Here is a 57,671-nt window from a genome sequence, read left to right as displayed (position 1 = left end):
GTTGCCGGTGATATCCCGGGAACGGGGCACGTCGTCTTCCAGCGAGCGGCACTGGGCAAAGCTGCGCCCGTCGTTCCACAAAATGGCCGGGCGCAATACCCGCTGCTGCTTATCGAGCAACGTCGCGCCGTGCATTTGGCCGGTCAGTCCGAGGGCGCGCACCCCGCTCAGATCATGCCGGGCGGCCAGGGCGCGCATGGCGCTGTCGGCCGCCCGCCACCACTGCTCCGGGTCCTGCTCGGACCACAGTGGCCGGGGCCGGGAAACGGTCAGGGGTTCCGTATGGCTGCCCAGAATATGCTGCGCCTCGTCCAGCAGAATGGCTTTCACGCCGGAGGTGCCCAAATCTATGCCGATATACATACGCTATCCTTCTGAATTGTCACCGCGCCGCCCCCGCGTTGGCGGGGGCGGCGCGGGTTGACTATAGCGGCCGTCCGCCAGCGCGGACGCCGGGATCGCCGCCGGAGACGTTAGCTGAACAAGACCTGGTTGACGATATTTTCCAGCAGTTCCTGCTGTCCGCTGCGATGCTCCGGCGCCAGGGCGTGCTTGCCGGCGTACTGGGCCAGCTCGGCAAGGGAAAGGTTGCCCTGCAGTATCCGCTGCCCCAAATCGCCGTTCCAGCCCGCGTAGCGCGCCTTCACCATCTGCTCCAGGCGACCGTCTTCGATGAGCTTCGCCGCCACTTTCAGCGCCAGCGCCATGGTATCCATGCCGCCGATATGGCCGTGGAACAGATCGTATTTATCGGTGCTTTGCCGGCGTACCTTGGCATCGAAATTCAGTCCGCCGGTCGTGAAGCCGCCGGCCTTGAGGATTTCATACATCACCAGCGCATTTTCCTCCACGCTGTTGGGGAACTGGTCGGTATCCCAACCGGACTGCGGATCGCCGCGATTGGCATCTACCGAACCAAAGATCCCGAGTGCTATGGCGGTGGCGATTTCATGATGGAACGTATGCCCGGCGAGCGTGGCGTGGTTGGCCTCGACGTTAACCCGGATCTCTTTTTCCAGGCCGAACTGTTTTAAAAAGCCGTACACCGTGGCGACGTCATAGTCGTACTGGTGTTTGGTCGGCTCCTGGGGTTTGGGTTCGATAAGCAGCGCGCCCTGGAAACCGGTTTTGTGTTTATGTTCCACCACCATTTGCATAAAGCGGCCGATCTGCTCGCGTTCCTGGCGTAAATCGGTGTTCAGCAGCGTTTCATAGCCTTCGCGTCCGCCCCACAGCACGTAATTTTCCCCGCCGAGTTTGCGGGTGGCGTCCATGGCGCTGTTGACCTGGGTGGCGGCCCAGGCGAAGATTTCTGGATCCGGACTGGTGGCCGCGCCGGCGCCGTAACGCGGATGGCTAAAGCAATTCGCCGTGCCCCACAGCAGCTTGATGCCGGTCTGCTGCTGCTTTTGCGCCAGCACGTCGGTCAATATGGCGAAGTTATTCAGATAGTCTTTGATGGTGGGACTGTCCGGCAGGATATCAATATCATGGAAACAGTAATAAGGCGCGCCCAGTTTGCTGAAAAATTCAAAGGCCACATCGGTTTTCAGCCGCGCCTGGGCCAGCGCGTCTCCCGCGTGCTGCCAGGGACGGTCGAAAGAACCCACGCCGAACATATCGGTGCCGCCCCAGCAGAAGGTATGCCAGTAACAGACGGCAAAACGCAAATGGTCCTCCATGCGTTTACCCAAAATCTTTTCGTCGGCGTTATAGTGATGAAACGCCAGCGGATTGGTGCTTTGCGTACCTTCAAAACGGATTTTTTCAACTTGATCAAAGAATTGAGACATAATGACTCCTTGGAAACACCAGGTCCGTTCTGAAGCGGACGGGATTTATCAGGCCGGCGGGTAAATATGACGGCACAATAAGCAAATCTGTGCTTGATTCTGGTAATAACGCCCGGCGCGATCAATTACGTTATTTCACATCGCCATTCATGAAATTATTAATTGTGCGCGGGATCACAAGGAATAGGGGATAAAAGCGCTTTTTGGCGGGAAAAATACGGAAGTTAATGTTTGGCCGGCCTTAACCTCACCGGCAAAATAAGGCGCAGCTCACAGAATACGCATTTGAGTAAAATATCATAATGCCGTTGTGAAAATTTGCAATTGCCGCTGCTGATTTCCGACCCTAATACTACATGGGTTAACTCTGTCGCCTCTTGGGCGCCCCTACGCAACATTATTTGTAAAGGTTTGATTCTTATCCGTTGCTCGGCAAGTTCCATTGCTGAATATGTTCTTATAAAAGTAACATAAGGAATTAAAATGAAACTGAAAACTCTCCTGCTTTCCGCCTGCGCGGCGCTGGTATTGCTAAGCCAGCCGGGCATGGCCAAACAAATCAAGATCGGCATGGCGGTGGACGACCTGCGTCTGGAACGCTGGCAAAAAGACCGCGATATTTTCGTCGCCAAGGCCAAATCACTGGGTGCCGATGTTTTTGTTCAATCCTCCAACGGCAATGAAGAAACGCAAATGTCACAAATAGAGAATATGATCAATCGCGGCGTCGACGTGTTGGTGATTATTCCTTACAACGGACAAGTGTTAAGCAATGTTATTGCCGAAGCGAAACGGGAGGGCATAAAAGTCCTCGCTTATGATCGAATGATAAATAATGCTGATGTGGATTTTTATATTTCCTTTGATAACGAAAAAGTCGGGCAACTGCAGGCGCAAAGCCTGGTTAAGCGGGTGCCGCAAGGTAATTATTTCCTGATGGGCGGCTCGCCGGTGGATAATAACGCCAAAATGTTCCGCGCCGGCCAGATGACGGTGCTTAAACCCTTGATTGACAGCGGTAAGATAAAAATCGTCGGCGACCAATGGGCCGACGGCTGGTTACCTGAAAACGCCCTGAAAATCATGGAGAATGCCCTGACCGCCAATAACAATAAAATTGACGCGGTAGTGGCCTCCAACGATGCCACCGCCGGCGGCGCCATCCAGGCGCTGGCCGCCCAGGGGCTGGCCGGCAAAGTGGCCATTTCGGGCCAGGATGCGGATCTGGCCGGTATTCAGCGGATTAACCAGGGCACCCAGACCATGACCGTGTATAAACCGATCAAGCAGCTGGCCTCCACTGCCGCCGAGATAGCGGTTCAATTGGGCAATGGCGAAAAACCCAAGTCCAACGCCTCCCTTAACAATGGCCTCAAGGACGTCCCCTCCTATTTGCTGACGCCGATCTCGGTGGATAAAAGCAACATAGAGAGCACGGTCATCGCCGATGGTTTCCACAAGAAATCCGATCTGAACTAATCCGCCTGAACGCCGGCTGTCGTCTGTGACGTTAACTGAACCGGGCCGCGCTAAACAGCGGCCCGGTTGCGGAGGTTGATTATCGTGGCATCAAATTTGCTGGAAATGAAAAATATCACCAAGCGGTTCGGCCAGGTCAAGGCGGTGGATAATGTGTCCCTGACCATCGAGGCCGGCCAGGTGCTGTCGCTGTGCGGCGAAAACGGCTCGGGTAAATCGACGCTGATGAAAGTGCTGTCGGCGGTGTATCCGCACGGCACCTTCGAGGGCGAGATCCTGTTCGGCGGCGAACCTCTGGTGGCGCACGGGGTACGCGATACCGAACAAAAGGGCATCGCCATTATTCATCAGGAGCTGGCGCTGGTGAAACAAATGACGGTACTGGAGAATATTTTCCTCGGCACCGAGTGGGCGAAATACGGCGTCATGGATTATGACAATATGTACCTGCGCTGCCAGCGGATGCTGGCGCAGGTCAAACTCAATATCGACCCCGACACGCGGGTCGGCGAACTGGGCCTGGGCCAGCAGCAGCTGGTGGAAATCGCCAAGGCGCTCAACAAGCAGGTCCGCCTGCTGATCCTGGACGAGCCCACCGCGTCGCTCACCGAAAGCGAGACCGCCATCCTGCTCGATATCGTCGACGATTTGCGCAATCACGATATCGCCTGCATTTATATTTCCCATAAACTTAATGAAGTCAAAGCCATATCGGACATGATCTGCGTCATTCGCGACGGCAGGCATATCGCCACGCGTCCGGCCGCGGGCCTGAGCGAAGAGGCGCTGATCACCATGATGGTGGGCCGCGAACTGACGGAGCTTTATCCCCATGAGCCTCACGTGATTGGCGAGGAAATCCTGCGGGTGGAGGGCCTGACAGCCTGGCATCCGGTCAATCAGCATATCCGCCGCGTCAATAATGCCGCCTTCAGCCTGCATAAAGGGGAAATCCTCGGCATCGCCGGGCTGGTGGGATCGGGTCGTACCGAACTGGTGCAGTGCCTGTTCGGCAGTTATCCGGGGCGCTGGGAGGGCACGATCCTGCTCCATGGCGCGCCGGTACGTTTCGCCAACTGCCGCCAGGCAATGCGCAGGGGGATAGCCATGGTGCCCGAGGATCGTAAAAAGGACGGCATCGTGCCGGTGATGAGCGTCGGCGCCAATATTACCCTGGCGGCGCTCAACCAATTCACCGGCGGGTTCGGCATGGTGGACGAGGCCGCCGAGCAGGCCGCGGTGCGTGACGCCATCGGGCGGCTGAAGGTGAAAACCGCTTCCCCGGAACTGGCCATCGGCCGGCTTAGCGGCGGCAACCAGCAAAAAGCCATCCTGGCGAAATGTCTGCTGCTAAACCCGGACATCCTGATACTCGACGAGCCGACCCGCGGTATCGATATCGGCGCCAAGCAGGAAATCTACCTGCTGATTAATCAATTGGTGCGCCAGGGCATCGCCGTCATCGTGGTGTCCTCGGAATTACCCGAGGTGCTGGGCATCAGCGATCGGGTGCTGGCGATGCACCAAGGTGTCATTAAAGCCTCACTTATCAACCGCAACCTGACCCAGGAACAGGTCATGGAAGCGGCGCTCAGGAGTGATTCCCATGTCTAAAATTATTCACACCGACGGTGCGGCGATTGCCGGCGGCAGGCGGAAGTCCCTCAACCTGCAGGTGTTCGTCATGCTGGCCGCCATCGTGGTCATCATGCTGTTTTTCACGTTTACCACCGAAGGCTCGTACCTGAGCGCGCGCAATATTTCCAACCTGCTGCGCCAGACCGCCATTACCGGCATTCTCGCGGTCGGCATGGTATTTGTCATCATCTCGGCGGAGATCGATCTGTCGGTCGGCTCCATGATGGGATTGCTGGGCGGGGCGGCGGCGATTTTCGACGTCTGGCTGGGATGGCCGCTGCCGCTGACCATCGCCGTGACCCTGGTGCTCGGGTTGCTGCTCGGCGCCTGGAACGGCTGGTGGGTGGCGTACCGCAAGGTGCCTTCGTTTATTGTCACCCTGGCGGGCATGCTGGCGTTTCGCGGCATTTTAATCGGCGTCACCAACGGGACCACGGTATCGCCCACATCGCCCGCCATGTCGCAGATCGGGCAAAGCTATCTGCCGGGCGGCGCGGGGTTTGGCATCGGGTTTATCAGCCTGGTGCTGTTTATCGCCTGGCAATGGCGCCGGCGCGGCAATCGTCAGCGTCTGGGATTGTCCGTGCCGGCCAAGACCTGGGATATGACGCGCCAGGCTATTACCGCCGTGGTGGTATTGGGCGCCATTTATTTGCTTAACGACTACCGCGGCGTGCCCACGCCGGTGCTGATGCTGGTGGCGCTGATGCTGGCCGGCCTGTTTATGGCGTCCCGCACCGCCTTCGGCCGGCGCGTCTATGCCATCGGCGGCAATATTGACGCCGCCCGGCTTTCCGGCGTGAATGTCGAGCGCACCAAGCTGGCGGTATTCGCCATCAACGGCCTGATGGTGGCGATTGCCGGGCTTATCCTCAGTTCCCGCCTTGGCGCCGGATCGCCGTCGGCGGGCAATATCGCCGAACTGGACGCCATTGCCGCCTGCGTCATCGGCGGCACCAGCCTGGCCGGCGGCGTCGGCAGCGTGGCCGGCGCGGTAATGGGCGCGTTTATCATGGCGTCGCTGGATAACGGCATGAGCATGCTTGACGTGCCCACGTTCTGGCAATATATCGTTAAAGGGGCCATCCTGCTGCTGGCGGTTTGGATGGATACCGCCACCAAAAAACGGGTGTAAGGTCTGTTTCAGCGCCACGGGCCGCCGGCGGGCGGCCCGTTTTTTTATTCATTAACGGTACGCGTTTTTATGGCGTAAAGTTAAACGCAGATTAAATAATATTAAAAAACACACCCAGTAGATTGACGCTTTTATTAATGCCTTCTTAAATCAATAAGAGGATAATCCTGTTTATAAGTATAATGATTTTCAATCAGTTAGCGTGATTAATATATAGTAATTAATAATTAATAGACAAATTAAATAATATATTGCAAGGCATAGTGGTTTTTTACTCCCTCCACCGAGATAATCCGCTGATGATCCTGAGTGAGTTTGTTAACGATATAAAAGCCAATCCTGTTGCCTCCCTGTTGGCGATCGTTATTACCGCCATCGGTTTTGCCACGACCTTCTTAATTCTGCTGCTCTTTATCGACGATGTTAAAATAGATCGGTTTTATCCCGGCGCTGAACGCCTTTACCGCATCGAAACCCTGTTTTGCCCACCCAACGGCGATAAGGTGCGTTCCGCCCAGGCCCCGCTGCCGTTGCTTGACGCGCTGCGCAAACAACCGGGGATTGACCGCGTCGTCTATGCCCTGCGGCTGTTTACTACCGTTCGCAGCGAGGGGCGGTTTGTCCATCGCGTACCGGTGTTCGCGGTCAGCGCAGGCTTCCTGACGCAGCTCAATCCCTACCGCCAGGCCCCCGCCTTGCTTGCGGCGAACGAAATTTATATCACGCCGGCCTTTAACCGCCGGTATCTCGGCCTGGCGTCCCCCGTGGGCAAGACTATCGATCTGGGCGACAAAGGCCGGTTTGTGATCAAGGGCGTGCTTGAACCCCGTTCCGACAGCAGCATCGATATGCCGGCGGTCATTGCCTTCTCACCGGCGGCGATGGCGGGTTATCACGATAAGCGGAGAGACTGGTATCACAGCCACCTGTTTATTTTTATCAGGACCGCCCCGGCCGCGCCGTTTGATAACGCTCTGCTGGATAAACTGGTCGGGCTTCACGCCCCGCCGCTATCCGGGACGCCCATTACTCCCACGGCATTCATTCACCTGCGCGCCAAACCTATCCAGCAGATGCATTATGACGACGGTTATGCCGATGACATGGCCGCGACTATCGCCAAACCCTTGCTGCATGCCCTGTATGCGGCCGCGTTGTTTGTGCTGCTGACCACGGCGGTAAACTATTTTAACGTCAATGCCATCGTTAACGCCGCCAAACGGCGCAGCCTGAAGATCAAACGCGCGCTGGGCGCGTCGGATAAACAGCTTGCCGCCGAGTCGGTGGCGGTCATCGTGCCGCAGTTTGCCGTCATCTGCGCGCTGGCGCTGTTGATATTGTTCGGGGCGTCCGCCATGTCGCCTTACGTCCTGGCGCTGATATCACATCACAGCGCCGCATTGCTGGCCGCGCTGTTCCTGGCGGTGCTGCTGCTTATCGGCTGCGTGGTGATCGCCGCGCATGTGCTTTATTTCTGCTGTTTTGTTGTATCCGCCGGCGCGGGACGGGCAAATCACCGCCACGAAACCACCGCGGCCTATTACCTCAACCGGCTTACCCTGGTGACGCAACTGCTGATCTCGGGCGTCCTGGTCTACTCCTGGGCCGGTACGGCGGCGCAGAACCGTTACGTCATGCAAGCCGATTTCGGCTATCGCCAAAAGAACCTGCTGACGTTTGAACCCAGCGAACGGCTCCATTCGCTTGAAAGCGTGCGCGCGCTGCAAAACCGCCTCAAAGAGGACGCCGGCAGCGCCAATATCGCCTTGAGCAACTGGCGCCCGTTTGATATGACGCCTACCGCGCTCATTATCCAGCATGCCCGCCAGCAGGCCAAGGATCAGTTCGTGACCGTCAGCGCTCTCGACGTCGACCCTCACTTTACCCGGGTATGGGGCCTTGAAACCCTGGGCGGCGGAGAAAATGCCATTGCCGTAAGCGCCGATCCGGCGGTGCGCCATGTGATTGCCACCCGGGCCTTTATCGGGCTGATGGGGCTGTCTTCCTATGATGAAGCGCTTAACACGACCTTCTACGCCGAGGTGGACGGCGGGAGGCGCCGGCTGCGCGTGCTGCGCGTCGTCGATAACTTTTATCCGGGCGAGCGTACCCGCCAGCCGCCGCCGCTGATGCTGTTCATTAACGATCGGGTGGAAAAGTATGCCGCTATCGGGTTTTCCACCGCGGCGCAACGGGATCGCATCATCTCCGCGCTCAGCGGTTATGGCCTGGCGGACCTGCAGGTGCGCACGGTGGAAGAACTGCATGCCGAACACTATAAAAACAGCCTGTTGATCCAGGACGTCATCAGGCTGGTGGCTTCTCTTTCCCTGTTCCTGATGCTGGTCAGCGCGATGGTCATCGGGCTGTCGGAGGCCCGGCGGCTCAATCAGACCCTGATGATCATGGCGGCGGTGGGCGGCTCGGTGTCTACCAGCGCGGTCTTTTTCCTGCGGCAAAACATGCTGGCGCTGACGCTGACGTTGTCGCTATCCCTCGGCATCGGGGTTGTGCTCCTGCGGCGCTGGCTGGGCCAATTCGACGTGGTCACCGGTCTGGCCCTTACCTATGCCTTCGCCGCCCTGATGCTCCTGGGCCTGGCGGTGATGGCGGTGATGGTCGCGACCCTGCTGGCCGGTGGCGGCCGGCTGGCGCGCCTGCGGCGAGGGCCACGGCTATGGACGTAAAACTGGATAAAAAGGCTGCCCTGCATCCGGGCGCCGGATGGATCGCCTGGATCGCCGCCGCGCTGTTGATCCTGCTGTGCGCAGGGCTCTATAAGCTGGCCACCACCGATAATTACCTGCGCCTGCCGTTGGCGAGCGTGGCCTTGCATCCGGTGACGCGCGGGGCCTATACCGACACCCTGGTTACCCGCGCCATCGCCCTCCCCAACGAAAGCGTTATCGTTTCCACGGAGCGCGGAGGGAAGGTGGTCGATATCTATAAAGCCTCTTCCGATTATGTCAAAAAAGGCGAAATTATCGCCCGCCTGTCCAATTATGATTTTGTCCTGCAGGTCACCTCGCGCATCGCCGACGCCACCGAACAGATCAATAATCTGCGCAATATGCGCATGTTATTGGAACGCAACAGCCGCGACACCAAGCTTGAGCTGCAGAAATCCCATTACAACCGGCAGAAGCTGGTCAAGGACATCCGGCGCAATAAAAAGCTGTTTGAAAAAGCCATTATCGAAAAGGCTAAATATGAAGACCTGCTGGATGAGTTAGCGCATTGGGAAAAAACCTGCGCCATTTTGTCCGGACACGATCGGCAGCAGGACCAAATACTGCCGCAGCAGTTCCAGGAAATTGATCGCTCCATCAAACGCCTGGGCAAACTGGTGGATTTGATCAAGGGCGGCCTGGAGCAGCTGATTATCGTCTCGCCCATCGACGGCACCCTCTCATCGCTGGATATCAAAATCGGCCAGCAGATTAAACCCGGCGACAAGGTTACCATGGTCGACAACCTGCATTCCTACTACTTTGAAGCCGATTTCAGTGAATATTACCTGGATAAAATCAAGCCCCAGGCCAATGTCATGGCGCAGGCCGGCGGCATCGAAATCCCCCTGGCCATTGAATCGGTATCCTCGGCGGTGGACAACGGCAAGTTCAAGGCCAGGCTCCGGCCGTCCCAGCCCCAGCAGATTGCCCTGAAGCGCGGGCAATCCATCGATCTGCATGTGTTTCTGAGTACGCAGCAGGACGCGCTGCTCGTCCCTTCCGAAGCGGTGTTTTTCAACGAGGGCCAGGCGCTGGTCTATGTGTTTGATGAAAACGATCGGCGGGCGGTTAAGACGCCGGTGCGGTTAAAGCGGCAGGGCGCGGCACAGGCGGAAATACTCGGCGGGCTTGCCGAAGGGCAACGGGTGGTGACCTTCGCGGATAATGATTACGAAAAATCCAATATCATTGAGTTTGATTGATATGATTACCCTGGAAAGAGGCGGTAAGTTCTACACCACCAAGACCATCAAGACCCTGGCGCTGAACGCGGTAAGCCTTAACGTCGGGGCGGGTGACTTTCTTGCCGTCATGGGGCCGTCCGGTTCAGGCAAATCCACCCTGCTGAACGTGCTGGGAATGTTCGAACCCCTTGATGAAGGCCGTCTGACCCTGGCCGGCGAAAACGTCGCCGCCCTGGGTTATGCGCAGAAAATCGCCTTACGACGGCGGCTTATCGGCTATATATTCCAATCGTTTAACCTGATCCCTTCCATGTCGGTCTATGACAACGTGGTTCTGCCGCTGAAATACCGCGGCGTGGCGAAGGCGGAGCGCCGGCGGCGGGTTGATCAGATCCTGGCGGTATTCGGCCTGACGCATCGCGCCGGGCATTATCCGGCGCAGCTGTCCGGCGGCCAGCAGCAGCGGGTGGCCATTGCCCGCGCCATGGTGTCCCGCCCCGGCCTGATACTGGCGGATGAACCCACCGGCAACCTGGACAGTAAGAACAGCCGCGACGTGCTGGAACAGCTGAAAAACATCAACCGGGAAGGCACGACCGTGGTGATGGTGACGCATTCGCAGGAGGCGTCGAGTTATGCCAACCGGGTGCTGACCATGCGCGACGGGCGTCTTGCATAATGCCGGCGCGGGCATGGCGATAAAAGCCATTGGCATAACGGCATACATTAAAAAGCAAGCTTCAGGGGGTTTAACCGCCGCGGGCATGCCACCCTAATCATCAGTCTGGTCACCACCTGGCCGTAGCGATATGATGAAACCAAAGGGGCTTTGCCATGAAACCAGGTAACACCGCATCCATGATACCCACCGAGCAGGACCCGCGCTGGCAGGCCATCGTCGCGCGCGATAAAGCCGCCGACGGCCGGTTTGTTTATGCCGTCAGGACCACTGGGATATTCTGCTCGCCATCCTGCCCGTCGCGCCTGCCTCTGGCGGCGAATGTGCTGTTTTTCGCCAATGCCGAAGACGCGTTGCGGGCGGGCTTCCGTCCCTGCAAACGCTGCCGCCAGGGCCGGCCTTCGCTAGCGGCGGAACAGGCGGCGAAAATCCAGCTGGCCTGCCGTTATATTGACGGGGCTGAGGGGATGCCGACACTGGCGGAGCTGGCGCAACAGGCCGCCTTAAGCCCGTTCCATTTCCACCGGTTATTTAAGTCCGTTACCGGCCTGACGCCGAAAGCCTATGCCGTGGCCCGGCGTAACCAGCGGGTGCGGCAACGGCTTGCGGGCGACGCCTCGGTGACCGACGCGGTGCTGGAGTCCGGCTTTAACTCCCAGGGCCGTTTTTACGCCGGAGCCGATGCGCTGCTGGGGATGACGCCCACCGCTTACCGGGCGGGAGGGAAGGGCGTTGCTATCGTCTTTGCGGTCGGGCGTTGCTCGCTGGGTGATATCCTGGTCGCCCAGAGCGCGCGCGGCATCTGCGCCATCCTGTTGGGCGACGATGCGCAGCGGCTGGTGGAACAGTTGCAGGATACCTTCCCCCACGCGGCGCTGGCGGGGGACGATGAGGCCTTTGCCCGGCGGATGGCGCTGGTGGTGGGGTTTGTCGATGCGCCGGCCCTTGGCCTGGACCTGCCGCTGGATATTCGCGGCACCGCCTTCCAGCAGCGCGTCTGGCAGGCCCTGCGGGATATCCCGCCCGGGCGCACGGCCAGCTACCTGGAGGTGGCGAAACGCATCGGTTCGCCCGCCGCGGTGCGCGCCGTGGCGGGCGCCTGCGCCGCCAATATGCTGGCGGTGGCCATACCCTGCCATCGGGTGGTGCGCAGCGACGGGGCGTTATCCGGCTATCGCTGGGGGGTGGACCGCAAACGGCTGCTACTGGATAAGGAGGCCAAAGGCTAAGCGGCGTGACGCCACGATCGGCGGCCATATAATACCCGCGATGAGCCAGCCGGGTCATCGCGATGCGGCCCGATGATGCCGGTATCCACCGCCGGCGGCGGCGGACGCCAACGACTTAGCGACGCGAGGAATGTCGCTACCGGTACCGGCGGCGAGGCGTGTTTCCGCTTATTTTGTCTTACCCGGCAGCGCCAGGATACCCCAGGTGATAATCCCCCCCGCCAGTCCCCAAAAGGCGCTGCCGATGCCGAAAAAACCGACGCCGGACGCGGTCAGTAAAAAGGTGACGATAGCGGCATCCCGGTGCGTCTCTTCCAGCAGGGCGCGATGCAGGCTGCCGGCAATGGTGCTCAGCAGCGCCAGCCCGGCGATGGTATGGATAAGCGCCGCGGGCAGGGCGCCGAACACCATGCCGATGGAGCCGCCGAACAGCCCGGCCAGCAGATAGGCCGCGCCCGCGGCGGCGGCGGCCATATACCGGCGCGCGGGGTCGGGATGGGCCTCCGTGCTCATGCAAATGGCGGCGGTAATCGCGGCGATGCATATGGAAAACCCGCCCAAGGGCGCCAGGATCAGCGACGCCAGCCCCGTCCAGGCGATCAGCGGCGAGGTCGGCACGCGATAGCCGGCGGCTTTCAGGGTGGCGATGCCCGGCGCGTTTTGCGAGGCCATGGTCACCAGAAAAAACGGCATGCCGACGCCCATCAGCGCGGAGAGGGTAAAATGCGGCATGATAAAATGCGGGGCGGCGAAGGTCAGCGGCTTACCGGCGAAGGCAATCTGGCCCTGCAGGCCGGCAACGGCCAGGCCGACGCCAAGCGCCGCCACGACGGCATAGCGCGGCGCCAGGCGCCGCGTCAGGAAAAAGGCCAGGCACATGCCCGCCGCCAGCACAAAATGACTTTGCAGCGCGATAAACGCATCCAGTCCGAAACGCAGCAAAATTCCCGCCAGCATCGCCGCCGAAATCGCTTGCGGAATATGCTGCATCAGCCGGGCGAACAGCCCGGTCACGCCACACAGTAAAATCAGTGCGCAGGCAAAGATAAAGACGCCGACGGCCTCGTTAATCGAGTAGCCCGGCAGGCTGGTGACCAGCAGCGCCGCGCCGGGCGTCGACCAGGCGGTGAGGATCGGCGCGCGGTAATACAGCGACAGGCCCAGCGAGGTTATGCCCATTCCCAGGCCCAGCATCGTCAGCCAGCCGCCGATTTGCTCAACGCTGGCCCCCGTGGCCTGGAGCGCCTGAAACACAATGGCCGCCGAGCTGGCATAGCCCACCAGTACGGCGATAAAACCGGCGATGACGGCGGAAAACGAGAGGTCGCGTAATGCGGAGCGAGGCGCCATGCTGATCATATCCTATTGCCGTGCAATGTTATAAATCACCGGGGCCATAGCGCCCCTGTTTCTGGTTGTGTTTTGCAATGTCGCCTTAAAACTTAACATTGTGCGCGACAACACTCAATCGCGAGCGACATACCGGGGAACGGCGAACGTGAAAACGCCGCTGGGAATGTAAAGCTACCGGTAGCATTTAGGTTATTTAATCAAGGTTTAGCCAGGATTGGCTATAATTCCACGATTATTATGAAATAGTCAGATTATGTGCTTATTTTTTGATAATGGCCATTAAATATATATAGTTGAACCGTTTGATTTATTTAAGGATGCTAATATATGAATGTGAATTTCCAATATGAGTCTTTTCAACTCAGTAACGTCATCATCATAAAAAACAATTCAGGTAACTCTGTCAACCTTACAGGCGAGGAAATAAAAAGTGTAATCGAAACGGGTTGCGAAAAAATAAATTTGCATAACTGTTTTACTCGCGCGGGTAATAACGACATTTATATCAAAAGCCAAAGCGGTGCTATATCCATCTCTGAAGGAGATATCCACTGTAATGTTCAATCTCAATCAGGAAAAATCAGCTGTGAACATGTTATTCTGTCTAACGTCGAAACCGACTCTGGAAAAATTAATTTAAAAAATGTCGAAAAGGCCGGATTTATAAAATCAATGTCAGGCAAGGTTACGCTTAATAACTCCATTGCGGACAGTGTGACTACCGCCAGTGGTAATTTGTCACTTGAAAACAAAAGCCATGTAAAAGGTGATGTCATTACTGCAGGCGTTTTTTCAATAAAAGACTCTGTCATAGATAAAACGTTGGAAATATGCTCGAATAATGTCACTATCGGTGCTAACTCAATCGTTAATGAAGTCTATATGAAAAAGTCTAATATAGAAGAAAATTTTATTAACTCTAATTACCAAAAAATCATTAGTATTAATGGAGTCAACTCTGGCAATATAAATATCATTGTTAGTGGCGTTAACTTCCCCCCCGGAAACTTAAACCTTGTTGGGGTAAATAATATTAGGTTCAGCACACAAAATCACGATTTTACCAGCGGACGCATAACTCAACCACAAGAAAATAGCATAACGATAGAAAATGACGCAGTGGTGAAATCATTGAGGTTTGACGGGGATGAATGCACCGTTATATTGAAAGGCAGCGCCCGTTTCGAAGGCGACCGCAATGTACCGGGGCTTACAGTCAAAAACGCATAACCCGCTTTGGCATCCGGTGCTGTTGACGGTAAAACGGCCTCATCGCGCGGCCGTTAACGGTATAACTCCCTCTCCGGTGATTGCAGATTCCGCCTGCTTCGCCAGTCGCCCAGCGTCAGGCTGGCCAGGCGCGCCACGCCCCGGTAGAACGGATGCTCCGTGCCTTGTTCCAGCAATGCCAGGTAGCGTCCCGACCAGGGCAATATATGCTGCGCCAGCAGGGCGTCCAGCACGCTTTCATTATTTTCCGCCAGCCAGGCGGCCAGCATCAGCAGCAGGCCGATATGGTCCTCCGGCTCGCCGTCCTGCTGCCGGGAGGCGATGCCTTCCTGCGCCAGCCAGCGGCGCAGCGCCACGGTGGATTCCCCAAACAGCACGCTTTCCTTATCGAGATAGACCGATCCCCAGGGCGGGGCGGGCAGGGCATAGGGGCCGATAAACAGATTTTGAAAGGTCTCCTCCAAAGCGTCATGCCAAGGCGCGGCCAGGCCCTGGCGAATCAGCGCCGCCGCGTCTTCGACGCCGCTCTCGACAGGCCATTCCCGCTCCCAGCCCGGGGCCGCCAGCGCTTTCAGCAGGCCGGCGTTGGGCGCCGACAGGGGCGGATAATACAGCAAGGCCCCCAGCGTGCGCCCGGTCAGGGCCATATTCACATCATTCATATCATCGCCCCTAACCGGCAATCGCCATGCCCACGGTCATATGCAGGCCGTAAAATACCGCCCGGCCGATCAGTTCGCCGCCGAGCACCAGCACCAGGCCCAGCGTAAGTCCCGCCAGCGGCGGCGTGTTGCCGCGCGCCACCGGCCACAGCCAGCAGGCGAGGCCCAGCGCCAGCAGCAGCACCCGTCCGGCCATCAGCAGGCCATAGTCGGGGATAAGCGCCGAGGCCTGCTGCACCGAACTGTGGATCGCGGCCAGCCCGGCGGCCTGCATCATCACCGCCGCCACGCTTATCATCACCGCGATAACGCTTATCCAGGGCAGGTAGCGCCAGCCCGGCCCGCGGATGCCCGCGGCCTGCAGCAGCAGGTAGCCCAGCAGCGGGCCGCCGATAAACACCGTCAGCACAAAGCCGAGCGGGGTATAGATATTATCCCAGGTGGGCACGGTATCAATCATATAGACCCGGCCCATGGCATAAAGAAATACCAGGCCCGACAGCGCGGTAATCACCAGCCAGATCTTGTTAAGCGCCCGGGGCATGTGGTTAAACACCGCCATCAGCCAGTAGATGCCGCCGAGGGCGAAAAACAGCGAACCGGTGGCGATTTCATTGCTCAGCGGCGAGGCGCCCAGGCGGTTAAGCGCGTTCATGGCGCGCATCGGCGAGCCCAGGTGCATCATCGAGGCGATAAATCCCAGCCCCATCAGCAGCCACAGGAAAAACATGGCCAGATGCACCCGCCGCGCCTGCTGCACCGTCAGGTTGCCGGCCAGCAGCACCATGGCCATCACCAGATAACCGCCGATTACGCTCTGGCCCGCCACGGTAAAAAACATCAGCGGCCATTCATGCCATCCGTTACCCATATCACACCTCCTTTGGATTGGCGAGAAAGCCGGTGGTGTCGCCCTGCGGGCGGCAATTGGCATTGGCTTTGATCACCAGGTTGGGCATGGTGAAATGCGCCGCCGGCAGCGGCGCCACGTCGGCCAGGTCGCCATACTTGTCGCGCAGTTCGCCGATAGGCGCCAAATCCAGCGCGCGCAGCGGGCAGGATTCCACGCAGACAGGTTTTTGTCCCACCGCCACGCGCTCATGGCAGCCGTCGCATTTGGTCATATGCCCCTTGGCCTCGTTAAACTGCGGCGCGCCGTAGGGACAGGCCATATGACAATAGCGGCAGCCGATACAAATGTCCTCGTTGACTACCACAAAGCCGTCTTCGCCTTTGTGCATGGCGCCGCTCGGGCACACTTTGACGCAGGCGGGATCCTCGCAATGATTACAGGCGATGGACAGGTAATAAGCGAACACATCCTGGCGATAGCCGGCGCCGTCCGCCTGCCAGGTGCCGCCGGCATACTCATAGATGCGGCGGAAACTGACATCCGGCCCCAGGTTCTTGTAATCCTTGCAGGCCAGCTCGCAGGTCTTGCAGCCGGTGCAGCGACTCGAATCAATATAAAAACCGTATTGCGTGCTCATTCACTACACCTTTTCGATCTGTATCAGGTTGGTATGCTGCGGATTGCCCTTGGCCAGCGGCGATGGACGCTGCGTGGTCAGGGTATTGATGCAGCCGCCGTGATCGATTTTATCCCCGGCCATATCGGCCTGATGCCAGGCGCCCTGGCTGACGGCCGTCACGCCGGGCAGGATGCGCGGCGTTACCTTGGCGTCGATCCTGATCTCGCCCCGGTCGTTAAAGACCCGCACCTTATCGCCGTTGCGAATGCCCCGGCTTTCGGCGTCGATAGGATTGATCCACACCTCCTGCGGACAGGCGGCCCGCAGCACGTCGATATTGCCGTAGCTGGAGTGGGTGCGCGCCTTATAGTGGAAACCGGCCATCTGCAGCGGAAAACGCGCGCGCAGCGGATCGTCCCAGCCCTCGAAGGTGGGGACATACCGGGGCAGCGGACTGATGCTTTCATCCGCCTGCAGTTGCCAGGTGGCGGCCAGCTGCGCCAATGCCGCCGAATAGATTTCAATTTTGCCGGAAGGGGTTTTCAGCGGATTGGCCGCCGGGTCCGCGCGGAATTTACGGTAGGCGACAAAGTGGCCGTCGGGATCCTGGCGTTTATAGATGCCTTGGGCTTTTAACTGCTCATAGGACGGCAGTTGCGGGTCCTTGGCCAGCATCTTGGCATATAAAAATTGCAGCCATTCGGACTGGGTGCGCCCTTCGGTAAATTTTTGCGCCACATCCGCGCCGAGGCGCCGCGCGATATCGCTGGTGATCTGGTAAATCGAGCGGCGCTCGAATTTTGCCGAGGTGGCGGGCTGGCCGAAAATCAGATACCCCATATTGGCGGCGTAATCGTTGGGGACGATATCCTCCTGTTCGGTGGTCATCAGGTCCGGCAACAGGATGTCGGCGTATTTCGCCGATGAGGTCATAAAGTTTTCAATCACCACGATCATTTCGCAATCGCGCTCGTTTTTCAGGACTTCATGGGTGCGATTGATATCCGAATGCTGGTTGACCAGGGTATTGCCGGCATAGTTCCAGATAAATTTAATCGGCACGTCGAGCCGGTCCTTGCCTTTTATGCCGTCTTTTAACGCCGTCATTTCCTTGCCGCGTGAGATGGCGTCGGTCCATAAAAATACCGGGATCTGGGTTTTCACCGGATTGGTCAATACCGGCAGCCGTTCGATGGTAATGGTGTAGGTGGACTCGCGGGCGCCGCTGTTGCCGCCGTTAATGCCCACGTTGCCGGTGAGGATCGGCAGCATGGCGATGGCGCGCGCGGTCTGCTCGCCGTTGGCCTGGCGCTGCGGCCCCCAGCCCTGGCAAATATAAGCCGGTTTGGTCGCGCCGATTTCACGCGCCAGCTTGATGATCCGATCGCGGGGGATACTGGTGATCCTCTCCGCCCACTCCGGCGTCTTGGCGATGCCGTCGTCGCCCTGGCCGAGGATATAGGCTTTGTAGTGGCCGTTGGCCGGCGCGCCGGCCGGCAGGGTTTTTTCGTCGTAACCGACGCAGTAGGTATCCAGAAACGCCTGATCCACCAGATTTTCACTGATCAATACCCAGGCGATCGCCGACACCAGCGCCGCGTCGGTGCCGGGGCGAATGGGGATCCATTCATCCTCGCGCCCGGCGGCGGTATCGGTATAGCGCGGATCGATAACGATCATGCGCGCGTTGGAGCGCTCGCGCGCCTGCTCAAGATGGTAGGTAATGCCGGCGCCGCTCATGCGGGTTTCCGCCGGGTTGTTGCCGAACATCACCACCAGTTTGGTATTAACGATATCCGAGGTGCTGTTGCCCTCGTTGCTGCCGTAGGTGTAGGGCATGGCGGCATTGATCTGGGCGGTGCTATAGGTACCGTACTGATTGAGGTAGCCGCCGTAGCAGTTCATCAGGCGGGTGATAAGCGAGCCCGACGGTGACGAGCGGGCGAAATTGGCGCCGGTGGCGCCGGAGGAATAATTGATATACACCGCTTCGTTGCCGTAATCCTTGACGATACGCTTGAGATTATCAGCGATGGCGTCCAGCGCTTCATCCCAGCTGATGCGCTGGAATTTGCCTTCGCCGCGTTCGCCCACGCGCTTCATCGGATATTTCAGCCGTTCCGGATGGTTCATCCGCCGGCGCATGGAGCGGCCGCGCAGGCAGGCGCGCACCTGATGATCGCCGTATTCATCCTGGCCGGTGTTATCGGTTTCCACCCAATACACCTCGTCGTCGCGCACATGCAGCCTGAGCGCGCAGCGGCTGCCGCAATTAACCGAACACATGCTCCAGACCACCTTATCGGCCGTTCCCGCGGTCGTTGCCGGGGTAACGGCCGCCCGGGCGAACAGGAAAGGGAGCTGCAGCGCGCTGCTGGCCAACAGCAATCCCCCGGTCGCCACGCCGCCTTTCACCAGGCTGCGCCGGCTGATGGCGGCTTCGCCAAGCAGGGTTAATGTCTTGTTCTTCATCTCTCACCCGTCACATTGCACACACAAAGCGTTGCAGCCCGCAATCCTATAAAGCCTGATAGTTACTGGGGTTACAATTCATGGGAGCATAATGCGCGAAAAACAGGCGGAAAAACTTGTTCCCGAACAAAGTCGCATAACAAAAAGGGTTTTTAAGAACCAAAAGTATGAGTTATGTCTCGTTTTATCATACAAATATGCGGCGCCAGGCCGGCGCATGGGCGCCAGCCACGCGTGATCTTAAATCCAATGATTATCAGCCGTTTGTCGCCGCCGTGGTTTTTCCAGCTTCACATGTTCCCCCGGTCGCATCTATACTGTATGTAAATACAGTATATGGAGTGGCCGTTATGAAGATTTATCCCGCGGCGTTGGGCATCGGCGTACCGCTGCCGTTTTTTGGCGATAAAGTCGCTGCGGGGTTCCCCAGCCCGGCGCAGGATTATGTTGAACATCGCCTGGATATCAACGCCATCTGCGTGCGCCATCCGGCCAGCACCTATTTTGTCCGCGCCACGGGTGAATCGATGATTGAGGGCAATATCCGTGAAGGGGATATCCTGGTGGTGGACAGCGCCCTTAAACCCGACCACGGCAATATTGTTATCGCCTCCGTCGACGGCGGCTTTACCGTGAAACGCCTGCAGCTTCATCCCCGCGCGCGGCTGATGCCGATGAATCCCGCCTTCGCGCCCATTCCCATTACCGAAGACAGCCAGGTGGAAATCTTCGGCGTGGTGACGTTTATCATCTACGCGGCGCTGTAGCCATGTACGCGCTGGTGGATATCAATTCGTTCTACGCTTCGTGTGAAACCGTATTCCGGCCGGAATTGCGCGGGCGCCCGGTGGTGGTGCTGAGCAACAACGACGGCTGCGTTATCGCCCGTTCCGCCGCCGCCAAACGCCTTGGCGTTGCTATGGCCGCGCCCTATTTCAAGATTCGCCGGCTGCTTGAACAACATGGCGTGGCGGTGTTTTCCAGCAACTATGCCCTGTATGCCGATATGTCGCATCGGGTGATGACCCTGCTGGAGGACATGGCGCCGGCGGTTGAGATCTACAGTATCGACGAGGCCTTTCTCAATCTCACCGGCGTCGGCCATTGCAGGGCGCTGGAACAGTTTGGCCGCGAGGTACAGCAAACCCTGTTGCAGTGCACGCATCTGCATTCGGGGGTGGGTATTGCGCCCAGTAAAACGCTGGCAAAGCTTGCCAACCACGCCGCCAAGCAGTGGAGCAAAACCGGCGGCGTGGTGGATCTGTCCTCGCCGCTGCGCCAGCGTAAGCTGATGGCGCTGATGCCGGTGGAGGAGGTGTGGGGCATAGGACGCCGGCTGGGCAAAACGCTGCGGGCGATGGGGATCGGCACGGCGCTGCAACTGGCGGATTCCCATCCGGCGTTTATCCGTAATAATTTCAGCGTGGTGCTGGAGCGCACGGTGCGTGAGCTGCGCGGCGAACCCTGCCTGGAGGTGGAGGAAATGCCGGCGGTGAAGCAGCAGATTATCTGCAGCCGCAGCTTCAGTTCCCGTATCACCCGTTACCAGGATATGCGCGAGGCGGTATGCAGTTATGCCGCGCGCGCGGCGGAAAAACTGCGCGGGGAAAACCAGTTTTGCCGGCAGGTCGCGGTCTTTGTGCGCACCAGTCCGCACGCGGCCGGCGAAATCTATTACGCCAACCAGGCCACCGGCCGCATTCCCGTCCCGACCAACGATTCCCGGGATATCATCGCCCAGGCGACGGCCTGCCTGGATAGCCTGTGGCTGGACGATCGGCGTTATCTGAAGGCCGGCGTCGTGCTGGGCGATTTTTATGACCGGGGCGTGGCGCAGCTCGGCCTGTTCGACCGGTATAAGCCGCACGTTAACGCCGAGGCGCTGATGGCGACCCTGGATAAGGTCAACCGCTCGGGCCGGGGGCAAATCTGGTTTGCCGGCCAGGGCATCCGCCGGGACTGGCAAATGAAACGCGACATGTTGTCGCCGGCCTATACCTCCCGGCTAAGCGATCTGCCCCGCGCGGCGCTCTAGGCCGGCGCCGGCCTGTAAATCCTCCTGGTGCGCGTCGACCCACGCGGCCAGGGACTGTAGCGGCGCCTTCAGCGTCTTACCCAGGGCGGTGACCTGATATTCAACCCGGGGCGGGATTTCGGCGAACGCGGTACGCCGCACCAGGCCCTTGGTTTCAAACGCGCGCAGCTGACGCGTCAGCTCCTTTTGCGTGATGGGGTAGACCCCGCGCTGCAGTTCGCCAAAACGCACCGGGGCGTCGATAACGATCAGCCGGTAGAGGATGGGAATGGCCCATTTGCCGGCCACCAGCTCGACAAAGGTAAGCATCGGGCAGGGCGTTATCGCCGGCGGCGGTAATATTTTTTTCGGTTGCGCAATCGTTCGGGTCGTCATTTCATCCCACTCGCCTCTTTAGTATCCTATTGGTACCTACTATCATTTTAATACTATCTTATAAATAATGGCATTTTTCACCTGTCAGAGAGATAAAAATGCCTCGTTTAGCCGATAAATTTGCCTTGATCACCGGCGGCACCAGCGGTATCGGGCTGGAAACCGCCCGTCAGTTCCTGGCCGAGGGCGCCACCGTCGCCATCACCGGACGCAACGCCGATGCGCTGGCGCGCGCCGCCGCGGATCTGGGCGAACGGGTGGTATGCCTGCAAAGCGACGCGGGCGATGTGGCCGCCCAGCCGCTCCTGGCCCAAGCGCTTGCCACCTTGTGGCCCCGGCTGGATGTGCTGCTGATCAATGCCGCCGACGTGACCCACCGTCCGCTGGAGGAATGGGATGAAGCCGCCTGGGATCGCCTGATGGCGACCAATCTGAAGGGGCCGTTTTTTTTGGTGCAGTCACTGTTGCCGCTGCTGCATGCACCGGCCTCGGTGATTTTATGCGGTTCGGTCAGCGCGCATATCGGCCTGCCGCAAAGCGGCCCGTATGCCGCCAGCAAAGCCGGACTGCTGTCGCTCTCCCGGACCCTGTCGGGGGAACTGCTGGCGCGCGGCATCCGTGTCAACAGCTTAAGCCCCGGCCCGACGCAAACCCCGGCGCTGGAAAAACTGGGCCTGGACGGGGCGGCCTATGCGGCCCTGCTGGCGCAAATCAAGCAACTGGTGCCGCTCGGCAGGCTGGGCACGCCGCTGGAGCTGGCCAAGGCGGCGGTCTATCTGGCGTCCGATGAATCGGCGTTTGTCGTCGGCAGTGAATTGATTGTCGACGGTGGCGTCAGCGGCTTATGATGTGCCGGTGGCCGGATAAGCCCTGGCTTTGCATCAGGGGCGCCGGCGTGGATAAGCACGTTATGATAACGGGTAGCGCTATGATTCATCTGAGGAATATGACCGCCGGGGAATACCCCGATTATCGCCATTTTTTTATCGGGGAATACGCCCGGGACCTGAGCGCCAACCACGGTTACGATATCGGGCAGGGCAGGATCAACGCCATCGCCAGCATTGACGGGTATTTACCGCAGGGGGTGGCGACGCCGGATAACCAGCTGTACTGCATCGAGGCCGGCGACGCGGCGGACCGGCAAGGCGTACCGCCGGTGGCGGGGTATTTATGGATCACGTGCAAAGACGAGGCGGCCTATATCTCCGATTTCTGCATCCTGCCCGCCTGGCGCCGCCGCGGGCTCGGACGCAGCGCGCTGGCGCAGCTGGATCAGCGGTTGCGCGCCCAGGGCGTGACCGAACTGGGGCTAAGGGTGGCGGCCGATAATCCCGGCGCCCGGGCGCTGTATGATGCCTGCGGTTTCCACGTTACCGGGGTGAATATGGTGAAACCCCTGTCGCGCTAGACAATAAAAAACGCGCCCCGCGCCAGGCATTCGCCGTTGATAAAGACCTCGACGGCATGTCTGCCGGCATAGTGCATGCGGGTGGTAAAGTTGCGGATGGACTGGCTGCGGCTAATCTCAACGCTTGCATGCGGCGCCAGCGTCAGGGTTTTCAGTTTGAACACTTTGGCCGATGTGCCGCCGGATTTTTTCACATAGTGGATGGCGTAATCAATCACCAGCCGCTGGGGCAGGGGCGAGGTCGAGCGCAGCCGGAACGCCACGGTCACCTTGTCTCCCAGCCGGATTTCCCCGGGACTCACGCGCATCTCCTCCAGGCTGACCTGCGCCGCCTCGCCGGCGCCGATAAGTCCCAGCGCCCGCCGGTCCCCCTGTTTGATCAGGCTGCGCAACGCGTGACGGGCGATCCAGGCGGTGGGGGGATGATGCAATTCCCATCCCTCCAGCAGGTCCATGACCCACTCGGGATGATCCTTGGTGATATCGTTGAGATGATTCGCCACGGATTTGCGTACGTACAGGCTGGGATCGGCGCGCAGGTTGTCGAGAATGGGTTTCACCGGCGACGGGTCGGCCCGCAGCGCCTCCAGGCGGAACGACCAGGGCAGGCGCGGCCGGCTGCCTTCGCTGGCCAGCCGGCGGACGTGCTCGTCATCGTCGCGCGACCAGCGTTCCATCAGCGCCAGCCCGCGGGACAGATCCTGGCGCAGGTAGGGGCGCACCGCGAATTCCGAGGAGCCGAACGGGGTAAAAAAGCGCAGGGCCTCCATCGACAGATCGTACTCATCCAGCCCGTACATCGCCACATACTCCGGCAATACCAGGGTGACAAAGCGATTGTCCAACCGCGGCGCCAGCCGGCGTAAAATCGCCAGCGCCTGCCCATAGTCCGCCGGCAGGCCGTCGTGCAGGCAGACGCTTACCCGCCGCAGGCGCGCCATCAGCGATAATTGGTCCAGTCCGTCGCCGGTGGCCGCCAGGAAGCGGGCGCCGTCAAAACCGGGGTGGACGGCGGCGGTGTGCGCCGCGATATCGCGCAGCCGGGCGTGGTTAAAGATTTCCTTCAGCGCGGGCGCGCTTTGCTCTGACATGTCACCTGATCTTATGGGAGCGGAGCCAGTTCGCAGGCTAAAGAAAATGACGGGTTTAGGCAAGTCTCACCGTGCGGAAAATCCTTCCCGGCGACAGGAAATGACAAGGGATGATACGCCATGGCGCGATACCCTGGTCCATTCCCGCCTTTACCGCCGGCACGGCGGTAAAGGCGGGAGGGGTCCCTGGCGGTAATTATTGTTTAATGCCCAGCGCATCGCGCATGGTATAGAACAAATCCGTCTGGTCGGTCAGGCCGGCCACGTTGCCCGCATAGGGACCGAAGGCGGCGATACGCAGCTGGGTGCCGGTATGTCCCTGGGATTCGGGGTCTTCAGAATTGCCGTAGCTGATGGCCATCACCGCGCCGTCTTTCGTGGTCAGCGCCTGGGTCAGGCCGGGGGCCTTGGCGTCCGCTTCGATAATCTGGCTGGAGTGGGCGTGATCGGCGGTGACCACCACCAGCGTATGGCCGTCGGCGCGGGCGAATTCCAGCGCCTTTTGCACCGCTTCATCCAGGTCCACCGTCTCGCCGAACTGGCCGCACGGGTTGGCGGCATGGTCCTGTTTATCAATGGATGCGCCTTCAACCTGCAGGAAAAAGCCGTTGGGATGGGTTTTCAGCAGATCGATGGCTTTTTGCGTCATGGCCGCCAGGGTAGGCACCCCGGCGCCGCGTTTGGGATTATCGCTACAGGTAACCGGCGGCTTATCAATATTGCCGTGATAGACGGCTTTCGGGCCCTGCCAGCGCACCGGCATATTGCCCTCGGCAAACAGGCCCAGCAAGGGTTTGTCCTGGTTGGCCAGGGCTACGCCGTTCAGGCCATCCAGGTCGCTCACCAACTGATAGCCGCGCGCCACGGCTTGTTCCCGCAGGGTTTTACCCTGCCACTCCCCGGCCTTGGCGGTTTCGCCAAAGGTTTTGGCGCCGCCGCCCAGCGTCACGTCGGCGCGGGCCGCCAGCAGCTGTTCGGCAATGGAGCCGCGCCCCTGGTTTTCCAGCGCCTGGGTGGGGCAATCTTTACTGGTCACTTCCGGGCCGTAGCATTTGCGGGAGCTGACGTGGGCCACCAGCGCCGCCGGGGTGGCGTCCTCCAGTTCAGCGGTGGACACGTTGCCGGTGGCTTTACCGGCCGCCTTGGCCAGTTCCAGGATGGTCATATGATCCTTGCCGAACACATCGACGCCCAGCGCGCCGTTATAGGTTTTCACCCCGGTGGACCACGCGGTGGCCGACGCCGCCGAGTCGGTGACGTAGCCGGGTTTATGGGTGGTCTTGTCCAGCGCGTAATGGGTGTATTGACCGGTCAGCGGCAGCGCGTCGATCCCGGGGAACGCGTTGCCCGCGCCCAGCGCGTAGTTGCGCGCGGCGGTGATTTCCGAGTCCCCCATGCCATCGCCAATCAACAGGATGACGTTTTTTGCCTGCTGGTTGTTCAGCGCCGCCTTCAGCGCCTCGGTCTGATCGGCCTGCAGGCGGCGTGCGCCGCCGGGCTGGGTAATATCCCCCTGCGCCGCGCGCAGGCTGTCCGCGCCGGCGGCCGATACGCTGCGCGCCAGCAGGCCGTTGCCGCCCGCCAGGGCGAGGGTCAGGACGAGGGAAAGTACGGGTTGGTGCGGATGCGGCATAAAGAAGGCTCCTGTTGCCGGACGAGAAGAAGGGTATGTCTGAATTTATTATTATGTAAGTCTACGTAACCCGGATGTCATTTTTATGACACCCGGAGATAACCGCCGCGGTCAAACTTGGCGAGGTTGTCCGGCAGCAGCTAAGATAGTAAGCACATTAACTAATAATGACTTCTCACCTATTCTACCCGCGCTATATCGGGGAGTGGGTTTTTGCCGCTTAATTTTGCAGGGGTTCGAGATCATGCTGCGAACGGATTATCATCAAAATAAGGATGTACCGGGCATGCCGCAAGTGGAGCAGGGATTTTCCTTTAAGGTGCTGACCATCAATACCCATAAGGGCTTTGCCGCCTTTAACCGGCGTTTTATCCTGCCGGAACTGCGCGAAGCGGTGCGTACCGTGGCGCCCGATATCGTGTTCCTCCAGGAAGTCCTGGGCACGCACGAAAAGCATTCGCAACGCTTCGATAACTGGCCGGTGGTGCCGCAGTACGAATTTCTGGCCGACACCATGTGGGCCGATTTCGCCTACGGGCGCAACGCGGTCTATCCCGACGGCGATCACGGCAATGCGCTGCTTTCCCGTTTCCCCATCACCCGCCAAAGCAATCTGGACGTGTCCATCGACGGCACGGAGAAGCGCGGCATGCTGCACTGCGTGCTGCAGGTGCCTGGCCGTGAGCTGGAGCTGCATATGATTTGCGTGCACCTGGGGCTGAAGGAAGCGCATCGCCGCGAGCAGATGCTGCGCATGAGCAGGCATATTGCCACGCTGCCGGCGGATGCGCCGCTGGTGGTGGCCGGTGATTTCAACGACTGGCGCCAGCGCGCCAATACGCTTTTGCGGCGCGAAGCCGGCCTGGTGGAGGTCTTTACCCAGGCGCGCGGCCGACCGGCCCGTACTTTCCCCGCCCGCTTTCCCCTGCTGCGCCTGGACCGTATTTATGTCAGGAACGCCCGCATCAGCGAGCCGACCTCCCTGGCCAACCAACCCTGGTCGCATTTATCCGACCATGCTCCCCTCGCCGTGGAGATCCATTTATGAATATGAATATGGAGTGGCGCGACGGCAATCGCATCAAGCTGCTGGAAAACGGCGAAGCGTTTTTCCCGGCCCTGTACGAGCGCATCGGCCAGGCCAGGAAAGAGGTGCTGCTGGAGACTTTTATCCTGTTCGAGGATAAAGTCGGCAAGGCGCTGCAGGAAAACCTGATTGCCGCCGCCAGGCGCGGGGTGCGGGTGGAAATCATGGTCGACGGTTACGGCTCGGCGGATCTGTCCGACAGCTACGTCGGCGCCCTCACCGCCGCGGGAGTGCATTTCCGTTATTACGATCCCCGCCCGGCGTTTATGGGCATGCGCACCAATCTGTTCCGCCGCCTGCATCGTAAAATCGTGGTGGTGGACGGCGTTATCGCCTTTATCGGCGGCATTAATTTTTCCGCCGAGCACCTGAGCGACTACGGCCCGGAGGCCAAGCAGGACTATGCGGTGGAGGTGGAGGGGCCGGTGGTGGAGGATATCCATCGCTTTACCCTACAGGCCTTGTATAAGGAAGACCACCATCGCAGCTGGCTGCGCCGGCGCTCCAGGCTGCCGGCCCATAACCGCCAGCCCGGCGAGGCCCAGGCGCTGTTTGTCTATCGGGATAACGATGAACACGATACCGATATAGAGCGCCACTATATCGATATGCTGCGCGGCGCAAAACGCGAGGTCATCATCGCCAATGCCTATTTTTTCCCCGGCTACCGCCTTTTGAAGGAGATGCGCAACGCCGCCCGGCGCGGCGTGCGCATGGTGCTGATTGTCCAGGGCGAGCCGGATATGCCGATCGTGACGGTCGGCGCGCGCATGTTATACAATTATCTGGTGCCGGAAGGGGTGAAAATCTATGAATATTGCCGCCGTCCGCTGCACGGCAAAGTGGCCGTCATGGACGATAGCTGGGCCACCGTCGGGTCCAGTAATCTTGACCCGCTCAGCCTGGCGCTGAACCTGGAGGCCAACCTGATCATCCATGACACCGCCTTCACGCAGCAACTGCGCGACAATCTTAACGGGCTGATTGAAAACGATTGCCGGTTAATTGACGAAAGCATGGTGCCCAAGCAGACCTACTGGCATGTGGTGAAAAGCGTGCTGGTGTTCCATTTCCTGCGCCACTTCCCGGCCTGGGTCGGCTGGCTTCCCGCCCATACGCCGAAATTATCGCTGGTGGCGCCGCCGGTCCAGCCGGAAATGGAAACCCAGGATCGCGCCGAACCCGAAAACGAGGGGGCAAAATCATGACCCGAAAACGCCCCGCCGGTAAACGACACCGCGCCTGGTCGATGGCTAAAAAAATCCTGACCGGCCTGTTTTTTATCGGCGTCATTATCTTGCTGGTGGTCTATGCCCGCAAGGTGGACTGGGATGATGTGGAGCAGGCCATTACCGGCTACCGGCTCAATGCGCTGCTGATGGTGATTGGGCTGGCGGTGTTCAGTTACCTGCTGTATGGCGTCTACGATCTTATCGGCCGCGCCTATTGCGGCCATAAGCTGGCGAAAAAGCAGGTGATGCTGGTTTCCTTCATCTGTTATGCCTTTACCCTCACCCTCAGCGCCTGGGTCGGCGGCATCGGCATGCGCTACCGGCTCTATTCACGCCTCGGTTTGTCCAACAGCGCCATCACCCGTATCTTCAGCCTGAGCCTGGCCACCAACTGGCTGGGATATATCCTGCTTTCCGGCATCGTCTGCGCGTTCGGGGTGCTGCATCTGCCGGCTAAATGGGGTATCGGCGAGCTGGCGCTGCGCCTGACGGGCGTGATCCTGCTGCTGCTGATCGCCGCTTATTTTTGGCTGTGCGCCTTTGCCAAACGCCGGCGCTGGACCATCAAGGGCCAGAAGCTGGTGCTGCCGTCGCTGCGCATGGCCGGCGCGCAGCTGGTGGCCTCCTGCGCCAACTGGCTGGCGATGGCCGCCATTATCTACATTTTGCTTAACGACAAAGTCGATTTTCCGCTGGTGCTCGGCGTGCTGCTGGTAAGCAGCATCGCCGGGGTTATCGTGCATATCCCGGCGGGCATCGGCGTGCTCGAGGGCGTATTTGTCGCCATGCTGGGCAGCGAGCATCTGTCCCATGGCACCATTATCGCCGCCCTGCTGGCCTACCGGGCGATCTATTTCATCGCGCCGCTGCTGCTGGCGCTGGTGCTGTACCTGGGCCTTGAAAGCCGCGCCAAGGCGCTGCGGGAAAAAAACCAGCAACGGGAAGCGGCCCATAAGGCGCAAAAGGACGCGCGGGGGGCGCTGGCGGAAGACGCCGGTCACTTACCCGATAAGGGGCCTTTGGCCTGAGCGTGGATTTTGCCGCGAAACACCCAAAAACCAAAGGTGTTGTAAGCCAGGGTGATGGGGATTAGCACCGCGAAGCCAATCAGCACAAATCCCTGGCTCAGGGGCGGCGAGGACGCGGCGCTTATTGACAGCCGGGGCGGGATCATCGCCGGATATACCGCCAGCAGCAGCAGGGCGAATGTCAGCACCACGCCCCCCAGCGCCAGGCACAGCGGCAGCAGGGCAACCCGGGCGGACAGCGCCCGCCGGAATCCGCCGGCGACCGCCAGCAGCAACAGCGCGGCGGGCAGGGTGAAACGCAGATCGGACAGATGCCGGCGGTACTCCTCATGCAGGCCGCCGGTCCACAGCGTCAGCAGCGCAACCAGCGCCAGGGCCAATGGGCCAAGCCGCCGGGCGAGCGCGCGTGCGCGCGCCTGCAGCATTCCTTCCGTACGCCATATCAGCCAGCAGGCGCCCAGCAGCGCGTAACCGGCCATCAGCGCCAGGCCGCAGAATAGCGGAAATACCCCCAGCCATTCCCAGCCGCCGCCGGTATAATGCGCGCCGTCATGGGGAATACCCTGAATAAACGTACCCATGATCACGCCCTGGCCGGCGGCGGCCAGCGCCGAACCGCCCATCAGCATCAGATCGAACCGCCACCGCTTTTGCGGGTCGGCGCGGTCGCGGTATTCAATCGCCATGCCGCGCGCTATCAGCGCCAGCAGCATGAGAAATACCGGCAGATACAGGGCGCTCAGCAGAATGGCGTAGGCGGCGGGGAACAGGGCCAGCAGGCCGCCGCCGCCCAGTACCAGCCAGGTCTCGTTGCCGTCCCAAACGGGCAGCAGCGAGAGCGTCATGACCTGGCGATCCGCTTCGGCGCGGTTGAACGCATACAGCATGCCGACGCCCAAATCGGTACCGTCCAGCAAGATATAGATCAGCACGCTGAAGGCCAGCGCGGCGGCGGATAACAGTTGCAGCGCGGCGGCGGAAAAAATCAGCTCCGGCATAGGATAAACTCCTGCATTCGTCGTGTTACGGGTGTTGCTCCGGCGGCGGCGCGGCGTCCTGGCCCGCGTACGTCGCGCCATCGCCGGTCTGCCGCGCCAGCGACGGCACCGGACCTTCTTCCCCCGGCCGGGGCGGTTGCGCCAGCAGGCGCAGCATAAAGAGCAGCCCGGTGCCGAACACCAGCAGATAAACCATCGCCACGGCGATGGCGGAGGCGATGATTAGGGCCATGGATACCGGCGAGATCCCCTCATAGGTACGCGTCAGGCCGTAGACCATAAACGGCTGGCGGCCGGCCTCGGTAACCACCCAACCGGCCAGCATGGCGATAAATCCCGCCGGCGCCAGCGGCACCATGATGCGCTGCAGCCAGCGCGCGCGCCACAGGGCGCCCCGCCAGCGCAACGCCACGCCCGCGATGCCCGCCAGGGCCATCACCAGCCCCAGGCCCACCATGACGCGAAAGGCGAAAAACACCAGTGGCACCGGCGGGATGTCCTGGGGCGGAAACTCATTCAGGCTTTTAATGGTGCCGGTAAGGTTATGGCGTAGATAGAGCGAGCCAAGTCGGGGAATCGACACCTCCCAATGGTTGCGCCGCGCCGTCATGTCCGGCAGCGCGAACAGCCGCATCGGCTCCCCGGCGCCCGGCGGCGGTCGGTCCCAGTCGCCCTCCATGGCGGCCACTTTTTGCGGCTGGTGGCGCAGGGTATTTTCGCCGTGCAAATCCCCGGCGATAATTTGCAAGGGCGCGGCGACGGCCACGGTCCACAGCGCCCAGGAAAACATCACCCGGGCCGCCGGATTGCGGCTGTCGCGCAGCAGATGCCGGGCACCGGCTGCCGCCACCATAAACGCGGTGCCGAGTACGGCGGCCAGCAGCATATGCGCCAGCCGATAGCCAAAGGAAGGATTGAAGATAATCGCCAGCCAGTCCTGCGGGTGGAAACGACCGCCGTCGTCCATCAAAAAACCCGCCGGGGTTTGCATCCAGGAGTTGGCGGAGATAATCCAGAACGCGCTGAATAGGGAACCCAGCGCCACCATGCAGGTGGTGAAAAAATGCAGTTTCGGCCCGACCTTCTGCATGCCGAACAGCATAATGCCCATAAAACCGGCTTCCAGGAAAAACGCCACCAGCACTTCATAAAACATCGGCGGCCCGATAATCGCGCCCGCCCGCGCGGAGAACACCCCCCAGTTGGTGCCGAACTCAAACTCCATCACCACCCCGGACACCACGCCCACCGCCACGTTAAGCGCAAAGATCTTGAGCCAATACCGATACAGGTCCAGATAGACCTGGCGCCGCCGCCATAGCCACAGGCCTTCCAGCGCCGTCAAAAAAAGGGCCAGGCCGATGGTAAAGGCGGCCAGCACGATATGAAAACCTATGGTGAAGGCAAACTGGGCGCGCGCAATCAGCAGCGCAGAAACGTGTTCCATCGGACCCTTGCTTCGGCAGCAATTGCCGTGTTTGACCTCAGGCGTCGCTGGGCTTGCCGGTAAACGAAGAGATGGGTTTATCCACCTCTTCATCCATGCGGCGGCTAAAGGCCTTCATGCCGTCGATAAACGGCGTAATCCCCTGCCAGAAGGCGTCGTCGTTAAGCATCTTATACAGTCCCCGGACTCCCGGCGCATCCTGGGGAGCGTCGTTTCCTTCCCGCGCGCGGCTTATCACATCGACCATATCGCGCACGGCGAACACCATCTTGTAGAATTGACCGGGAGGAAAGGTGGATAACGCCATGGCCAGCACCGACAGGTTTTGGATAACGTTCAGCGAGCCTTCCCGGTTGAGCCCGTTGACCAGCACCCGCGCTATCTGGTTATTGGCGGCCACCAGGTCGTTGGCCAGGCGCAGCACGCCGTGCTCGTGCAGGGTTTGCAGCAAGCGTTCCAGCTCCTCATGGGCATCCGGCCCGATTTTCGGAGCCTCCACCGTATAACCGATAGGTTTAGCCATTAGAATTTCTCCGGATGAGGTTCTTGTGCAGGCGGCGGCAGGTAATCGTCGCGCCGCCATTTCTGCTCCACGGGCACCTTGTCGATGGGGGTACGGGAGCCATAGCGGAAATTATGGCGCGGCAGGGGCGAAACCATGTTCTCCCGGGGCAGCACGGTAAGTTTAACCGCCAGCTCTTTATAGGCGGGGGTGTTCACATCCGGATCGTGATGCTCGCCGGTCAGGGCGTTAACGCCGTCCTTGCCCAGATGAATGGGGAGAAACAGGGTATTGCCCTGCACCCGATCGGTAATCACCGCCGGCACCTCGACGGCGCCGCGCCGCGAGGCCAGGCGTAGCCAGGCGCCTTCCTCGATGCCCCGCTCCGCCGCCAGCCCCGGGCTGATTTCCACAAACCAGTCCGGCGACAGGGAGAGGAGGCGACCTCCGCGTCCGGTCTGGTTGGTGGACTGGAAATGCTCCAGCATCCGGCCGTTATTCAGCATTAAATCATATTCGCCGTCCTGCGCCTCGGCGGGCGGCTTCCATTCCAGCGGATAAAGGACGGCTTTGCCGTCCTCGGTATGGAAACCGTCGGTATACAGCAGCGGCGTGTCGGTACCGTCGGCCTTGACCGGCCAAAGCAGCGATTGCCATCCCGCCAGCCGTTCATAGGTCACGCCGGCGAAGACCTTGGCGATACCGGCGGCCTCGGCCATGATCTGCGAAGGATGGGTGTAACCCCAGGGATGGCCCATCCTGGCCGCCAGGTCGGTGAGGATGCGCCAGTCCGGCCGGCTATCGCCGAGCGGCGGCATCACTTCATAAAAACGCTGGATGCGGCGCTCGGTATTCACAAACGACCCCTCTTTTTCCACGCTCGGGCAGCCGGGCAACACCACGTCGGCGAATTCGGCGGTGCGGCTCATAAACAGGTCCTGCACCACCAGAAAATCCAGATTGGTAAACCCCTCATGCACATTGGCGGCATCGGCGTCAGAGAATGCCGTTTCCTCGCCAATCACATACATCGCCTTGATTTTTTTCTCTTTCGCATGCTTCACCATGGTGAAATTATCGTCGCCGGCCTTATCGGACAGGCGGTCCGGCGCCACACCCCAGGCCTTGGCCCATTTGGCGCGCACCTGGGGATCGGTGACCTTTTCATAGCCGGGATAAAAATCCTTCAGGCAGCCGAAATCACTGGCCCCCTGCACGTTATTATGGCCGCGCATCGGGTATCCGCCGGTACCGGGCCGGCCGTAGTTGCCGGTCACGAGCAGCAGGTTCGACAGCGCCGTGCTGGTATCCGCCCCGTGGCTGTGCTGGGTAATGCCCATCGCCCACAGTATGCAGACGGAGGATGCCCGGCCAATCATTTCGGCGGCGTCAATCAACTGCCGGCGCGCGATGCCGGTGATCCGCTCGGCGAACGCCAGGGTAAAAGGCGCCAGGGATTGGCGGTACGCGTCCACCTGGTTTACCCGTGCCGCCAGGAAGTCCGTATCCGCATAGCCATGATCAAACATATAACGCGCCATGGCGGACGCCCAGACCATATCGGTGCTGGAGTTGATGCGCAGGAATAGATCCGCGCGTTCCGCCATTTCGTGTTTACGCGGATCCACGACAATCAGCCGCTGGCCGCGGTGCTTGCGCGCCGCCTTGAGACGGGCGGCGATCACCGGATGATTCTCGGCGGTATTGCTGCCGACGATAATAATCAGCTCGGCCCGTTCCAGATCCTGGATGGAACCGGCGTCGCCGCCATATCCCACGGTGCGGAACAGACCCATGGTGGCGGGGTTCTGGCAGTAGCGGGACGAATTGTCGACGCTATTGGTGCCGATAATCAGCCGGGCGATTTTTTGCGTCAGGTAGGCTTCTTCATTGCTGGCTTTGCTGGAACCGATAAACCCGATGCTTTCGGCGCCGTGGGTATTGCGTATCTCCAGCAGGCGGCGGGCCACCAGATCCAGCGCTTCATCCCAGCCGGCCTTGCGGAAACGGCCGTTTTCACGAATCAGCGGCGTGGTCAGGCGCGCTTCGCTGTTGACGAAATCCCAGCCGAATTTACCTTTGACGCAGGTGGAGATGCCGTTGGCCGGCGCATCCACCATCGGCTGCACTTTCAGGATATGCCGGTCACGGGTCCACATTTCAAACGAACAGCCCACGCCGCAATAGGTGCAGACGGTTTTGGTGCGTTTGATTTCCGGCTGGCGCCAGTGCATATCCATCATGGAGATACCGGTAATGATTTCCGCGCCGGTGGTGTTCTCGAGGGTTTTGATCATATCGATCAGCGGGCGTTTCAGATCGGGAGACATGGCGGTAAACGGCCCGGCGTCCGGCTGCATGGTTTTTTCCATCAAGGCGTTGCAGGGACAGACCGTGACGCAGTGACCGCAGCTGACGCAGCTGGAGCCGGCGATTTTTTCACCACCGTCCCACAGTACGCGCGGATGATCCGCGCTGTAGTCGATACTCAGCGTCTCGTTGACCTCGACGTTCTGGCAGGCGTCCACGCAGCGGCCGCACAGGATGCACTGATCGGGATCGTAGGTGTAAAATGGATTGGAATGGTCCTTCGCATACGGCTTGCGCTCGAACTTATAACGCTGGATGGGGATATGCATATCCGCCATGGTGTTGTGCAGGGTACAGTCGCCGGTATTGTGCTCGCATACCGTGCAATACAGCTCGTGCTTGGCCAGCAGCCGGTCCATGCCCTCGACTTGCGCCGCCCGGGCCTGCGCGCCCCGGCTGTTGAGCACCATGCCGTCACGGGTGCGCAGGGTACAGCCGCGCACCAGCTGATGGTCCTGCTCCACCCAACAGACATCGCAGGTTTTCAGCGGGTCCAGCGCCGGGTGATAACAGACATGGGGCAGGTTGACGCCCCGCGCGGCCAGGAAATCCACCAGCGGCGTATCCGCTTTGCCGGTCAGCGGCACACCGTCAAAAATAATCGTGCAGTCTGTCTGGCTCATCAGGCTACCTCAAATAACGACCACCACCTATCATGTGCATCTTTGCCATGGCGGCCACTAAGATAGTGTTAAAGGTAGTCGTTAATGATTGATGCGCAATAGCCACACCGTTTGCAGATTGTTGCTAATTATTAACAGTAAGGATGCAGGTTATTAACATTTACCTGACGGCTACAGCCTGAACGTGCCGTCGATCACGGTGACCGATTGGCCGGCAATCCACGGCACGCCGTCGATAAAGCGCGCGCTGACCTGGCCGTCGCGCCCCAGGACCGTGCCCTGGCGGACGCGCCAGGACTCGGCAAACGCCGGATTATCAGGAAATCCCTGGGCGTGCAGCAGGCGCGCCAGGCAGGCATTGGCGCTGCCGGTGACCGGATCCTCCACCAGGGCGCCCTGTTCCACCAAAAAGGCCCTGACTTCATAATCCGCCGGGCCGTTTGCCTCGTGCAGGCCATATACCGCCAGGCCGTTCGCTTCGCAACGCTTGAGCAACCGCTCCAGGGCGACGGCGTCCGGTTGCATCCGCAAACAAGACAGCGCGCTGTCGGCCCGGGCCACCAGCCAGCGGATCCCCATGTCCACCACGACCGGCGGAGACCAGGTGACCGTCGTCGCGCCGCCCACGGCGGCGTTAAGCAGGGGGAAATAACTTTCGTTCACCGTATAGATTTTGGCCTCGGGCGCCTGGAACGCCAGCCATCCGGCGCGGGTGATATCGAGGGCGACCAGGCCCACCCCGCACTCCTGGATGAGTCTATCGGCCGCCTTGGCCCTAAAGCCGCTTTCCAGCATCGCATGGGCAGTGCCGAGCGTGGGATGGCCGGCAAAAGGCAATTCTCCTGCCGGGGAGAAAATACGCACATGGTAATCGGCGCCGGCGGCCGAAGGCGGCAGGACAAACGTGGTTTCGGATAAATGAGTCCAGCGGGCCACGGCCAGCATCTGCCGATCGGATAAGCCATCGGCATCCAGGATCACCGCCAGGGGATTGCCCATCAACGCAGTGGCGGTAAACACATCGACCTGTTTAAATCGACGCAGCTCGGTCATAACCCATCCTTTTTAACAGTAAGGCGATTATTGCCGATTCTGGCGTGGTTGCAGGATAACTGCAAGGACGGTAAGAGGGATATTGCGCTTTGAGATAACCGCCAGGCCAGGGGAGCGGTTAACCCGCCGCCTCAGCGGACGGGCGGCAAAAAAAACTGCGCCGCCAACTGTCAATAAAAGCACCTGACAGTTGGGGCGCAGCTCTCAATGGGTTTTATACCAGAGGATCGCAACCCTTAGCCGCGGCCCGGTCCGCCGCCATGGTGATAACCGCCGCCGCCGCCATGACCGCCGCCGCCGCCCCAAGGCGGTGGCCACAGGCAACCGCTAAGCGCGGCGCTAAGAACAATAATTCCGACAAATGCTAAAATGCGACGCATTGTTTTGCTCCATATATTAATAATTACGTTACCGTTAGATGATTATCCATTCGTTAAAAGGGGTCAACGGCGGCAACCGTAAAGATATTTGGCACAGATGTTTCTATTTGCGTTTATTGCATGGAAGCGTAAATTTGGCGGAAAACGGCAGGGCTAATTTATTCATTAACATAGGAAAAAGCTTATTTAGGGCTTTTATTTATTTTAATAAAGATATAATTAAGAATATTCCTGACAGAGGATAGCAACGGGCAGGAGAAAAGAAAGCGTTATTTTGTTACAACGTAAAAAAAGCGTTTGCGCGATGATATTACGCAAACGCTTTAGGGAAAATAATGAATGGGCCAAGCCCGGATTTTTTGATGACGCGCCGGTAAAGCGCTATTCATAAACGACCGACGTACTGTGCATATTATTGCGCCCCGACACCGACGTTACCGGATAGGCGCGGTTATCGACGCGTACGGCGCGTTCACTGCCATGACCGGGCAGGGTAGGCAACCCTGTCCTGGCGCCCACGGTCGTCAATACCACCTGGTGAGGCTCATACCGGGCGGTATTGATGGTGTCGGCGGCAACACTGCCGAACGACACCATGGCGGCCAGGGCAACGATACCAAGATTAACTTTGTTCATCATGGCGCCATCCTTATTGGTAAATTACCGCCGTGCCATGCAGGTTATTCTGGCCGGTGGTGGAGGTAATCACAAAAGACTTCGCGCCTTCGGCCGAAGCCTTGGCGGACAGCTGGCTTTCCAGCGAAGACAGGTTGGCGCCGCCGGTGGCGCTGATGACGCCTACCGGTTGCTGACCCGCCGGGGCGGAGGTCGCCAGTTCTGCGGCAAAACTACCGAAAGAGACAGCGCTCAGGGCGATGGCGGCGATGGCATATTTTACGTTTTTCATAATCTTATCTCTCTATGCATTCTGGTTGCAGGATTTGTGAGTCAACGCTATTTGTTAACGTTCGATAAGTAAATACTAGTCCTCCTGACGGCGTTGATCAACTAAATTTTTAATGATCGTTAATATAATAGATAAGCCATTGTTAATAATGAAAATTTATTTTTATTGTCAACGCTCACTCACTTTGGGTTGGAGAGGCCGCCGCAAGGGAGGAACAGGCATGGCCGCCAAATTTAACATTCTTTGGGCAATGTGACGAAAGGCACTTGTAATTTTTGTAATGATCGTTAATTATATAGGTGCCGGCTGATATCCACAAGGACGTTGTGCAAGCGGCAAGATGCCAGGCATAAAAATGCGATAAGAGAGGATGTTATGAATACCGATCATGTTGCGCCCATACGGAAAGGACGCGGACGCCCAAAACAGTTCGACCGTGACGATGCGCTGGATAAAGCGCTGGAACTGTTCTGGCGCCACGGCTACGAAGCGACCTCGCTGACCGATCTGGTGGAGGCCACCGGGGCCAAGGCCCCGACGCTGTACGGCGAGTTCGGCAATAAGGAAGGCCTGTTCCGCGCGGCGGCCGAACGCTACGTGGCGAAATTCGCCGAACGGGGCAAGGTGCTGCTGGCCGACCCCGCCTGTACGGCGGCGCAGGCGGTTGAAAATTTCCTGCGCGATACCGCGGCGCTGTACACCGACAAAGATTTGCCCTCGGGCTGCTTTATTATCTGTACGTCCGCCGCGCTCTCGTCTTCATCCGACGCCGTGGCGAAACTGCTGCGCGCGCGGCACCATTTCCAGGAAAACATGCTGGCGGATTTCCTGCGCGCGCGCCAGGCCCAGGGAGAATTGCCGGCCGGCACTCATGTGCCCACCCTGGCGAAATACCTGACCTGTATCCTGCAGGGGATGTCGGTGCAGGCCCGTGACGGCGCTACCCGCGCGGATCTGGATACCATCGTTACCACGTTGATGAAAGTGTGGCCGACTCTGGCACGCATCGGCGCGGCCGCCGCCCGGGACACGGCACAGGTTTAACGGCGCCGCGCCGACCCCGCGCGGCCGAAAAGACAGCGGCGCGACGCAGATAAAGTTGATTCTGCGCAGGGCGCCGGTGTCCTGCGGTACGTAATATGCGTTTATCAGGTCACGTCGTGGCAATTCCGGACTGGATAAATGAACCCATTGATTGCCGATACTTCCACCGCTATTCGTTTCCTGCAGGCCTCGCGGCAAAGCGAGATCGCGGCGTTGCGACGTTTGCTGCAAACCGGCGAACTGGTGGGGGCGGTCAGTCAATTGGTGCATATGCTGCAACGCGAACGTGGCGTAACCACCCTTTACCTGAGCGCGGGCTTGCACGCCGATACGCTTGAAAAACCGGCGCGCGATGCCGTTATTGCCGAGCGTGCCGTATTGCGGCTATTGGGCCGGGAGGAAGGCGTCAATCGGCCGGCGTCCGACAGCCAAAGGCTGGGGCGAATTGCAGCGGTATGTTATGCGCTGGGACGTTTGCCAGCGTTACGCCGCCGCATCCGGCGGGCCGGGATCGATCAGGCGCAGGCGGCGGCGGTATTCAACGCGGTGATCCGCAGCCTGCTGGCGCTGGTATTCGAGGCGGCGGATACGGCGGCGGAGCCGGCTGTTTCCCGGGCGTTGATCGCCATGTTCAGCTTTATGCAGGGCAAAGAGCTGGCGGGGCAGGAACGGGCGCAGGGCGCGGCGGTGTTTGCCGCGCGCGCATTTAGCGCCGCCGCCCGCCAACAGTTGCTGGACCTGATTGAAGGCCAGGAGCGGTGTTTCGCCACCTTCGGCGAATTCAGCGATCCCCTTAACCTGCAGCGCTGGGGCGAGATGGCGCGTGACGGCGATTGCGATGTCGAGCGGCTGCGCCGCATCGTTCTCACGGGTAACATCGCCGCGGATCACAGCCTGCGTTGGTATGAGGCGACGACCCGCCGTATCGACCTGATGAAGGGGGTCGAGGACGGACTGGCGGCGGTATTGATGCAATTATGCCGGGCCGGCATCGACGCCGCGCAAGACGCCGCGGGCGACTGGCCGGGAGATGCCGCGCTGGAAGCCCTGCTGGTGCGTCAGATGGACCAACCGGTGGAGTATAGCGTATTCGTTGCCGCCGCCGGACCGGACGACGCCGCTGAGCCGCTGGGCAATAACGGCCTCAGCCCGCAGCTGGGACGATCGGTATTATCTCTCGTCGGGCAACAATCGCGCCGGCTGCGGGAACTGGCCGATGAGCTGGCGCAACTGCGCGCCACCCTTAATGACCGGCGGCAAGTCGAAGACGCCAAGCTGCTGCTGATGCGTCATCAGCGGTTAAGCGAGGAAGAGGCCTATAACGCCCTGCGGCGTATGGCAATGAACCAAAATAAAAAGCTGACGGAAGTGGCCGCGGCCATCCTGGCGGTGGAAGAGATATTGACCGGCCGGCCATAACGGCGGGCCGGGGGTAAGCGACATCAGGATATGACTTCGTGTTAAGCCAATGGCGGCGTAGCGCGGGTCAAGGATAAAGGCGTCCAAAAGCATGCAGTCATTGCATGTTTTTGGACGCCTTTTTTTTATGTAAGGACTTTTGTTATGAACAAACCCGTATTAGCTGTCATCGGCCACGGCATGGTGGGCCAGTATTTTCTGGAACAGCTGGTGGCGCGCGAGCTGCACCGGCGTTACCGCATCATCGTCTTCGGCGCCGAGCGCCGCCCCGCTTACGATAGAGTACATTTGTCGGCGTATTTTTCCGGGCGCAGCGCGGGATCGCTGTCGCTGGTGCCCGACGGTTTTTTTGCGTTGCATGACATCGAATTGCGCGGCGCCACCACCGTTACCGCCATCGATCGTCAGCGGCAATGCCTGACGGATAACCGCGGCGGAACAACGCCCTACGATCGGCTGGTGCTGGCCACCGGATCCTATGCCTTTGTGCCGCCGATTCCCGGCTGCGATCTACCCGGCTGCCTGACGTACCGAACCCTGGACGATCTTGACGCCATCGCCGCGCGGGCGCGCCAGTCACGGAGCGGCGCGGTGATCGGCGGCGGCCTGCTGGGGCTGGAAGCCGCCAATGCCCTGCGGCAGCTGGGACTGGAAACCCATGTGATCGAGTTTGCCCCGCGGCTGATGGCGGTGCAGCTTGATGAAGGCGGCGCGGCCATGCTGCGGCGGAAAATCGACGCTTTGCAGGTAACCGTGCACACCGGCAAAAACACCCGCCGTATCACCCCTGCCGGCCAAGACGGCCTGCGGCTGGAATTTGCCGACGGCGGGTCGCTTGATACCGATCTTATCCTGTTTTCCGCCGGTATCCGTCCCATGGACCGGTTGGGCCATCAGTGCGGACTGACGCTCGGCGCGCACGGAGGACTGGCTATCGACGATCGGTGCGTGACCTCGGATGCCCATATTTTCGCTATCGGCGAATGCGCCGCGTGGCGCGACGCCTTGTTTGGGCTGGTGGCGCCCGGTTATCAGATGGCGCGCGCGCTGGCGTCATGTCTTGCCGGGGAGGAGGCGGTATTTAGCGGGGCGGATCTCAGTACCCGGCTGAAACTGCTGGGCGTCGAAGTCGGCTCGCTGGGGGACGCCCAGGGCGCCGCCCCGGGCTGCCAAAGCTATCTATGGACCGACGGCCCGCGGCAGATCTATAAAAAAATCGTGGTTTCCGGGGATAAAACCCGCCTGCTGGGCGCGGTGCTGGTGGGCGACAGCGCGGAGTTCAGTACCCTGCAGCAGATGATACTCAATGGCATGCCCCTGCCGGAACGACCGGAAAGCCTGATCCTGCCGGCCGGCTCGGGGGACGCGCCGAAGGCCGCGGGTGTGGCCTCCCTGCCTGACAGCGCCCAGGTTTGCTCCTGCCATAACGTCAGCAAAGGAGATATCCGCGCGGCGGTGGCGGCGGGGGCGCGCGATCTGGCGGCGGTGAAAACCTGCACCCGCGCCGGCACCGGCTGCGGCGGCTGCGTGCCGCTGGTCAGGCAGGTCATGGAATATGAGCTGTCGCAACAGGGCGTGGTGGTGAAAAAAGACGTGTGCGAACACTTTGCCTATTCACGCCAGGAGTTGTATCACCTGATTCGCGTCAACCGTATCCGTACCTTCAGCCAACTGCTGGCGCAATATGGCCATGGCCTGGGATGTGAAATCTGCAAACCGCTGGCCGGTTCCCTGCTGGCTTCCTGCTGGAACGACTTTTTATTGCAACCCGAACATCTGCCGTTGCAGGATACCAACGATCGTTTTTTCGCCAATATCCAGAAGGACGGTACCTATTCCGTCGTGCCGCGCATGCCCGCCGGGGAAGTCACCCCTGCGGGGCTGATTGCCGTGGGCCAGGTGGCTGCCCGTTATAATTTATACACCAAGGTGACCGGCGGCCAGCGCATCGCGCTGTTCGGCGCCAGGATGGAACAGCTGCCGGCCATTTGGCGGGAACTGGTGGCCGCCGGTTTTGAAACCGGGCATGCCTACGGTAAATCGCTGCGCACGGTAAAATCCTGCGTCGGCTCAACCTGGTGCCGCTTCGGCGTGCAGGATTCCACCGGGCTGGCCATCAGACTGGAAAACCGCTACAAGGGCCTGCGCGCGCCGCATAAATTCAAGCTGGGCGTTTCCGGTTGTACGCGTGAATGCGCGGAAGCGCAGGGCAAGGATATCGGCATTATCGCCACCGACAAAGGCTGGAACCTGTATATTTGCGGCAATGGCGGCATGAAACCGCGCCACGCGGATTTATTTGCCACCGATCTGGATGCCGACGGCCTTATCGTCATGATCGACCGCCTGCTGATGTTTTATATCCGCACTGCCGATCGGCTGCAGCGCACCAGCACCTGGCTGGATAATCTGGAAGGCGGCGTAAACTATCTGCAGCGGGTGATCGTCGATGACGCGCTCGGCATCTGCGCCGAGCTTGAACAGGAAATGCAGTCGGTAGTGGCGAGTTACCAGTGCGAATGGCAAACCACCCTGGCGGATGCCGGCCGGCTGGCGTTGTTCCGGGGATTTATCAACAGCGACCGGCCGGATGAAGCGGTGGTCATGATGGCGCAGCGATCCCAGATCCGGCCCGCACGGCCGGAAGAAAAACCGCGGGCGGGCGTAAGCGCGCCGCCCGAGGGCGATGCGCGCTATGAGGTGTCCATGGGGGCGTTGCCAGCCGCGGCAGGAAATGGCCCCGGGCCGTCGTCCGCCGTTGAGGAAACCGGCTGGCGGCCGGTGTGCATGCTCGGTGATATCCCGGCCCATGCCGGCATCGCCGCGCGTTTAGGGCAGCGGCAGATAGCCCTGTTTTACCTGCCGTCGGCCGCGGGCCCGGCCGGCGGGGAAGGCCGGGTGTATGCTTTATCCAATCATGAGGCGGGCAGCGGCGCCAACGTGTTGGCGCGCGGCTTGGTGGGCGATGTCGCAGGCGAGCCGGTGGTGATTTCGCCGCTGTATAAAAAGCATTTCCGCCTGCGCGACGGTTGCTGCCTGGAGGATGCAGGCCTATCGGTTAGCGCCTGGCCGGTGGAAATCCGCCAGGGGCGCGTCTGGGTGGCGGCCTGCGCATTGACGGCGCGCGCGCCGGCGCCGGCGGAATAAGGGCGACGTCCGTGGCGGCCCGGGGCCGCCACGGACCGTCACGGCCTACCGACGGTCTTCGTCATGCCAGCCGCCGCCGAGGGCGACGATCAGCTGAACGCTGGCCACCCATTGGGTGCTGCGCAGCGACAGCAGGTTTTGCTGCTGCGACAGGCTGGTATTTTGGGTGGTGGCGACATCCAGGTAATCAATCATCCCCGCCCGGTACTGGTTAAGCGTAACGCGGGCCGATTCCTGCGCGGACTCGGCGGCGCGCTGCTGCGCGGCGGTTTCCGCCTCCAGGGTCGACAGCTCCACCAAATAATTTTCCACTTCCTCAAACGCCGACAGCACGCTCTGGCGATAGCTGGCGACGCTGGCGTCGTAAGCGGCCCGCGCCTGCTCAACGGATGCCTTGGTGGCGCCGAAGTCCAGCAGCGTTCCGCTCAGTTCCGGTCCCAGCGACCATACCCGGTTCGGCATGGAAATCAGATTATGCAGCACCGAACTTTGGAAACCGCCGCTGGCGCTCAGGGTCAGGTCGGGGTAATAGGCGGCCTGCGCCACGCCGACGGCGGCGTTGGCCGCGGCGACGCTGCGCTCCGCATAGGCGATATCCGGCCGGCGTTGCAGCAGTTGTGACGGCAGCGCCACCGGGATAACGGGCAGGGTGGCGGCGAGCCTGGCGGCGGGCAGGCTGAACTGCGCCGGCGACCGGCCGATCAGCACCGCAATGGCGTGTTCAAGCTGCGCGCGCTGCCACTGTAAATCCAGCGCGGAAGCGCGGGCGCTCTCCAATTGGGTCTGCGCCTGCGCCAGGGTGCCGCGGGACTCGCTCCCGGCGCGGTATTTATTCTCGATAATGTTCAGGTAGCGCTGGTAGGCCTCGACGCTCTCCTGATACAGCGCTATCTGCTCATCCATGACCCGCAGCTGGAAATAATCCTGCGCCAGCTCTGATTGAGCGCTCAGGGTAATATTGGCCAGTTCGGCGGCGCTGGCCTGGGCATTGGCCTGGTTTTCCTCCACCGTGCGTCTGAGCTTACCCCACAGGTCCAGCTCCCAGCTGGCGCTGACCTGCGCCTCATGCGTCGTGGCGGCGGCGGTCCGGGTGCCGCTGCGCGTGGTGTCGGCGGTGCCGGTGACCGTCGGGTACAGATTGGCGCGCGAGGCGGCCGTCAGCGCCCGCGCCTGGCGGTACAGCGCTTCATACTGCGCCACGTTCTGGTTGGAAATCCGCACCTGGCCCAATAAGCCGGAAAGCGTCGGATCCCGGTACACCGCCCACCATTCCCCCTTGCCCGCCTCATCCCGCGGCGCGGCCTGCGTCCAGCCCTTCGCCTGTTTAAATTCAAGCGGCACCGTCATCGCCGGCCGCCGGTAGTCCGGGCCCACCATACAGCCGGCCAGGATCAACGCCAGCGCCAGGGGCAGCAGCTTCAGGGCGGGATGTGGGAATATCGTTATCATAAAGTCACTGTTGTCCGAAATCATAAGTAAGAAGGGTGAGGCGCCATCGTCGGGTTACCGGCTTCAGGCCGCGCCGGTTTTGCCAAAACGCCGCCAGGCCCGCTTGCCGGAACGGCTTAGCCGGTCCATATACAGATACACCACCGGGGTGGTGAACAGGGTCAGCAGTTGGCTCAGCGCCAGGCCGCCGGCAATCGCCATGCCCAGCGGGCTGCGCAAATCCGCATCCCCGCCGCTGCCCAGCGCCAGCGGCAGGGCGCCAAAAAAGGCCGCCAGCGTGGTCATCATAATCGGCCGGAAACGCATCAGGCAGGCTTGGGTAATCGCCTGCTGCGGGCTGAGCCCCTGGGTCCGTTCTGCCGCCAGGGCAAAATCGATCATCATAATGGCGTTTTTCTTAACGATGCCTATCAATAACAAAATGCCGATCAGGGCGATCACCGTGAGCTGGGTGCCGGTGATAATCAACAGCAACAGGGCGCCAAGCCCGGCGGAGGGCAGGGTGGACAGGATGGTCAACGGATGGATATAACTCTCGTACAGCATGCCCAACACGATGTAGACCGCCGCCAGCGCGGCGAGTATCAGCCAGGGCATGCTGGAGGCCAGCGCCGTAAAGGCCTTGGCGGTGCCCTGGAAGCCGCCCTGGATGGTGGACGGCAGGCCAATCTGCGCCATGGCCGTCTTGATAAGCTGCTGCGCCTGCTCGAGGGACACGCCGTCCGCCAGGTTAAACGCCACGGTGCTGGTGGCGGATTGCCCTTGATGCGCCACGGATAACGAGGCGTTGGCGCCGCTGAAACTGGCAAAGGCGGCAATAGGGATTTGCTGGCCCTGGCCATTGACCACCATCAGCTCGTTCAGGACCGCCGGATCGACGGTGAACGCGGCGTCCAGGGTCATCACCACATGGTACTGGTTAAGGGTTTTATAACGCGTGGCGATCTGCCGCTGGCTGAAGGCGTTATTGAGCAGGGTATCGAGCATCTGCACGTTCACGCCCAGGCGGGTGGCCTTATCCCGGTCGATATTCAGCATCACCTCCTGGCCGCCGGTCTGGGAATCGGCGTCCACCCCGGTAAGCTGCGGGATCTTTTCCAGCGCCGCCTTGACCTTCGGCGTCCAGAGCCGCAGGGTATCGAGGTCGTCGGCCTGCAGGCTGTACTGGTAAAGGGCGTTGGCGCTGCGGCCGCCGATATGCAAATCCTGCGCCGGCATCAGGAACAGCTGGACGCCGGGCTGGTTAAGACCTTTGGCGGTCAGGCGGTTGGCTACCTCGGCGGCGCTGGCGTCCCGCTGGCTGAAATCCTTCAGGTGCACGAAAAAGTTGGCGCTGTTGCGCGAGCCGAAGCCGCCGCTGCCCATGGAGGAGAGCACGCCGTCCACCGCCGGATCCTGCTGGATGATGCGCGAAAACTCCTGCAGCTTGGGTTTCATGGCCTGGAACGAGACGTTCTGGTCGGCGCGCAGCATGCCCATCAGCAGGCCGGTATCCTGGTTGGGGAAAAAGCCTTTCTGCACCACGGTATAGAGAAAAATATTCAGCATCACGGTCAGCACCAGGCTGAACAGCGTCAGGCGCTGGTGGCGCATGACCCAGGCCAGGGCAACGGCGTAGGCCGCCAGCAGCCGGGCCAGCCCGCGCTCGATCAGCACATAGATCCGCGGCGGCTTGCGGGTCACCGGCGGCTTGCGCTTGAGCAGCCGGGAACACAGCATCGGGGTGAGGCTCAGCGAGACCACCATCGAAATCAGCAGCGAGACGGTGAGCGTTATCGCGAACTCGCGAAACAACCGGCCGACGATACTGCCCATCAGCAGGATGGGGATAAACACCGCCACCAGGGACAATGTCATCGCCAGCACGGTGAAACTGACCTCCTGCGCGCCGCGGATTGAAGCGCGCACCGGCCCCAGGCCCTGTTCGATATAACGGGTAATGTTCTCCAATACCACGATGGCGTCGTCCACCACGAACCCGGTGCAGATAATCAGCGCCATCAGCGACAGGTTGTCCAGGCTATAGCCCAGCAGGTACATGACCGCGCAGGTGCCGATCAGGGATACCGGCAGCGCCAGGGCCGGGATAATCACCGCCTGCAGGTTGCGCAGGAAGACAAACACCACCGCGATCACCAGTATGACGGCGATCAGCAGCGTTTCTTCGGTATCGCGCAGCGAGGAACGCACGTTAGGCGAGCGATCCACCACCATATGCAAACCGACGTCGCCGGGCAGGGTGGCGGACAGCGCCGGCAGCCGCGCCTTGATGGCGTCGATGGTTTCCAGCATATTGGCGCCCGCCTGGCGGGTCACGCCAATCATCACCGACGGGGTCTGGTTGTAGTATCCGACGTTGTATTTATCCTCCACCGAGTCGTAGACCCTGGCCACATCCCCCAGCCGCACGGCGGTGCCGTTTTGATAGCTGACGATAAGCGCCCGGTAATCGCGCGCCAGATCCAGCTGGCCGTTGCCGTCCACCACCCAGGATTGCCTGTCCCCCTGCAATATCCCCTTGGGTAAATTGCTGGTGCTGTTGGCGATGGCGCTGCGCACCGTATCCAGGGATAAGCCGAAGTGGGTGATCATCTGCGGGCTCAGCTCAATGCGTATCGCCGGCAGCGAGCTGCCCAACAGCGATACCTGGCCGACGCCCTCGACCTGGGCGATTTTTTGCTGGATTTCGCTGGAGGCCAGATCGTATAACTCCCCGCTGGTGCGGGTGGGGGAGGTCAGGGCCAGCACGACGATCGGCGCGTCGGACGGGTTGGCTTTGCGGTAGGTGGGCAGCGAGGGCATGCTGGAAGGCAGCAGGCTGCGCGCGGCATTGATCGCCGCCTGCACATCGCGCGCCGCGCCGTTGATATCCCGATCCAGGTCAAACTGCAATATCACGTTGGTGGAGCCCTGCCCGCTGCTGGACGTCATTTCGCTGATGCCGGCGATTTGTCCCAGGGCGCGTTCCAGCGGCGTGGCCACCGTCGCGGCCATGGTTTCCGGACTGGCGCCGGGCAGGCTGGCGCTGACCATGATGGTCGGAAAATCCACCTGCGGCAGCGGCGCCACCGGCAGCAGCCGGTAGCCCAGCAGGCCGAGCAGCACAATGGCCAGCGTCAGCAACAGTGTCGCCACCGGGCGAAAAATAAACACGCGCGAGATATTCATCAGCGCTCCTGGCGGCCGTAACGGCGCCATGTCCGCTGCGCGCGCTGCGACAGGCCGTCAAACCACAGGTAGATCACCGGCGTGGAAAACAGCGTCAGCACCTGGCTGAATATCAGGCCGCCGACGATCACCAGCCCCAGCGGCCGGCGCAGCTCGGCGCCGGATCCGTGCGCCAGCATCAGCGGCAGCGCGCCCAGCAGCGCCGCCATGGTGGTCATCAGGATCGGCCGGAAGCGCAGCAGACAGGCCTGGTGGATGGCCTCACGCGGCGTAAGATGCTGGTGGTGCTCCGCCTCCAGCGCAAAGTCGATCATCATGATGGCGTTTTTCTTGACGATACCGATCAGCAGGATAACGCCGATAAGCGCTATCAGGCTGAACTCCGTATCGGCGAACAACAGCGTCAGCAGGGCGCCCACCGCCGCCGAGGGCAGGGTGGACAAAATCGTCACCGGATGGATAAAACTTTCGTACAGGATGCCCAGCACCACATACATGGTTATCAGCGCCGCCAGGATAAGCCACAGGGTGTTATCGGTGGCGCTCTGGAACGCCGAGGTTTCGCCCTGGTAGCGCAGGGTAATACTGGACGGCAGTTTCAGCTCATCGGTCACGTTGGTTATCGCCTGCTGCGCGTCTTCCAGCGAATAGCCGGGTTGCAGGTTAAAGGAGAGGGTGACCGCCGGGAACTGATTGAGCCTGGCGTACAGCAGCGACCCGGTACGCAGGTGGATTGCGGCGATAGCGGTGAGTTTCACCATGCCGGCTGAGGAACTGGTGGTGGAGCCGCTCGATGCGCTTGATGTCGTCGTAGCGCCGGACGAACCCGAACTGCCCGAGGTGCTGGCCGTACTCGTGCCGTCGGTAAGATTGGTGGCCAGGTAGATATCGTCCAGCGACGCCGGCGACTGCTGGTACTTCGGCAGCACCTCGAGCACCACGCGATATTGATTGGACTGGGTAAAGATCGTCGACACCAGGCGCTGCCCGAAGGCGTTATATAATGCGGTATCCACATCGGCGGCGGTAATGCCGTAGCGCGCCGCCGCGTCGCGGTTCAGTTCCACGTAGGCCACCTGGCCCTGATCCTGTAGATTGCTCACCACCTCGCTGAACTCCGGCCGCCCCGCGAGCGCCGCCACCACTTTCGGCGTCCAGGCGACCAGGTTTTCGCTGTCCGCGTCGTCGAGGGTGAACTGGTACTGGCTGGGCGTGACCTGATCGTTAACCGTCAGGTCCTGCGCGGATTGCAGATACAGCTGGATGCCGGCGATATCCGCGACGGCCTGCTTAAGCTGCGTGATAATCGCATCGGCGCGCAGGTCGCGATCCGCGAAGGGCTTAAGGTTTATCTGCAGCCGGCCGCTGTTCAGGCTGGTATTGTTGCCGTCGATGCCGATGGTCGAGGATACGCTCGCCACCGACGGGTTTTTGAGAATGACATCCGCCAGCCTTTGCTGTCGCGCCGCCATCTCGCTAAACGACACATCCTGCGAGGCCACGGTTACCCCCTGGATAAGGCCGGTATCCTGCGGCGGGAAAAAGCCTTTCGGCACCACCAGATACAGCAGTGCCGTAAGGGCCAGGGTCAATAGCGCCACCAACAGCATCAGGCGCTGGTGATCCAGCACCACCGTCAGCCAGCGATCGTAGCCGGCCACCAGCTTGTCGAACAGCTGCCCGCCCTTGCGGTTGAACCGGCTCTGTTGTTCCGCCGGGATATGGCGCAACAGGTAGGCGCACAGCATCGGCGTCAGCGTCAGGGACACCACCATCGACACCAGGATCGCCACCGCCAGGGTAATGGCGAACTCGCGGAACAGGCGCCCGACCACATCGCCCATAAACAGCAGCGGGATCAGTACCGCAATCAGCGAAAAGGTCAGCGAAATAATGGTAAACCCAATCTGCGCCGAGCCGTTAAGCGCCGCCTGCATCGGGGTTTCGCCGTTTTCCAGGCGGCGCGAGATGTTTTCCACCACCACGATGGCGTCGTCGATAACAAAACCGGTGGCCACCGTCAGGGCCATCAGCGACAGGTTGTTCAGGCTGAATCCGGCCAGGTACATCACGCCGAAGGTGCCCACCAGCGACAGCGGCACGGCGATGCTGGGGATTAATGTCGCGGCCAGGTTGCGCAGGAACAGAAACGTCACCATCACCACCAGCGCAATGGACAGCAGCAGCTCGAACTGCACGTCGCTGATGGATGAGCGGATGGTCTGGGTCCGGTCCGATAAAATCGCGATCTTAACCCCGTCGGGCAGCGCCGCCTGCAGGGTCGGCAACTGGGCCTTGATATTATCCACCACCGAGATCACGTTGGCGCCGGGCTGGCGCTGGACGCTGATGACGATGGCGGGCATGCGATTGGCCCAGGCGGACTGGAACGCGTTTTCCTCCGCTTCGTCGATTTGCGCGATATCGCGCAGGCGCAGCGCGGCGCCGTTCTGGTAGGTAATGATCAGGTTGCCGTACTCGGCCGCCGTGCGCAACTGGTCGTTGGCATCAATGGTAATGGAGTGGTATTTGCCGTCGAACCCGCCCTTGGAGCCGTTGACATTGCTGTTGCCAATCAGCGTATCGACATCGGCCAGCGTCAGGTTATGCGCCGCCAGGGCGCGGGGATCCATGCGCACCCGTATCGCCGGCTGATGGCCGCCGGCCAGCGTCACCATACCCACGCCGGAAATCTGCGACAGCTTCAGGGCGATGCGGGTATTGACCAAATCCTGCACCTTGATAAGCGGCAGGGTATCGGAGGTGGCGGCCAGGGTAATGACCGCCGTATCCGCCGGATTGACCTTTTTATAGGTCGGCGGGTTGGGCAGGTCGGTGGGCAGCAGGCTGTCGGCGGCGTTGATGGCCGCCTGCACTTCCTGCTCGGCCACATCCAGCGACAGCTCCAGCGAAAATTTCAGGGTGATAATCGACGCGCCGCCGGAGCTGGTGGAATACATCTGGCTCAGGCCGGCCATCTGTCCCAACTGGCGCTCAAGCGGGGCGGTGATGGACGACGCCATTACGCTTGGACTGGCGCCGGGATAAAGCGTCGTCACCTGGATGGTGGGATAATCCACCTGCGGCAGGGCGGAGGTGGACAGCATCCGATAGGCGAAAATGCCGGCGACCAGCACGCCGATCATCAGCAAAATCGTGGCGACCGGACGTTGGATAAACAGTCGTGAGGGATTCATTGCGCCGTCACGTCCTTGGTTTGCGCCGTATTCACCACCGTCACCTTACTGCCGGTATTGAGACGGTCTATGCCTTCGGTGACCACCTGGTCCCCCGGGGCGACGCCGGACAACACGGCCTGCAAATCGCTGCCGAACGCCGGCCCGGTTTTAACCGCTTTTCGCTCAACGGTGTTGTCGGCCTTGATCACATAAACAAAATCGCCGTCGCTGCTTAACTGCAGCGCCTGGGCGGGAATCACGGTCGCGCCGGCCAGCGTCCCGGTTTGCAGCCGGATGTTGACAAACTGGTTGGGGTAAAGGCTTTCGTCATCATTGGCAAAAATCGCCTTTAGCTTGATACTGCCTGTATCGCTATCGATTTCATTGCTGATAAAATTCAGCTTGCCCTGGCCGAGAGGGGTAATGCCGTCCTGATCGATGGCCGTGGCCGGCAGGGAATTGCCCTGGTGCAGCGATTTCAGCAGCGTGGGTAAATTAACCTGGGGCAGGCTGAAGGTCACCGCAATCGGCTGGGTCTGGGTAATAGTGACAATGCCGGTGGTATCGCTGCTGTGGACCATATTGCCGGGGTCCACCAGCCGCAGCCCCACCCGGCCGGACACCGGCGCTGTAATGCGCGCGTACTCCAGATCCAGCTTGGCGGCATTGATTTGCGCCTGATCGGCTTTGATCGTGCCCAGGTACTGACCGACCGTGGCGGTTTGGGTTTCCAAATCCTGCCGCGACAGCGAGTCCTGCGCAAACAGGGTCTTGTAGCGCGCCAGGGTCAGCTGGGCGCTTTTCAGCAATGCCTGGTTTTGCGCCAGTTCGCCCTGATATTGCTCCAGGGTAGCCTGGTAGCTCCTGGGGTCGATTTGCGCCAGCAGCTGGCCTTTGGCCACTTTCTGGCCTTCGACGAAATAGACCTGCATCAACTGGCCGTCCACCCGGCTGGTCACCGTGACGCTGGCGTTGGCCACCACGGTGCCGAGCGCGGAAAGATATACTGGCACATCCGCCTGTTTCGCCGTCCCGCTGTGCACCGGCGTGGCCAGGCCGCCCATGCCGGCGCCCGCCCTTCCCGGCCCTCCCGCCCGGGGATCGGCATTCGTGCCGCCGCTATGCCTTGGCAGAAAATAGAACAGGGCGGCTGCAATCAACAGCACGACGATTAACAACAACAGAATATTGCGCCATTTGATTTTACGTTGTGAGCGGATTTTCATGCGATACGGGCGGCCATCAGTGGTCAGGGAATTATCATCGTACTAGGATAAAGTAATTCAGGCCGCGTTATTGTAAAAGTTTCGTCAAAAAGCATTTCACTTATACGGGGAAACAGGCATAACGATAAAGATTCTCCCCGCCATCAGCGCTGCTTTAACCACGCTTTTACCCGAGATAAAGACTCTGCTGAGCAGCACAATGAAGGATGAGAGTGATTGATTTAAAATAACATTAGGTAACCAGGTGCATTAAATATGCAGGCAAATGGCGCGTTGTCACCCCCGGTGTTTGTAAACTTGATAATATAATTGTCGGGTTTTTGCCCTGTTGGCCAATGATGCCGGTAACCGCTGGGAATCGCTGGCTTTTTAATCGCTGCTCACGGATTTTGCGGCATATTGACGGTTGTTTACCCCGGGCTATCATGTTTCACTCTGGTTAAAAATGTTAACGTTATGTTTTTAATGGTGGCGAATCCCCATTTTTATTCGCTATTTTGTACTGCAATTCACGTTTGTTATTGTTATTCCCCACCGCTTATGGAGATAACTTTACTTTTCCCCCGCCGGCTTATTTGACAGTAAGCGTGCTCACTATATAATCCGTTTTAATTTTACAGGGCGTCCCAGCAAAAAATAATTTATGCCTTGGGTGCATGATTGAATATATTCATTTTTTTAATACACAATATATGAAATGGAATTAATATTTTTTCGGCAACGATGCTCACTGTATTGTTAAAATAAAGAATAATTTATTAATTTTTTGATCTGCCCTGCAAATATGGATACCGTATCCTTGTAAGCTGGCGTTAAATGAACCGGGCCTTAATCCTCCAGCATAAATCGTGGTTTGCGGCAGACTTTAACGCTGGGTTGACGCTGGGTTTAAGCATAATCGCCCGGCGATGCATATATAACACCAAGGTGGATTAATGTAATTAACATAAACCCCATCTGGTTACATAAATAATAACTTCTCTCATTGTTAAAGTGGATCATTAATTTTTGTATAGTAGTTTTAATGTAAGGCTATTGTGGGCGGCAAAAGGCTATATGAATAAGAAATGATCGGTGTATTGATGAAATGTGCACAGGTCATGCCCTAGGCTTATCCAGGGGCGAACCGCCATTTTAATCCGTCGTCATTCTCGGGTAGGAAGAAAATATGAGTAATGTATTTAATCGACCGCGTGCCATGAATATTCCACCGACGCCTCTGCCGATCAAAGGGATCAGGAAAGAGGTGGTGAACCATTTTAAAGTCCAGTACAGCTTTGGTGATTTTATCCTTCACTCTACCCGCGTTCTGTTTCATAAAGATCGGAAAATCAGCGTGTCGCCAAAAGAGCTGGGGGTGCTTATCCTGCTGCTGGAATCCGCCGGCGAGGTGGTCAGCAAGGACCGGCTGATCAATGAAGTCTGGTCCGGCGGCAATGTCGGTGAAGAATCCCTGACGCGGTGTATCTATGTCCTGCGCCGTATTTTGCAGGAAGGCAAGCATAACCGGTTTATCGATACCGTTTATGGTAAAGGCTACCGTTTTACCCTGCCTGTTACCCGCGTCACGCCCCGTGAACGCATGACCACGGCCAGCTGCATTTTTGCGGTGCTGCCATTTCACCTGGACGCGCATCTGGATACGCTGGAACTGCATGATGCAATAGTGCAGGAAATGACCGGCTACGCGGCGGCCGGGCTGCACGTTCTGCCTTCGTCGCTGACGCTTGGCTGCACATCACTGCAAACGACCCTGGAATTGATGGAAAAGATCAAGCCGGATTATTACCTGACCGGCTACCAGCTGAGCCAGACAAGCGGGCCGCTGATGCGTGTTGAACTGATGCGCGCGCAGGATCATCTGGTGCTGCACCGGGAGGCGATAAACCTTGACGGCCGGCTGACGGTGGCGTGCATAAACCGCCGTATCAAGCCGCTGCTGTTGAAGCATATTCCCTGTCTGCGCGAGGACGGTCAAACCCTAAACCCGCCTTCGTCCACGCTTGATGCGCGGGCCGTTCACCGTGCGGGGCGCGACGCCTTCCTGGCCTACACGCCGGAAAGCCTGGGCAAGGCCCTGGACCTGCTGCAACAGGGGCGCCGGCAGGCCCCGGATGATATCGACCTGCAATACCATCTGGCGGAATGTTATTTCGCCCTCGGGCAAATGGGCATGATGGATTTTGATCATGCGTTGCGCGAATGCGGCGCGCTGATCGACGGCGTACTGGCGCGCACGGCGGATCACCCCGAGGCGCTGGCGTTAAGCGGGGTGCTGCAGGGATTGAATCGCGCTTTCAGCGAGGCGGCCGAACGGTTTAAACAAGCGCTGGCGATGTCCGGGGATAATCCTTCGGTTAATTATTATTATGCATGGCATCTGCTTATTGTCGGCGACACCGGCAGAGCGCTGTATTTCGCGCGCCAGGCCCGGAAAATGCTGCCCGAGATGATGGCTGTTCAGGTATTGATGATGTGGCTGGAATATTGCGACGGTAATGCGCAGGCGGCGCTGGATATCGCCGGGGGCCAATCACCGGAGGAGCGCGCTCATCCGGTGCTGCTCAGCATGCGGGCGGTCATCCTGTGCAGCGAGGGGCAACCCGGCCGGGCCGCGGAGCTGATCCCCCATCTGATGAACGGCAGCGAACAGGACGGCATTGTCTACCTGAACGCGCTTTATACACGCATGTTCTCGCAGTCGGCGGCGGTCAACGGCGAGCAGGTCGCCACGTTGATGCGGCGGGCCACGCATATGATGCCGTCGGCGCTGCTGCCGGTTATCCTCCAGTGCCAAGGATACCGGGCGGCAAAAAAATGGTATGACCAGCTTTCCAGCACCTCCTCGCCCTGCCTGATGTTATGGCGCAACGACCCCCGGGTTAAACCCCTGCGGGCCGAGGTCCCGGAGTGTTGAGCACCATGCCCGCAGGTAAATATTTCATCGCGCTCGGTTTGCTGTTAAGCGCCACCGCCGTGTCGGCGGACTGCTGGTCGCAGGCGGAACGTCATTTTTCCATCGAATCCAGGCTGCTGCAGGCCATTGCGCTGACGGAATCGAATATGAACCCGCGCGCCACGGGCAAAAACGCCAACGGCACCCGCGATATCGGCCTGATGCAGATCAACAGCCTCCATTTGCCCCGGCTCAGGACGTTGGGCATTGATGAGCAACGGCTGTATGAAGATAGCTGCGTCTCGGTAATGGTGGGCGCCTCGGTGCTCGCGGACATGATGAAGCGCTACGGTTATTCCTGGGAAGCGGTGGGTGCTTATAACGCGGGAACCGCCGCGGGCCGCAAACACCTGCGCATGCGTTATGCCCAACGCGTTTGGGAACACTATAAACGCCTGGATACGAGCAACGCGCCGGTGATGGCGCGACCGGCTGCATCCTGAATATGTGATTAAACAATATATGCAAATGTATATTAGTCCTGGTTATTAATGTTTTGTTTAACGACTTTCGCTCTGGGCGGTTTTATACATCATTAAATTTAACTCGATGAATCAGATTCCCATCATGATTTATGGAAGACACAAAGGCATTATCATGAGTATCAAGGTTAATCAAAAACGCATGGGGTTAATAATGAACAAAGAGAATATCATATTGCCCCACAGGCCGCTCGCGGAAAATTATAAACAGGATATAACCGAACCCACATGCTGGCTGATGCAAACCCATAATCAGGCGTGCCGCATCCATTTCCAGTCGGGCCAGGAATCCTCCACCCTGAATCTGTCGCAGGATTGGCACGGTATTCTGGTCATGAATAAAATCAACCTGGAAATTATTTCCGGTGCGCCCATCCAGCAGGAGCTGCCTTTATTTGCGCTGGTGAAATTGCAGGTATTTATTGATGAATCACGCCGGGTGTCATTGAAATACGATCCCTTACAGCCTTGGGACAGCATTAAACTTAACAGCGATCCGCTTATTGCCAACTGCGGCGATGTCGAGCGCTGGCTGTTGACGCAAAGCAACCTGCTGCCCACCGAAATGGGCATGCTGGCATCTTTTCTGCGCCGGACGGAATGGTATTGGCTCATCCGCTTTTTATTAAATGAATCGGTCAGCCACGGCAAAATACATGAGCTGGGCGCGCGTTATGGTTTGTCCTATTCGCATTTCCGGCGGTTATGCCGTAATGCCTTGGGCAATTCAGCTAAAAACGAGCTGCGCGGCTGGCGTATCGCCAGGGCCTTGCTCGATGTGGTCGAAGAGGGGCAAAGCCTGACGGAGGTGGCGATGCGGTACGGTTACGCGTCCTCATCCCATTTATCCAATGATATCAGGGATGCTTTTGGCGTTTCCCCCCGGGGATTGTGGAACATCATCAACAAGAAACTGGAAAAATGAAAGCGCAAAAATTTATACAGCAAAGCCTGATATGTTGGTGCCTGATCGGCGGAATGGTTCCCCTGCTGGCGCAGGCCAATCCACTCACCGGGGGAGCTATCGCCGCCGAAGGTTATGTCGCCAATAAAGACGGCTTAAAAATGTTTTTCGACGCGCTGTCGTCGCGTCTGGGCAAGCCGGTCATTGTCAGCAAGCTGGCGGCGCGCAAGCAAATCAGCGGCGAGTTTGACTTCAGCAATCCCCAGGATCTGCTGGAGAAAATTTCCCAGCAACTGGGCCTGATTTGGTATCACGACGGCCAGGCGATTTACGTTTACGACGCCAGTGAAATGCGTAATTCGATGATGTCGCTGAATAATACGTCCTTTACGGCGCTGGACAACTTCCTGCGCAAATCCAAGCTGCTCGACAGCCGCTATCCGCTGCGCGGCGATGACAGCAGTGGCACGTTTTATATTTCCGGGCCGCCGTTCTATGTCGATCTGGTGATGAATACCGCCAAAAATATGGACGAGCAGTCCGCCACCGGCATCGGATCCGGTGATGAGAAAACGGCGGTTATCCATCTCAGCAATACCTTCGTCACCGATCGGGTCTATGAGCAGCGCGGAGAAAAAATTACCATCCCCGGCGTGGCCACGGTGATTAACGAACTGCTGAAGGGCGGCACGAAAACGGCCGGCACGGCGGTGCACTCGCTGATGCCGGACGCCATGCCGGCGCCGAAAATGCCCGAGTTCAATCTTGAGGCGCTGGGTGCCGGGACCACGGTCTACCAGCCCCGGTCGAGCCTGGCGGAAGCGCTGCGCGTCGAATCCGCCGCCAGTCCGATCAACGTGATTGCCAATCCCAATACCAACAGCCTGCTGGTCAAGGGTACCGCCAAACAGGTGCAGCTGATCACCAATCTGGTGGCGGCGCTGGATACGACAAAGCGGCATGTCGAGCTCTCCTTATGGATTGTCGACATACAACGGGACGATCTGGATCAGCTTGGCGTCAATTGGCAGGGGAGCGTGAATATCGGCAACCAGTTAGGCGTGTCCTTTAACGGCGGTTCCTATTCCACCCTCGACGGCGCGCGTTTTGTCGCCTCCATCCAGGCGCTGTCGCAGAAAAACCGCGCCAATATCGTCTCGCGTCCGGTGGTGCTGACCCAGGAAAATATCCCGGCGATCTTTGACAATAACCGCACTTTTTATACCCAGCTTATCGGCGAGCGTAACGTCGAGCTGCAGCATGTTACTTACGGCACCATGGTGAACGTCCTGCCGCGCTTTACCGCCGACGGGCAAATTGAAATGGTGCTCAATATCGAGGACGGCAACGAACTCAATGAGACCACGGTATCCGCCGGCAATATTCTTCCCAAGGTCGGGCGCACCAATATCAGCACCGTGGCCCGGGTGCCCCAGGGAAAAAGCCTGCTGATCGGCGGTTATACCC

Annotated in this window: 43 protein-coding genes (2 of these 43 running past the window's edge); 22 read left to right on the top strand and 21 right to left on the bottom strand. The window is 59.7% G+C overall.

Annotated features, from left to right (window positions below; translation table 11 throughout):
• Window positions 1–363 carry the beginning of a xylulokinase gene (xylB, locus tag ACL2XG_RS12905; RefSeq protein ID WP_410012276.1) on the bottom strand. The gene continues 1,092 nt to the left of window position 1, outside the view, so the window shows 363 of its 1,455 coding nt (coding positions 1–363); the start codon lies at window positions 361–363; its stop codon lies off the left edge, out of view.
• A 110-nt stretch (window positions 364–473) separates the two neighbouring features.
• Window positions 474–1,793, bottom strand: coding sequence for a xylose isomerase (xylA, locus tag ACL2XG_RS12900; protein ID WP_413722030.1), 1,320 nt, complete (start codon window positions 1,791–1,793; stop codon window positions 474–476).
• A 483-nt stretch (window positions 1,794–2,276) separates the two neighbouring features.
• On the opposite strand from xylA, the gene xylF reads away from it, so the two are divergent.
• The 7 genes from xylF to ada all read left to right on the top strand — a co-directional run bounded on the left by xylF (window position 2,277) and on the right by ada (window position 11,869).
• Complete coding sequence (gene xylF / locus ACL2XG_RS12895) at window positions 2,277–3,272, top strand: D-xylose ABC transporter substrate-binding protein (RefSeq protein WP_413722031.1); 996 nt, start codon at window positions 2,277–2,279, stop codon at window positions 3,270–3,272.
• Between the two features lie 105 nt (window positions 3,273–3,377).
• Window positions 3,378–4,886: a xylose ABC transporter ATP-binding protein gene (locus tag ACL2XG_RS12890; protein WP_413723540.1), complete on the top strand. Its 1,509-nt coding sequence runs from the start codon at window positions 3,378–3,380 to the stop codon at window positions 4,884–4,886.
• A complete protein-coding gene (gene xylH, locus ACL2XG_RS12885) occupies window positions 4,879–6,045 on the top strand; it encodes a xylose ABC transporter permease XylH (RefSeq protein WP_413722032.1) in 1,167 nt (388 codons plus the stop codon). The genes ACL2XG_RS12890 and xylH overlap by 8 nt, the downstream gene beginning before the upstream one ends.
• Before the next feature lie 299 nt (window positions 6,046–6,344).
• Window positions 6,345–8,732, top strand: coding sequence for a darobactin export ABC transporter permease subunit (gene darB / locus ACL2XG_RS12880; RefSeq protein ID WP_413722033.1), 2,388 nt, complete (start codon window positions 6,345–6,347; stop codon window positions 8,730–8,732).
• Window positions 8,723–9,979, top strand: coding sequence for a darobactin export ABC transporter periplasmic adaptor subunit (darC, locus tag ACL2XG_RS12875; protein ID WP_410012270.1), 1,257 nt, complete (start codon window positions 8,723–8,725; stop codon window positions 9,977–9,979). The genes darB and darC overlap by 10 nt, the downstream gene beginning before the upstream one ends.
• Before the next feature lies 1 nt (window position 9,980).
• Window positions 9,981–10,640: a darobactin export ABC transporter ATP-binding protein gene (gene darD / locus ACL2XG_RS12870; protein WP_410012269.1), complete on the top strand. Its 660-nt coding sequence runs from the start codon at window positions 9,981–9,983 to the stop codon at window positions 10,638–10,640.
• A gap of 155 nt (window positions 10,641–10,795) precedes the next feature.
• Window positions 10,796–11,869 carry a bifunctional DNA-binding transcriptional regulator/O6-methylguanine-DNA methyltransferase Ada gene (gene ada / locus ACL2XG_RS12865; RefSeq protein WP_413722034.1) on the top strand — a complete coding sequence of 358 codons (1,074 nt, stop codon included), beginning with the start codon at window positions 10,796–10,798 and terminating at the stop codon, window positions 11,867–11,869.
• Between the two features lie 168 nt (window positions 11,870–12,037).
• Here the strand turns inward: ada and ACL2XG_RS12860 are convergent, their stop codons facing one another.
• Complete coding sequence (locus ACL2XG_RS12860; protein ID WP_413722035.1) at window positions 12,038–13,219, bottom strand: benzoate/H(+) symporter BenE family transporter; 1,182 nt, start codon at window positions 13,217–13,219, stop codon at window positions 12,038–12,040.
• Between the two features lie 330 nt (window positions 13,220–13,549).
• Here ACL2XG_RS12860 and ACL2XG_RS12855 point away from each other — a divergent pair, with 330 nt between their 5' ends.
• The gene (locus tag ACL2XG_RS12855) at window positions 13,550–14,452 is read left to right on the top strand and encodes a hypothetical protein (RefSeq protein ID WP_410012266.1); all 903 of its coding nucleotides are present in this window, start codon (window positions 13,550–13,552) and stop codon (window positions 14,450–14,452) included.
• A gap of 53 nt (window positions 14,453–14,505) precedes the next feature.
• On the opposite strand, the gene dmsD is transcribed toward ACL2XG_RS12855, so the two are convergent.
• Genes dmsD through ACL2XG_RS12835 form a run of 4 tightly spaced genes read right to left on the bottom strand, consistent with a single transcriptional unit; the run spans window position 14,506 to window position 19,058 of the window.
• Window positions 14,506–15,114 carry a Tat proofreading chaperone DmsD gene (gene dmsD, locus ACL2XG_RS12850; RefSeq protein ID WP_410012265.1) on the bottom strand — a complete coding sequence of 203 codons (609 nt, stop codon included), beginning with the start codon at window positions 15,112–15,114 and terminating at the stop codon, window positions 14,506–14,508.
• 10 nt (window positions 15,115–15,124) lie between these two features.
• Window positions 15,125–15,985, bottom strand: coding sequence for a DmsC/YnfH family molybdoenzyme membrane anchor subunit (locus tag ACL2XG_RS12845; RefSeq protein ID WP_410012264.1), 861 nt, complete (start codon window positions 15,983–15,985; stop codon window positions 15,125–15,127).
• Window position 15,986: 1 nt separating this feature from the next.
• Window positions 15,987–16,604, bottom strand: coding sequence for a DMSO/selenate family reductase complex B subunit (locus ACL2XG_RS12840; protein ID WP_410012263.1), 618 nt, complete (start codon window positions 16,602–16,604; stop codon window positions 15,987–15,989).
• A 3-nt stretch (window positions 16,605–16,607) separates the two neighbouring features.
• Window positions 16,608–19,058: a DmsA/YnfE/YnfF family dimethyl sulfoxide reductase gene (locus ACL2XG_RS12835; RefSeq protein WP_410012262.1), complete on the bottom strand. Its 2,451-nt coding sequence runs from the start codon at window positions 19,056–19,058 to the stop codon at window positions 16,608–16,610.
• Between the two features lie 350 nt (window positions 19,059–19,408).
• On the opposite strand from ACL2XG_RS12835, the gene umuD reads away from it, so the two are divergent.
• Complete coding sequence (umuD, locus tag ACL2XG_RS12830) at window positions 19,409–19,825, top strand: translesion error-prone DNA polymerase V autoproteolytic subunit (protein ID WP_410012261.1); 417 nt, start codon at window positions 19,409–19,411, stop codon at window positions 19,823–19,825.
• A gap of 2 nt (window positions 19,826–19,827) precedes the next feature.
• Window positions 19,828–21,093: a translesion error-prone DNA polymerase V subunit UmuC gene (gene umuC / locus ACL2XG_RS12825; RefSeq protein ID WP_410012260.1), complete on the top strand. Its 1,266-nt coding sequence runs from the start codon at window positions 19,828–19,830 to the stop codon at window positions 21,091–21,093.
• Here the strand turns inward: umuC and ACL2XG_RS12820 are convergent.
• Window positions 21,064–21,468, bottom strand: a complete 405-nt coding sequence (locus ACL2XG_RS12820) for a winged helix-turn-helix transcriptional regulator (RefSeq protein WP_410012259.1) — start codon at window positions 21,466–21,468, stop codon at window positions 21,064–21,066. The genes umuC and ACL2XG_RS12820 overlap by 30 nt on opposite strands.
• A 98-nt stretch (window positions 21,469–21,566) precedes the next feature.
• Between ACL2XG_RS12820 and ACL2XG_RS12815 the strand changes: the two genes are divergently transcribed.
• Both ACL2XG_RS12815 and ACL2XG_RS12810 read left to right on the top strand, forming a co-directional pair.
• On the top strand, window positions 21,567–22,316 hold the full coding sequence (locus tag ACL2XG_RS12815; protein ID WP_410012258.1) for an SDR family oxidoreductase: 750 nt from the start codon (window positions 21,567–21,569) through the stop codon (window positions 22,314–22,316).
• Between the two features lie 80 nt (window positions 22,317–22,396).
• The gene (locus ACL2XG_RS12810; RefSeq protein WP_410012257.1) at window positions 22,397–22,879 is read left to right on the top strand and encodes a GNAT family N-acetyltransferase; all 483 of its coding nucleotides are present in this window, start codon (window positions 22,397–22,399) and stop codon (window positions 22,877–22,879) included.
• Here the strand turns inward: ACL2XG_RS12810 and ACL2XG_RS12805 are convergent.
• Together ACL2XG_RS12805 and phoA are read right to left on the bottom strand one after the other, a co-directional pair.
• Window positions 22,876–23,970: a DNA alkylation repair protein gene (locus ACL2XG_RS12805; protein ID WP_410012256.1), complete on the bottom strand. Its 1,095-nt coding sequence runs from the start codon at window positions 23,968–23,970 to the stop codon at window positions 22,876–22,878. The genes ACL2XG_RS12810 and ACL2XG_RS12805 overlap by 4 nt on opposite strands.
• Before the next feature lie 196 nt (window positions 23,971–24,166).
• Entirely contained in the window at window positions 24,167–25,603 is a 1,437-nt protein-coding gene (phoA, locus tag ACL2XG_RS12800) for an alkaline phosphatase (RefSeq protein WP_410012255.1), read from the bottom strand.
• A gap of 286 nt (window positions 25,604–25,889) precedes the next feature.
• Here phoA and ACL2XG_RS12795 point away from each other — a divergent pair, with 286 nt between their 5' ends.
• From ACL2XG_RS12795 to ACL2XG_RS12785, 3 genes are read left to right on the top strand one after another with little or no spacing between them, the layout of a single operon-like run.
• Window positions 25,890–26,651 (top strand): endonuclease/exonuclease/phosphatase family protein, encoded by a 762-nt coding sequence (locus ACL2XG_RS12795; protein ID WP_410016637.1) that lies wholly within the window; start codon window positions 25,890–25,892, stop codon window positions 26,649–26,651.
• A gap of 2 nt (window positions 26,652–26,653) precedes the next feature.
• On the top strand, window positions 26,654–27,898 hold the full coding sequence (gene clsB, locus ACL2XG_RS12790; protein ID WP_410016636.1) for a cardiolipin synthase ClsB: 1,245 nt from the start codon (window positions 26,654–26,656) through the stop codon (window positions 27,896–27,898).
• Window positions 27,895–28,950 carry a lysylphosphatidylglycerol synthase domain-containing protein gene (locus ACL2XG_RS12785; protein WP_410012254.1) on the top strand — a complete coding sequence of 352 codons (1,056 nt, stop codon included), beginning with the start codon at window positions 27,895–27,897 and terminating at the stop codon, window positions 28,948–28,950. Before clsB ends, ACL2XG_RS12785 begins: the two co-directional genes overlap by 4 nt.
• On the opposite strand, the gene cydB is transcribed toward ACL2XG_RS12785, so the two are convergent.
• From cydB to bhsA, 7 genes are all read right to left on the bottom strand, one after another.
• Window positions 28,920–29,948: a cytochrome d ubiquinol oxidase subunit II gene (cydB, locus tag ACL2XG_RS12780; RefSeq protein ID WP_410012253.1), complete on the bottom strand. Its 1,029-nt coding sequence runs from the start codon at window positions 29,946–29,948 to the stop codon at window positions 28,920–28,922. The genes ACL2XG_RS12785 and cydB overlap by 31 nt on opposite strands.
• 25 nt (window positions 29,949–29,973) lie before the next feature.
• On the bottom strand, window positions 29,974–31,395 hold the full coding sequence (locus ACL2XG_RS12775; RefSeq protein WP_410012252.1) for a cytochrome ubiquinol oxidase subunit I: 1,422 nt from the start codon (window positions 31,393–31,395) through the stop codon (window positions 29,974–29,976).
• A 37-nt stretch (window positions 31,396–31,432) separates the two neighbouring features.
• The gene (locus ACL2XG_RS12770) at window positions 31,433–31,918 is read right to left on the bottom strand and encodes a DUF1641 domain-containing protein (protein WP_410012251.1); all 486 of its coding nucleotides are present in this window, start codon (window positions 31,916–31,918) and stop codon (window positions 31,433–31,435) included.
• Entirely contained in the window at window positions 31,918–34,890 is a 2,973-nt protein-coding gene (fdhF, locus tag ACL2XG_RS12765) for a formate dehydrogenase subunit alpha (RefSeq protein WP_413722036.1), read from the bottom strand. Before fdhF ends, ACL2XG_RS12770 begins: the two co-directional genes overlap by 1 nt.
• A 171-nt stretch (window positions 34,891–35,061) precedes the next feature.
• Complete coding sequence (locus tag ACL2XG_RS12760; protein WP_410012249.1) at window positions 35,062–35,943, bottom strand: PhzF family phenazine biosynthesis protein; 882 nt, start codon at window positions 35,941–35,943, stop codon at window positions 35,062–35,064.
• A 761-nt stretch (window positions 35,944–36,704) separates the two neighbouring features.
• On the bottom strand, window positions 36,705–36,962 hold the full coding sequence (locus tag ACL2XG_RS12755) for a hypothetical protein (protein ID WP_410012248.1): 258 nt from the start codon (window positions 36,960–36,962) through the stop codon (window positions 36,705–36,707).
• A gap of 10 nt (window positions 36,963–36,972) precedes the next feature.
• Window positions 36,973–37,230, bottom strand: a complete 258-nt coding sequence (gene bhsA / locus ACL2XG_RS12750) for a multiple stress resistance protein BhsA (RefSeq protein ID WP_410012247.1) — start codon at window positions 37,228–37,230, stop codon at window positions 36,973–36,975.
• A gap of 375 nt (window positions 37,231–37,605) precedes the next feature.
• Between bhsA and ACL2XG_RS12745 the strand changes: the two genes are divergently transcribed.
• The 3 genes from ACL2XG_RS12745 (at window position 37,606) to nirB (ending at window position 42,840) form a co-directional block, all read left to right on the top strand.
• Window positions 37,606–38,274: a TetR/AcrR family transcriptional regulator gene (locus ACL2XG_RS12745; RefSeq protein ID WP_410012246.1), complete on the top strand. Its 669-nt coding sequence runs from the start codon at window positions 37,606–37,608 to the stop codon at window positions 38,272–38,274.
• 147 nt (window positions 38,275–38,421) lie between these two features.
• Complete coding sequence (locus ACL2XG_RS12740) at window positions 38,422–39,693, top strand: nitrate- and nitrite sensing domain-containing protein (protein WP_413723541.1); 1,272 nt, start codon at window positions 38,422–38,424, stop codon at window positions 39,691–39,693.
• Window positions 39,694–39,837: 144 nt separating this feature from the next.
• Window positions 39,838–42,840: a nitrite reductase large subunit NirB gene (gene nirB, locus ACL2XG_RS12735; protein WP_413722037.1), complete on the top strand. Its 3,003-nt coding sequence runs from the start codon at window positions 39,838–39,840 to the stop codon at window positions 42,838–42,840.
• A gap of 45 nt (window positions 42,841–42,885) precedes the next feature.
• Here nirB and ACL2XG_RS12730 read toward each other — a convergent pair whose 3' ends face one another.
• From ACL2XG_RS12730 to ACL2XG_RS12715, 4 genes are all read right to left on the bottom strand, one after another.
• A complete protein-coding gene (locus tag ACL2XG_RS12730; protein WP_413722038.1) occupies window positions 42,886–44,289 on the bottom strand; it encodes an efflux transporter outer membrane subunit in 1,404 nt (467 codons plus the stop codon).
• A 63-nt stretch (window positions 44,290–44,352) separates the two neighbouring features.
• Window positions 44,353–47,457, bottom strand: coding sequence for an efflux RND transporter permease subunit (locus ACL2XG_RS12725; RefSeq protein WP_413722039.1), 3,105 nt, complete (start codon window positions 47,455–47,457; stop codon window positions 44,353–44,355).
• A complete protein-coding gene (locus ACL2XG_RS12720; protein ID WP_413722040.1) occupies window positions 47,457–50,654 on the bottom strand; it encodes an efflux RND transporter permease subunit in 3,198 nt (1,065 codons plus the stop codon). Before ACL2XG_RS12720 ends, ACL2XG_RS12725 begins: the two co-directional genes overlap by 1 nt.
• Window positions 50,651–51,862, bottom strand: coding sequence for an MdtA/MuxA family multidrug efflux RND transporter periplasmic adaptor subunit (locus tag ACL2XG_RS12715; RefSeq protein WP_410012241.1), 1,212 nt, complete (start codon window positions 51,860–51,862; stop codon window positions 50,651–50,653). The genes ACL2XG_RS12720 and ACL2XG_RS12715 overlap by 4 nt, the downstream gene beginning before the upstream one ends.
• A gap of 1,168 nt (window positions 51,863–53,030) precedes the next feature.
• Between ACL2XG_RS12715 and ACL2XG_RS12710 the strand changes: the two genes are divergently transcribed.
• The 4 genes from ACL2XG_RS12710 to sctC form a co-directional block, all read left to right on the top strand.
• Complete coding sequence (locus ACL2XG_RS12710; RefSeq protein ID WP_410012240.1) at window positions 53,031–54,779, top strand: winged helix-turn-helix domain-containing protein; 1,749 nt, start codon at window positions 53,031–53,033, stop codon at window positions 54,777–54,779.
• A 5-nt stretch (window positions 54,780–54,784) separates the two neighbouring features.
• Complete coding sequence (iagB, locus tag ACL2XG_RS12705) at window positions 54,785–55,261, top strand: type III secretion system invasion protein IagB (RefSeq protein ID WP_410012239.1); 477 nt, start codon at window positions 54,785–54,787, stop codon at window positions 55,259–55,261.
• A 154-nt stretch (window positions 55,262–55,415) separates the two neighbouring features.
• The gene (locus ACL2XG_RS12700) at window positions 55,416–56,225 is read left to right on the top strand and encodes a helix-turn-helix domain-containing protein (protein WP_410012238.1); all 810 of its coding nucleotides are present in this window, start codon (window positions 55,416–55,418) and stop codon (window positions 56,223–56,225) included.
• Window positions 56,222–57,671, top strand: partial view of a type III secretion system outer membrane ring subunit SctC gene (gene sctC, locus ACL2XG_RS12695; RefSeq protein WP_410012237.1) — the 5' portion only. 251 nt of this gene lie beyond the right edge of the window; the window shows 1,450 of its 1,701 coding nt (coding positions 1–1,450); its start codon is at window positions 56,222–56,224; its stop codon lies off the right edge, out of view. The genes ACL2XG_RS12700 and sctC overlap by 4 nt, the downstream gene beginning before the upstream one ends.

The sequence above is a fragment of the Sodalis sp. RH24 genome (genome assembly GCF_047324145.1).
Classification (GTDB): Bacteria; Pseudomonadota; Gammaproteobacteria; order Enterobacterales; family Enterobacteriaceae; genus Acerihabitans.
This window is presented reverse-complemented; position numbering and strand designations above follow the sequence as displayed.

Coding starts and splice junctions, on each gene's coding strand:
- ACL2XG_RS12855 (WP_410012266.1), top strand. CDS start 13,550: ATGAATGTGAATTTCCAATATGAGTCTTTTCAACTCAGTAACGTCATC.
- cydB (WP_410012253.1), bottom strand. CDS start 29,948: ATGCCGGAGCTGATTTTTTCCGCCGCCGCGCTGCAACTGTTATCCGCC.
- iagB (WP_410012239.1), top strand. CDS start 54,785: ATGCCCGCAGGTAAATATTTCATCGCGCTCGGTTTGCTGTTAAGCGCC.
- ACL2XG_RS12700 (WP_410012238.1), top strand. CDS start 55,416: ATGAGTATCAAGGTTAATCAAAAACGCATGGGGTTAATAATGAACAAA.
- ACL2XG_RS12835 (WP_410012262.1), bottom strand. CDS start 19,058: ATGAAGAACAAGACATTAACCCTGCTTGGCGAAGCCGCCATCAGCCGG.
- nirB (WP_413722037.1), top strand. CDS start 39,838: ATGAACAAACCCGTATTAGCTGTCATCGGCCACGGCATGGTGGGCCAG.
- xylA (WP_413722030.1), bottom strand. CDS start 1,793: ATGTCTCAATTCTTTGATCAAGTTGAAAAAATCCGTTTTGAAGGTACG.
- xylF (WP_413722031.1), top strand. CDS start 2,277: ATGAAACTGAAAACTCTCCTGCTTTCCGCCTGCGCGGCGCTGGTATTG.
- ACL2XG_RS12845 (WP_410012264.1), bottom strand. CDS start 15,985: ATGGGTAACGGATGGCATGAATGGCCGCTGATGTTTTTTACCGTGGCG.
- ACL2XG_RS12820 (WP_410012259.1), bottom strand. CDS start 21,468: ATGACGACCCGAACGATTGCGCAACCGAAAAAAATATTACCGCCGCCG.
- ACL2XG_RS12770 (WP_410012251.1), bottom strand. CDS start 31,918: ATGGCTAAACCTATCGGTTATACGGTGGAGGCTCCGAAAATCGGGCCG.
- ACL2XG_RS12710 (WP_410012240.1), top strand. CDS start 53,031: ATGAGTAATGTATTTAATCGACCGCGTGCCATGAATATTCCACCGACG.
- darC (WP_410012270.1), top strand. CDS start 8,723: ATGGACGTAAAACTGGATAAAAAGGCTGCCCTGCATCCGGGCGCCGGA.
- ACL2XG_RS12815 (WP_410012258.1), top strand. CDS start 21,567: ATGCCTCGTTTAGCCGATAAATTTGCCTTGATCACCGGCGGCACCAGC.
- ACL2XG_RS12715 (WP_410012241.1), bottom strand. CDS start 51,862: ATGAAAATCCGCTCACAACGTAAAATCAAATGGCGCAATATTCTGTTG.
- ACL2XG_RS12805 (WP_410012256.1), bottom strand. CDS start 23,970: ATGTCAGAGCAAAGCGCGCCCGCGCTGAAGGAAATCTTTAACCACGCC.
- ACL2XG_RS12860 (WP_413722035.1), bottom strand. CDS start 13,219: ATGGCGCCTCGCTCCGCATTACGCGACCTCTCGTTTTCCGCCGTCATC.
- ACL2XG_RS12745 (WP_410012246.1), top strand. CDS start 37,606: ATGAATACCGATCATGTTGCGCCCATACGGAAAGGACGCGGACGCCCA.
- phoA (WP_410012255.1), bottom strand. CDS start 25,603: ATGCCGCATCCGCACCAACCCGTACTTTCCCTCGTCCTGACCCTCGCC.
- ACL2XG_RS12775 (WP_410012252.1), bottom strand. CDS start 31,395: ATGGAACACGTTTCTGCGCTGCTGATTGCGCGCGCCCAGTTTGCCTTC.
- ada (WP_413722034.1), top strand. CDS start 10,796: ATGAAACCAGGTAACACCGCATCCATGATACCCACCGAGCAGGACCCG.
- umuD (WP_410012261.1), top strand. CDS start 19,409: ATGAAGATTTATCCCGCGGCGTTGGGCATCGGCGTACCGCTGCCGTTT.
- ACL2XG_RS12725 (WP_413722039.1), bottom strand. CDS start 47,457: ATGAATATCTCGCGCGTGTTTATTTTTCGCCCGGTGGCGACACTGTTG.
- ACL2XG_RS12890 (WP_413723540.1), top strand. CDS start 3,378: ATGAAAAATATCACCAAGCGGTTCGGCCAGGTCAAGGCGGTGGATAAT.
- ACL2XG_RS12720 (WP_413722040.1), bottom strand. CDS start 50,654: ATGAATCCCTCACGACTGTTTATCCAACGTCCGGTCGCCACGATTTTG.
- bhsA (WP_410012247.1), bottom strand. CDS start 37,230: ATGAAAAACGTAAAATATGCCATCGCCGCCATCGCCCTGAGCGCTGTC.
- ACL2XG_RS12760 (WP_410012249.1), bottom strand. CDS start 35,943: ATGACCGAGCTGCGTCGATTTAAACAGGTCGATGTGTTTACCGCCACT.
- ACL2XG_RS12785 (WP_410012254.1), top strand. CDS start 27,895: ATGACCCGAAAACGCCCCGCCGGTAAACGACACCGCGCCTGGTCGATG.
- ACL2XG_RS12840 (WP_410012263.1), bottom strand. CDS start 16,604: ATGAGCACGCAATACGGTTTTTATATTGATTCGAGTCGCTGCACCGGC.
- darD (WP_410012269.1), top strand. CDS start 9,981: ATGATTACCCTGGAAAGAGGCGGTAAGTTCTACACCACCAAGACCATC.
- clsB (WP_410016636.1), top strand. CDS start 26,654: ATGAATATGGAGTGGCGCGACGGCAATCGCATCAAGCTGCTGGAAAAC.
- xylH (WP_413722032.1), top strand. CDS start 4,879: ATGTCTAAAATTATTCACACCGACGGTGCGGCGATTGCCGGCGGCAGG.
- fdhF (WP_413722036.1), bottom strand. CDS start 34,890: ATGAGCCAGACAGACTGCACGATTATTTTTGACGGTGTGCCGCTGACC.
- ACL2XG_RS12730 (WP_413722038.1), bottom strand. CDS start 44,289: ATGATAACGATATTCCCACATCCCGCCCTGAAGCTGCTGCCCCTGGCG.
- dmsD (WP_410012265.1), bottom strand. CDS start 15,114: ATGAATGATGTGAATATGGCCCTGACCGGGCGCACGCTGGGGGCCTTG.
- ACL2XG_RS12795 (WP_410016637.1), top strand. CDS start 25,890: ATGCCGCAAGTGGAGCAGGGATTTTCCTTTAAGGTGCTGACCATCAAT.
- ACL2XG_RS12755 (WP_410012248.1), bottom strand. CDS start 36,962: ATGATGAACAAAGTTAATCTTGGTATCGTTGCCCTGGCCGCCATGGTG.
- darB (WP_413722033.1), top strand. CDS start 6,345: ATGATCCTGAGTGAGTTTGTTAACGATATAAAAGCCAATCCTGTTGCC.
- ACL2XG_RS12810 (WP_410012257.1), top strand. CDS start 22,397: ATGATTCATCTGAGGAATATGACCGCCGGGGAATACCCCGATTATCGC.
- umuC (WP_410012260.1), top strand. CDS start 19,828: ATGTACGCGCTGGTGGATATCAATTCGTTCTACGCTTCGTGTGAAACC.